This is a genomic window from Streptomyces sp. NPDC054765, from assembly GCF_053612065.1.
Genome location: NZ_JBSHBP010000040.1, coordinates 1 through 57,671 on the forward strand (window position 1 = coordinate 1; position 57,671 = coordinate 57,671).

The 57,671-nt window shown below is 71.7% G+C and carries 47 protein-coding genes and 1 other RNA gene (1 of these 48 running past the window's edge); 24 read left to right on the forward strand and 24 right to left on the reverse strand.

Annotated elements, in window-relative coordinates:
• Positions 1-124 precede the first annotated feature (124 nt).
• From ACWGJY_RS23810 to ACWGJY_RS23820, 3 genes are read right to left on the reverse strand one after another with little or no spacing between them, the layout of a single operon-like run.
• Positions 125-1,114: a small ribosomal subunit Rsm22 family protein gene (locus ACWGJY_RS23810; RefSeq protein WP_453262854.1), complete on the reverse strand. Its 990-nt coding sequence runs from the start codon at positions 1,112-1,114 to the stop codon at positions 125-127.
• Between the two features lie 40 nt (positions 1,115-1,154).
• The gene (locus tag ACWGJY_RS23815; RefSeq protein WP_453262855.1) at positions 1,155-2,231 is read right to left on the reverse strand and encodes a serine hydrolase domain-containing protein; all 1,077 of its coding nucleotides are present in this window, start codon (positions 2,229-2,231) and stop codon (positions 1,155-1,157) included.
• 56 nt (positions 2,232-2,287) lie between these two features.
• Positions 2,288-3,604: a multidrug effflux MFS transporter gene (locus ACWGJY_RS23820; RefSeq protein ID WP_453262917.1), complete on the reverse strand. Its 1,317-nt coding sequence runs from the start codon at positions 3,602-3,604 to the stop codon at positions 2,288-2,290.
• 316 nt (positions 3,605-3,920) lie between these two features.
• On the opposite strand from ACWGJY_RS23820, the gene ACWGJY_RS23825 reads away from it, so the two are divergent.
• Positions 3,921-4,856 carry an SDR family oxidoreductase gene (locus tag ACWGJY_RS23825; RefSeq protein ID WP_453262856.1) on the forward strand — a complete coding sequence of 312 codons (936 nt, stop codon included), beginning with the start codon at positions 3,921-3,923 and terminating at the stop codon, positions 4,854-4,856.
• A gap of 236 nt (positions 4,857-5,092) precedes the next feature.
• On the opposite strand, the gene ACWGJY_RS23830 is transcribed toward ACWGJY_RS23825, so the two are convergent.
• Positions 5,093-6,808 carry a CocE/NonD family hydrolase gene (locus ACWGJY_RS23830; protein ID WP_453262857.1) on the reverse strand — a complete coding sequence of 572 codons (1,716 nt, stop codon included), beginning with the start codon at positions 6,806-6,808 and terminating at the stop codon, positions 5,093-5,095.
• A gap of 759 nt (positions 6,809-7,567) precedes the next feature.
• Here ACWGJY_RS23830 and ACWGJY_RS23835 point away from each other — a divergent pair.
• From ACWGJY_RS23835 to ACWGJY_RS23850, 4 genes are all read left to right on the forward strand, one after another.
• On the forward strand, positions 7,568-8,185 hold the full coding sequence (locus ACWGJY_RS23835; protein ID WP_453262858.1) for an ImmA/IrrE family metallo-endopeptidase: 618 nt from the start codon (positions 7,568-7,570) through the stop codon (positions 8,183-8,185).
• Positions 8,178-9,467, forward strand: a complete 1,290-nt coding sequence (locus ACWGJY_RS23840) for an MAB_1171c family putative transporter (protein WP_453262859.1) — start codon at positions 8,178-8,180, stop codon at positions 9,465-9,467. The genes ACWGJY_RS23835 and ACWGJY_RS23840 overlap by 8 nt, the downstream gene beginning before the upstream one ends.
• A gap of 157 nt (positions 9,468-9,624) precedes the next feature.
• On the forward strand, positions 9,625-10,953 hold the full coding sequence (locus tag ACWGJY_RS23845; RefSeq protein ID WP_453262860.1) for an FAD-dependent oxidoreductase: 1,329 nt from the start codon (positions 9,625-9,627) through the stop codon (positions 10,951-10,953).
• A gap of 208 nt (positions 10,954-11,161) precedes the next feature.
• Entirely contained in the window at positions 11,162-12,151 is a 990-nt protein-coding gene (locus tag ACWGJY_RS23850) for a phytoene/squalene synthase family protein (RefSeq protein WP_453262861.1), read from the forward strand.
• A 76-nt stretch (positions 12,152-12,227) separates the two neighbouring features.
• Here ACWGJY_RS23850 and ACWGJY_RS23855 read toward each other — a convergent pair whose 3' ends face one another.
• Complete coding sequence (locus tag ACWGJY_RS23855; RefSeq protein WP_453262862.1) at positions 12,228-12,959, reverse strand: helix-turn-helix domain-containing protein; 732 nt, start codon at positions 12,957-12,959, stop codon at positions 12,228-12,230.
• Positions 12,960-13,780: 821 nt separating this feature from the next.
• Between ACWGJY_RS23855 and ACWGJY_RS23860 the strand changes: the two genes are divergently transcribed.
• Both ACWGJY_RS23860 and ACWGJY_RS23865 read left to right on the forward strand, forming a co-directional pair.
• Entirely contained in the window at positions 13,781-16,426 is a 2,646-nt protein-coding gene (locus ACWGJY_RS23860; RefSeq protein ID WP_453262863.1) for an SdrD B-like domain-containing protein, read from the forward strand.
• 118 nt (positions 16,427-16,544) lie between these two features.
• Complete coding sequence (locus ACWGJY_RS23865) at positions 16,545-17,366, forward strand: hypothetical protein (RefSeq protein WP_453262864.1); 822 nt, start codon at positions 16,545-16,547, stop codon at positions 17,364-17,366.
• 107 nt (positions 17,367-17,473) lie between these two features.
• Here ACWGJY_RS23865 and ACWGJY_RS23870 read toward each other — a convergent pair whose 3' ends face one another.
• Positions 17,474-18,814 (reverse strand): right-handed parallel beta-helix repeat-containing protein, encoded by a 1,341-nt coding sequence (locus ACWGJY_RS23870; protein ID WP_453262865.1) that lies wholly within the window; start codon positions 18,812-18,814, stop codon positions 17,474-17,476.
• A gap of 57 nt (positions 18,815-18,871) precedes the next feature.
• Here ACWGJY_RS23870 and ACWGJY_RS23875 point away from each other — a divergent pair, with 57 nt between their 5' ends.
• Positions 18,872-20,083, forward strand: a complete 1,212-nt coding sequence (locus ACWGJY_RS23875) for a Dyp-type peroxidase (protein ID WP_453262866.1) — start codon at positions 18,872-18,874, stop codon at positions 20,081-20,083.
• A gap of 509 nt (positions 20,084-20,592) precedes the next feature.
• Here ACWGJY_RS23875 and ACWGJY_RS23880 read toward each other — a convergent pair.
• Positions 20,593-21,426: a PIG-L family deacetylase gene (locus ACWGJY_RS23880; RefSeq protein ID WP_453262867.1), complete on the reverse strand. Its 834-nt coding sequence runs from the start codon at positions 21,424-21,426 to the stop codon at positions 20,593-20,595.
• 650 nt (positions 21,427-22,076) lie between these two features.
• Positions 22,077-22,586 carry a MarR family winged helix-turn-helix transcriptional regulator gene (locus tag ACWGJY_RS23885; RefSeq protein WP_453262868.1) on the reverse strand — a complete coding sequence of 170 codons (510 nt, stop codon included), beginning with the start codon at positions 22,584-22,586 and terminating at the stop codon, positions 22,077-22,079.
• A 100-nt stretch (positions 22,587-22,686) separates the two neighbouring features.
• Here ACWGJY_RS23885 and ACWGJY_RS23890 point away from each other — a divergent pair, with 100 nt between their 5' ends.
• Positions 22,687-23,985 (forward strand): amidohydrolase family protein, encoded by a 1,299-nt coding sequence (locus ACWGJY_RS23890; protein WP_453262869.1) that lies wholly within the window; start codon positions 22,687-22,689, stop codon positions 23,983-23,985.
• Between the two features lie 542 nt (positions 23,986-24,527).
• On the opposite strand, the gene ACWGJY_RS23895 is transcribed toward ACWGJY_RS23890, so the two are convergent.
• From ACWGJY_RS23895 to ACWGJY_RS23905, 3 genes are all read right to left on the reverse strand, one after another.
• Positions 24,528-26,714, reverse strand: coding sequence for a hypothetical protein (locus tag ACWGJY_RS23895; RefSeq protein WP_453262870.1), 2,187 nt, complete (start codon positions 26,712-26,714; stop codon positions 24,528-24,530).
• The gene (locus tag ACWGJY_RS23900; protein WP_453262871.1) at positions 26,711-27,382 is read right to left on the reverse strand and encodes an ABC transporter ATP-binding protein; all 672 of its coding nucleotides are present in this window, start codon (positions 27,380-27,382) and stop codon (positions 26,711-26,713) included. The genes ACWGJY_RS23895 and ACWGJY_RS23900 overlap by 4 nt, the downstream gene beginning before the upstream one ends.
• A 91-nt stretch (positions 27,383-27,473) precedes the next feature.
• Positions 27,474-27,833, reverse strand: a complete 360-nt coding sequence (locus tag ACWGJY_RS23905) for a hypothetical protein (RefSeq protein WP_453262872.1) — start codon at positions 27,831-27,833, stop codon at positions 27,474-27,476.
• 738 nt (positions 27,834-28,571) lie between these two features.
• On the opposite strand from ACWGJY_RS23905, the gene ACWGJY_RS23910 reads away from it, so the two are divergent.
• Positions 28,572-28,883: a hypothetical protein gene (locus ACWGJY_RS23910; protein WP_453262873.1), complete on the forward strand. Its 312-nt coding sequence runs from the start codon at positions 28,572-28,574 to the stop codon at positions 28,881-28,883.
• 266 nt (positions 28,884-29,149) lie between these two features.
• Here ACWGJY_RS23910 and ACWGJY_RS23915 read toward each other — a convergent pair whose 3' ends face one another.
• Positions 29,150-29,296: a hypothetical protein gene (locus ACWGJY_RS23915; RefSeq protein WP_453262874.1), complete on the reverse strand. Its 147-nt coding sequence runs from the start codon at positions 29,294-29,296 to the stop codon at positions 29,150-29,152.
• A 288-nt stretch (positions 29,297-29,584) separates the two neighbouring features.
• Positions 29,585-29,985, reverse strand: an RNA gene (gene rnpB / locus ACWGJY_RS23920) — RNase P RNA component class A.
• Positions 29,986-30,188: 203 nt separating this feature from the next.
• Between rnpB and ACWGJY_RS23925 the strand changes: the two genes are divergently transcribed.
• Positions 30,189-31,043, forward strand: coding sequence for a MerR family transcriptional regulator (locus ACWGJY_RS23925; protein WP_453262875.1), 855 nt, complete (start codon positions 30,189-30,191; stop codon positions 31,041-31,043).
• A complete protein-coding gene (locus tag ACWGJY_RS23930; protein WP_453262876.1) occupies positions 31,040-31,684 on the forward strand; it encodes a hypothetical protein in 645 nt (214 codons plus the stop codon). Before ACWGJY_RS23925 ends, ACWGJY_RS23930 begins: the two co-directional genes overlap by 4 nt.
• Here ACWGJY_RS23930 and ACWGJY_RS23935 read toward each other — a convergent pair.
• Complete coding sequence (locus ACWGJY_RS23935; protein ID WP_453262877.1) at positions 31,671-33,194, reverse strand: RNB domain-containing ribonuclease; 1,524 nt, start codon at positions 33,192-33,194, stop codon at positions 31,671-31,673. The two genes, ACWGJY_RS23930 and ACWGJY_RS23935, sit on opposite strands and share 14 nt — an antisense overlap.
• A 267-nt stretch (positions 33,195-33,461) precedes the next feature.
• Here ACWGJY_RS23935 and yaaA point away from each other — a divergent pair, with 267 nt between their 5' ends.
• Positions 33,462-34,304, forward strand: a complete 843-nt coding sequence (gene yaaA, locus ACWGJY_RS23940) for a peroxide stress protein YaaA (RefSeq protein WP_453262878.1) — start codon at positions 33,462-33,464, stop codon at positions 34,302-34,304.
• 69 nt (positions 34,305-34,373) lie between these two features.
• A complete protein-coding gene (eda, locus tag ACWGJY_RS23945) occupies positions 34,374-35,039 on the forward strand; it encodes a bifunctional 4-hydroxy-2-oxoglutarate aldolase/2-dehydro-3-deoxy-phosphogluconate aldolase (protein ID WP_453262879.1) in 666 nt (221 codons plus the stop codon).
• Positions 35,040-35,264: 225 nt separating this feature from the next.
• Here the strand turns inward: eda and ACWGJY_RS23950 are convergent, their stop codons facing one another.
• From ACWGJY_RS23950 to ACWGJY_RS23960, 3 genes are read right to left on the reverse strand one after another with little or no spacing between them, the layout of a single operon-like run.
• Entirely contained in the window at positions 35,265-36,455 is a 1,191-nt protein-coding gene (locus ACWGJY_RS23950) for a bifunctional RNase H/acid phosphatase (RefSeq protein WP_453262880.1), read from the reverse strand.
• 3 nt (positions 36,456-36,458) lie between these two features.
• The gene (locus ACWGJY_RS23955; RefSeq protein WP_453262918.1) at positions 36,459-37,202 is read right to left on the reverse strand and encodes a zinc ribbon domain-containing protein; all 744 of its coding nucleotides are present in this window, start codon (positions 37,200-37,202) and stop codon (positions 36,459-36,461) included.
• Positions 37,199-38,074, reverse strand: coding sequence for a Nif3-like dinuclear metal center hexameric protein (locus ACWGJY_RS23960; RefSeq protein ID WP_453262881.1), 876 nt, complete (start codon positions 38,072-38,074; stop codon positions 37,199-37,201). The genes ACWGJY_RS23955 and ACWGJY_RS23960 overlap by 4 nt, the downstream gene beginning before the upstream one ends.
• Positions 38,075-38,303: 229 nt before the next feature.
• On the opposite strand from ACWGJY_RS23960, the gene ACWGJY_RS23965 reads away from it, so the two are divergent.
• Positions 38,304-39,632 (forward strand): hypothetical protein, encoded by a 1,329-nt coding sequence (locus tag ACWGJY_RS23965; protein ID WP_453262882.1) that lies wholly within the window; start codon positions 38,304-38,306, stop codon positions 39,630-39,632.
• A gap of 161 nt (positions 39,633-39,793) precedes the next feature.
• Positions 39,794-39,961, forward strand: a complete 168-nt coding sequence (locus ACWGJY_RS23970; RefSeq protein WP_453262883.1) for a hypothetical protein — start codon at positions 39,794-39,796, stop codon at positions 39,959-39,961.
• 105 nt (positions 39,962-40,066) lie between these two features.
• Here the strand turns inward: ACWGJY_RS23970 and ACWGJY_RS23975 are convergent, their stop codons facing one another.
• The 3 genes from ACWGJY_RS23975 to ACWGJY_RS23985 form a co-directional block, all read right to left on the reverse strand.
• Positions 40,067-41,026, reverse strand: a complete 960-nt coding sequence (locus ACWGJY_RS23975; protein ID WP_453262884.1) for a 3-oxoacyl-ACP reductase — start codon at positions 41,024-41,026, stop codon at positions 40,067-40,069.
• Positions 41,027-41,188: 162 nt separating this feature from the next.
• Positions 41,189-42,265, reverse strand: coding sequence for a Zn-dependent alcohol dehydrogenase (locus ACWGJY_RS23980; RefSeq protein WP_453262885.1), 1,077 nt, complete (start codon positions 42,263-42,265; stop codon positions 41,189-41,191).
• A 114-nt stretch (positions 42,266-42,379) separates the two neighbouring features.
• A complete protein-coding gene (locus tag ACWGJY_RS23985) occupies positions 42,380-43,255 on the reverse strand; it encodes a MaoC/PaaZ C-terminal domain-containing protein (protein WP_453262886.1) in 876 nt (291 codons plus the stop codon).
• Positions 43,256-43,817: 562 nt separating this feature from the next.
• On the opposite strand from ACWGJY_RS23985, the gene ACWGJY_RS23990 reads away from it, so the two are divergent.
• The 4 genes from ACWGJY_RS23990 to ACWGJY_RS24005 are packed head-to-tail and all read left to right on the forward strand — an operon-like array spanning position 43,818 to position 47,679.
• Complete coding sequence (locus ACWGJY_RS23990; protein WP_453262887.1) at positions 43,818-44,804, forward strand: ABC transporter ATP-binding protein; 987 nt, start codon at positions 43,818-43,820, stop codon at positions 44,802-44,804.
• The gene (locus ACWGJY_RS23995; RefSeq protein WP_453262888.1) at positions 44,804-45,532 is read left to right on the forward strand and encodes an ABC transporter permease; all 729 of its coding nucleotides are present in this window, start codon (positions 44,804-44,806) and stop codon (positions 45,530-45,532) included. The genes ACWGJY_RS23990 and ACWGJY_RS23995 overlap by 1 nt, the downstream gene beginning before the upstream one ends.
• A gap of 6 nt (positions 45,533-45,538) precedes the next feature.
• Entirely contained in the window at positions 45,539-47,077 is a 1,539-nt protein-coding gene (locus ACWGJY_RS24000; RefSeq protein ID WP_453262889.1) for a histidine kinase, read from the forward strand.
• Entirely contained in the window at positions 47,074-47,679 is a 606-nt protein-coding gene (locus tag ACWGJY_RS24005; protein ID WP_453262890.1) for a response regulator, read from the forward strand. Before ACWGJY_RS24000 ends, ACWGJY_RS24005 begins: the two co-directional genes overlap by 4 nt.
• 114 nt (positions 47,680-47,793) lie before the next feature.
• On the opposite strand, the gene ACWGJY_RS24010 is transcribed toward ACWGJY_RS24005, so the two are convergent.
• From ACWGJY_RS24010 to ACWGJY_RS24020, 3 genes are all read right to left on the reverse strand, one after another.
• Positions 47,794-49,242, reverse strand: a complete 1,449-nt coding sequence (locus tag ACWGJY_RS24010; protein WP_453262891.1) for an MFS transporter — start codon at positions 49,240-49,242, stop codon at positions 47,794-47,796.
• Between the two features lie 229 nt (positions 49,243-49,471).
• Positions 49,472-50,692 carry a lipid-transfer protein gene (locus ACWGJY_RS24015; protein ID WP_453262892.1) on the reverse strand — a complete coding sequence of 407 codons (1,221 nt, stop codon included), beginning with the start codon at positions 50,690-50,692 and terminating at the stop codon, positions 49,472-49,474.
• Positions 50,693-50,836: 144 nt separating this feature from the next.
• The gene (locus ACWGJY_RS24020; protein WP_453262893.1) at positions 50,837-53,023 is read right to left on the reverse strand and encodes an acyl-CoA dehydrogenase; all 2,187 of its coding nucleotides are present in this window, start codon (positions 53,021-53,023) and stop codon (positions 50,837-50,839) included.
• Between the two features lie 707 nt (positions 53,024-53,730).
• Here ACWGJY_RS24020 and ACWGJY_RS24025 point away from each other — a divergent pair.
• The 4 genes from ACWGJY_RS24025 to ACWGJY_RS24040 all read left to right on the forward strand — a co-directional run bounded on the left by ACWGJY_RS24025 (position 53,731) and on the right by ACWGJY_RS24040 (position 57,599).
• Positions 53,731-54,399 (forward strand): class I SAM-dependent methyltransferase, encoded by a 669-nt coding sequence (locus ACWGJY_RS24025; protein ID WP_453262894.1) that lies wholly within the window; start codon positions 53,731-53,733, stop codon positions 54,397-54,399.
• A 19-nt stretch (positions 54,400-54,418) separates the two neighbouring features.
• Positions 54,419-55,378, forward strand: a complete 960-nt coding sequence (locus ACWGJY_RS24030; protein ID WP_453262895.1) for an N-acetylmuramoyl-L-alanine amidase — start codon at positions 54,419-54,421, stop codon at positions 55,376-55,378.
• Positions 55,379-55,576: 198 nt separating this feature from the next.
• Positions 55,577-56,392, forward strand: a complete 816-nt coding sequence (locus tag ACWGJY_RS24035; RefSeq protein WP_453262896.1) for a DUF5336 domain-containing protein — start codon at positions 55,577-55,579, stop codon at positions 56,390-56,392.
• Positions 56,393-56,588: 196 nt separating this feature from the next.
• Complete coding sequence (locus tag ACWGJY_RS24040; RefSeq protein WP_453262897.1) at positions 56,589-57,599, forward strand: LLM class F420-dependent oxidoreductase; 1,011 nt, start codon at positions 56,589-56,591, stop codon at positions 57,597-57,599.
• 15 nt (positions 57,600-57,614) lie between these two features.
• Here the strand turns inward: ACWGJY_RS24040 and ACWGJY_RS24045 are convergent, their stop codons facing one another.
• A protein-coding gene (locus ACWGJY_RS24045) for a maleylpyruvate isomerase family mycothiol-dependent enzyme (protein ID WP_453262898.1) crosses the window boundary here: on the reverse strand, positions 57,615-57,671 show its 3' portion. 747 nt of this gene lie beyond the right edge of the window; only the last 57 of its 804 coding nucleotides appear in the window; its start codon lies beyond the right edge, outside the window; it ends in the stop codon at positions 57,615-57,617.

The window sequence follows — 57,671 nt, forward strand, 5'->3', positions numbered from 1 at the left end:
TGTTTTTTTTTTTTACTTGAGGGGGGGTGGGGGGCGGTTCTGCTTCGCTTTACGTCCGGCACCACAGCCCTCCGCCCCCGGCACCTCGCGTCCGTGTGGGAGCCACAGTCCGGTGGGGGTGAGATCAGGACCAGTCGTCGCCCCAGGACGCGTCGCGGGCCGCGCGGTAGTGGGTGCCGTGCCGCTTGGTCACCGTGGTGCGTTGGAGGGCGTCCTGTGCCGTGCACAGGTCCAGGAGGACCTGGCCCTTGCGGAGTTGGGGTTTGCGGATGATGCGGGCGGCGGCGGGGGTGGCGTCAAGGGTGGTGGCGGCGACGTAGCTGAACTTCTCGTCCTCGTACGGGAGGGAGCCGCCCTTGACCTGGCGGTGCAGGGAGGAGCGGCTGACCCGGGCGGCGAAGTGGCACCAGTCGCCGCCGGCTGCCGCCGGGGGCGCCCCCGTGCTCCCGATGAGCGGGACGAGGGGGCAGGTGTCGCTGTGCGGGCAGGGGGCGACGATACGCAGACCGGCCTCGGTGAGCTGGGTGCGGGCCTCGCGGATGCGGAGGTAGCCGTCGGGGGTGCCGGGTTCGATCAGGACGACGGCCTGTGCCGCGGTGGCCGCCGCGGCGACGACGGCGCGGCGGTCCTCGGGGCGGAGTTCGCCCAGGACGTACGAGACGGTGACCAGGTCCGTGCCGGCGGGGATCGTCAGGCCCCCGCCGATGGTCTGCCGGCGCCATTCGGTGCCGGGCAGGGCCGAGGCGGCCAGTTCCCGGCCGAGGTCGAGGGCGGGCTGCGCCCAGTCCAGGACGGTGCTGCGGTGGCCTTCCCAGGTGGCGGCGGCGGCCCAGGTGGCGGCGCCGGTGCCGCCGCCGATGTCCACATGGGTGGCCGGGGACCAGTCCGGGACCCGGGCGGCGAACGCCGCCAGCGCGGCCCGTACCGCCTCGAAGGTGGCCGGCATGCGGTAGGCGGCGTACGCGGCCACATCCGCGCGGTCGCGCAGGACCGGGGCGTCGGTGGGGGTGCTTCCCCGGTAGTTGGCGATCAGCCGCTCAACGGCCTGCGCGGCCTGTTTGGGCGGCAGGCCGTCGAGCAGGCCCGCCAGCGCGGCGCGCAGTTCCTCGTGCATGGGGGAAATTCTACGGGGCCGTGCGGTGTGCCCTGCCGGGTCAGGTGGCGCGGGACACCGCGCGGGCCAGCCGGGTGGCGGCCGCGGCGCGGGGGGCGCTGCCGCCGTTGCGGCGGCGGGGGTGGACCGTGTTGGCGAGGAGGACGAGGAAGGTGTCGGTGGCGCGGTCCAGGACCAGGCTGGTGCCGGTGAAGCCGGTATGCCCGGCCGCGCCGCGGCCCGCCAACTCGCCCATGAAAGAGGGCTGGTCGACGCCGAAGCCGAGGCCGGGCGGGTCGAGGAGGGCGGCGACGGCGTCGGGGCCGAGGATCCGGGCGGTGCCGTACGCGCCGCCGTTGAGCAGCGTGCGGCACAGCACGGCCAGGTCCTGGGCGGTGGAGAAGAGACCCGCATGGCCGGCCACCCCGCCCAGCGCCCAGGCGTTCTCGTCGTGCACCTCGCCGCGGACCATGCCGCGGTCCGCCTTGGCCCAGGGCCGCCGCTGGTCCTCGGTGGCCGCCACGCCCTGGGGCACCAAGGGCCCGTAGGAGGTGCTGGACATGCCCAGCGGGCCGGTGATGCCGTCATGGATCAGGGCGTCCAGCCGCTGCCCGGTGCGCTGCTCCAGGAACAGCTGGAGGGCGATGAGGTTGAGGTCGGAGTAGCGGTGCCCGGCGCCGGGAGGGCCGCTCGGGGCCGCCGCCTGGGCCCACAGCAGCGCCAGCTGGTCCCTGCGGTCCCGGTGGTCGTGGAACGGCAGCTCGGGGGCGAGGCCGGAGGTGTGGGTGAGCAGCTGGCGCACGGTGATGCCGGGCGCGAAGGCGGGCAGACCGGTGCGGACCTCGTCGTCGAGGGCGAGCCGGCCGCGCTCGGTCTGCTGGACCGCGGCGATGGCCGTGAAGAGCTTGGTGAGCGAGGCGAGGTCGAAGACGGTGCCGACCCGCATCGGCTCCCACAGGTCGCGGGGCAGATCGAGGCCGCGGTCCCGCTCGGGGTCGTACGCCCGGTAGCGCAGCGCCCAGCCCGCGGCGGCCTCGGCGGCGACGACCGGGCCACGGCCGGCCAGGACGACGGCTCCGGGGGCCCAGGGCGGCCGGCCCTCGGGCAGTGCCCGCACGCCGCGGACCAGCCGTTCCATGCAGGCGGGATCCAGTCCCGCCCGAGCCGGTGTGCCGTGGGTGAGTCTCGGTGCGTTCAGAGCCTGGTCCTCTCGCCGGCCGTGCTCCCGTTGCTCTCCCCCCTACGCTGCCACGGGCGGCACATCCCCAGGAAGCTCACGAGCGCCAAAATGGCGCAGGAGAGCTGTACGAGAGCCATCGGCAGGGCCGTCCGCTCACCCGCGACACCCACCAGCGGGGAGGCCACCGAGCCGAGCAGGAAGGTCGAGGTTCCCAGCAGCGCGGAGGCGGAGCCGGCCGCGTGCGGGGTGCGCAGCAGCGCCAGGGTGTTGGTGCTCGGCATCACCAGGCCCATCGCGGCCATGAGGACGAAGAGGCCGGCGGCCACCGGGACCAGGCCGACCCGGCCGAAGACACCGGAGGACATCAGGAGCAGACCGGCCGCGGCGCACACGATCACGGCCAGCCCGGTGCCGAGCACCTTGTCGAGGCCGACCCGGCCGACCAGGACCTTGCCGTTGAACTGGCCGACGAGCACCAGGCCGACGGAGTTGATGCCGAACAGCAGGCTGAAGACCTGCGGGGAGGCGCCGTAGATCTCCTGGATGACGAACGGCGAGGCGGAGATATAGGCGAAGAGGGCGGCGAAGGCGAAGGCGCCGACGAGGAGGTAGCCGGAGAAGGCCCGGTCGGCGAGCAGATCGCGCATGGTGCGCAGGGTCTGGCCGAGACCGCCGGGGTGCCGGCGCTCCGGCGGCAGGGTCTCCTCCAGCCTGCGCCACACCAGCAGGGTGAGCCCCAGCCCGACGGCGGTGAGGACGACGAACACCCCGCGCCAGTCGGTGATCTGGAGGATCTGGCCGCCGATGAGCGGGGCGACGACCGGCGCCACCCCGGAGATCAGCATCAGGGTGGAGAAGAACCGGGCCATCGCCACGCCGTCGTACAGGTCGCGCACCACCGCCCGCGCGATGACGATGCCGGCCGCGCCCGCCAGACCCTGCAACAGGCGGAAGGCGATGAGGAGTTCGGTGCCGGGGGCGATCGCGCACAGTGCGGTCGCCAGGACATAGATCACCATGCCGGCCAGCAGCGGGCGGCGGCGCCCCCACTTGTCGCTCATCGGGCCGACGATCATCTGGCCCAGGGCCATGCCCGCCAGGCAGGTGGTGAGGGTGAGCTGGACGGTGGCGGCCGGGCTGTGCAGGGCGGCGGTGACCTGCGGCAGGGCCGGCAGATACATGTCCATGGAGAGCGGCGGGACCGCCGTGAGGCCGCCGAGGACGAGGGTGACCAGGAGGCTGGTGCGGCGGGACGCGACCGGTGCTGCGGCCGCGCCCCGCTCGGCTATGGCGGGAAGTTCCCGGGGATCGGCCGCGCCGGACTCCGTCATCAGTGTCTCCATGGTCGTCGAGGGCTGCACCATGGTGTCATGCACCCGGCGGCTCGCGGGCCGGTTCCGGGCCGGTCCATTGGACCTGAGGCAGACGGTCTGAAGTCCTGGGCCGGACGTCGGACGTGACGTCGGACGTGACGTCGGAAGTAACGTCGGAAGTGCGCTCGTGCCCGGGAGGCCGGTCGCGACGGCGAGCGCGGCGGCGGCCCCGGTGGCGGTGCGAAGGCGGCGATCCCGCAGCGCTTCCACTCCCCGGGCTGAGTCGCGGCGGCCACGGCCGGTCCGCTCCCCGTACGCCGTCTACGCTGCCGCCATGGCAGAGAACACAGAGCCGGCACGGACAGCGCGGACGACGCCGAAGGCACGGGCCGGGCAGGTGGGCGGCACGGCCACCGCGGACCGGCCCACCCTGCCGGCACCCCTCTCGCGGGGCGGGCAGAGCACGCAGACGGCACCGGCACCGCAGGAGGCGCGGCAGGGCGGCGCGGCGCCCCGGCAGGTGGCCGTGGTCACCGGCGCCGGCTCCGGCATCGGGCGGGCGGTCGCCCATGCCCTGGTCGCCGCCGGCTGGACGGTGGTCCTGGCCGGGCGGCGTGCAGAGGCGCTGGCGGAGACCTCCCGGCTGGCGGGCCCGGCGGACACCGACGGCCCCGTGATCATGGCCGTGCCGACCGATGTCACCCGCCCCGACGAGGTCGACGCCCTCTTCGCCGCCGTCCGTGAACGGTTCGGCCGGGTGGATCTGCTCTTCAACAACGCGGGCACGTTCGGCCCGGCGGTGCCGCTGGAGGAGCTGTCCTACGACGACTGGCGCGCGGTCGTCGACGTCAATCTGACCGGCTCCTTCCTCTGCGCCCAGGCCGCGTTCCGCGCCATGCGGACCCAGGACCCCCAGGGCGGGCGCATCATCAACAACGGCTCGGTCTCCGCACACACCCCGCGCCCGCACTCCGTCGCGTACACCGCCACCAAGCACGCGATGACCGGTCTGACCAAGTCGCTGTCCCTGGACGGCCGTCCGTACGGCATCGCCTGCGGCCAGATCGACATCGGCAATGCGGCGACCGAGATGACCGGCCGGATGCAGACGGGCATTCTGCAGCCGAACGGCCAACTATCGGTGGAGCCGGTGATGGACGCCACGGAGGTGGCCCGCACGGTGGTGCACATGGCGGCGCTGCCACTGACCGCCAATGTGCAGTTCGCGACGGTGATGGCGACCAACATGCCGTATATCGGGCGGGGTTGAGGAAGCGTACGAGCCGGACCGCCGGGCGGACAGGCCGAGGTGGGCCACCGCACCGGTCCGGTGCGTCGAATCCCCGCACCACGGCCCGGTCGTCCTGACCTGCCCCCCGGGGGCCGTACGGACGCCATCCGCGCGGCCCCCGCCCGCCCCCGTACCCGCACCCGCACCCGCACCCGCACCCGCACCTGGCAGCCTCGTCCCCCGGCGGCGGCCCGGCGGCCCCGGCGCGGGCGCGCTCACGCCTGCCCCGCTTTCGCGGGCACGACCGGCAGCAGCAGAAAAGACGGGTGCCGCCCACCGCTGATCAGCGTCGTCCGGCCCGCGTAGACGGCGGAGCCCCGGTCCTCGGCATCGGTGTGGACGAAGGCGCCGTTGCCCCGCATCGCGACCCCGAACGCCGACGGCCACGGGCCCGCCCCCGGAAACTCGAAGTCCCGGCCCTGCACGGACACGCCCAGGCGGTGGCCCGCCGGGATGATCACCGACGTCGGCCAGATCTCGATCTGCAGGTCGACCGGTTCGCCGGGGGTGAGCGGCCGGCGCTCGTCGAAGGTGTGCCAGGGCCGGTACGGCTCGCTGCGCGCGGGGTCGAGCTTGCGCAGCGAGGACCGCAGCCAGCCCAGCCCGATCACGCCGTGCGGGTCCATCGCGCTGAGGAAGGTGACCTCCCGGCCGCCGGGACCCTGCACCCGGAGGGTGAGGAAAAGATCGGCGTCCGTGGTCGACGAGGCCACCCGCAGCGACGCGGACGCGGGCCCAGTCAGCTCCAGTTCCTCCGCCAGCGGCTCGGTCCAGAACGTCAGGCCGTCCCCGAGCGCCTCGAACTCGGCGCTGCGCTCACCGGGGTCCGCCGCCGGCGCGAGAGCCCGCCGGTCGAGGTCGAGGTGGAATGCCGTCCACTGGGTCCGCGCCAACGGCCATTCGCCTTCCGGCCGTTGCGCAAAACCGCCGTCGGGCCGCCGGACGTTGAGGAGGACCGGCGGCTGATGGTCCCAGCCGGTGTCCCGGCCCTGGAGGAAGTGCCCGAAGAACCGCTTCTGCAGGCCGACCCCGTAGTCCGTGTAGAACTCCACCCCGTGCTGCAGCCCATGCACTTCCAGCCACTTGCGGTCACTCGCGACCTCCCCGTATCCCTCGAACCCGCCCCGTGTGTGCAGGTGGTGTGCCCAGTTGACCGCGGACAGCACGGGGACGGTGATCCGCGACAGGTCCGCGGTCCGCTCCCGGTAGTACGCATCGAGCAGCGCATGATCGTGCACTGCGGCGACCGGGTCGGCCGTGTTCTTCGCCCGCTCTTCGTCGCTCAGGACCCCGGGACCGGTGACCGGCACGCCCGTGACCCGGTGCCACGGGCTGCCGGCCACGCCGTGCTGCACCGACGCGACCTGCACCGGGTACCACTGCTGCAGGAAGAGGTGCAGGATCCCGCCGTGATGGGTGAGTTCACGGTAGAAGTCGGTGGCCCCCTCCCAGGGGCAGATGGCCGCGAGGTGCGGCGGCCGCAGCGCCGCAACCTGCCACTGGTTCACCGCGTAGTACGAGATACCGAGCAGCCCCACCTTGCCGTTGCTCCAGGGCTGGACCCCCGCCCACTCGATGCACTCGTAGTAGTCCCGCGTCTCGCGCGGCGAAAGGATGTCCAGGTAGCCCGGCGACCGTCCGGCACCGCGCGAGTCCACCCGGATCACCACGTAGCCGTCGGGCACCCACTTCTCCGGGTCGGCCGTTTCCCCGTTCTGGTACCGGTTGGAGGACCCGGCGACGGCCTCCGGGTGCTCGGCCTCCAGAGTGCGCCACAGGGGCGCGAACCCCTCCTGGAAGGCAAGCCCCTTGGCGTACGGCCCATGACTCATGATCACGGGGTGGGTCTCGCCGTCGTCCGGCAGGAACACATCGGCGCGGAGCTCGACCCCGTCGTCCATCGTGATCGGCGCATCCCAGTCGACGAGCATCACACCGCCCTCGGAGTCATCCCCCGAAGCACTGCCGCAGCGCCAACCGTCCCGGCCGACGGCCGGCCACCACCCCCGGCTCCCATTGTCCGCGGGTATCCGCGGGGGCGCCACGGCGTGCCGGCGGCGGGCCGCAAAGACAGCAGAGGCGGCACCATCATTCGGCCCCGCTCCCCCGCCCCCCGGTGCCGCGCACCCGGCACCGCGCCGCCCGTCCCGCCCTCCTCTCCCCCGCCTCGCCCCGCCCCCACAAGCCCCCGGGAACGCCGGGTAACTTTTGCCTCACGAAGGGCTCGGGAGCTGCACTACACTCTCGCGAGTCGAAATGGGTTTGACATGCAGCGAATTGCGGGGTGATCCGGGCGTTCCCGCGGACCGGGGACGTTCCCGAAGCCCCTGGCGGAGAGGGTGGACCGGGTCCGGGCCGGCACGCTCTCCGGCGCACGAGGGGCCTCCTGCGCCCCGTCCTGCGGGAATCCCTCCTTGTGGTATCCCTCTGTAGCCTTACAGTCACTCTGGCTGATACCGGTACACACACCTGCACGACGCCCGAGCAGAGGAGGGGCCGTGGCGCGCTCGGTCCGCGTCACCGGCGGCCGTCGCCGCAGAGGCGGCACACCGATGGCAGGGCCGGCCGTGGAAGCCGGCCGCGCCCTGACGCACCGACATCCCGACGCCCGCCGGACCCGACGTCTCTCCGGGCCCCGTACCGATCCGTCCGCACCCCGAGCGCAGCAACAGCCGTAGGAGTATCCGTTCATGTGGTGGCCCCGCCGTCATGGTTCATCGCAGCAAGCAGAGCTGCCGCAGCCCACCCGCAACCGGCCGCCCAGCTCCCCGTGGACCTCGCTGCGGGAGCAGTTGGCGGTCTTCTTCGCCACCTGGTCCGTCACCCGTCTCGTCCACCGCGATCTCGGGCTCTCCGGCGTACGGGACATGCAGGGCCTCGTCGACGCGGTGGCCGTGCGGCGCAACAAGCCGATCACCATCACCGAAGTGCCGCTTCCACAGCAAGTGTCCGGATTCTGCGCCCGGGGCAAGGACCGTGACTTCATCGTGGTGGATTCCACCGCGAACGAACTGACCCGCCTCCATGTCAGCCTTCACGAGCTGTTCCATCTGTGGGAGGAGCACCCGGCCGACGACGGCCTCTCCGACCAGCTCATGACCGAGGAGACCGTGCGGCAGCTGCTGCCCGGACTGAAGACGGGCCCGGTGCTGCAGGTCCTGAACCGCTCGCACTACGACAGCGCCCATGAGCGACGGGCAGAGGCGTTTGCCACCGTGATGCTGCAGCGCCACCTCGAACTGCGGCACGACCAGAGCAACAACGGGTTTCTCTCCTCGGCGCTCTCCCACAGGAGGTCCGGTGTCTGAGAGCACCTCGAACGTCGTCTACCTCGCCATCGCGGTCATCGACTTCGTGATTGCCGGCTGGAAGTGCCTGGCACTGCTGCGCGACCCCACACCCACGCTGTCCTTGACCACGGTGAACTTCGTGGCGTCCGGCCTGGTGTTCGCGATGGCCGCACCAGCGGGTTACCGGATGCTGGGGGAACTCACCGGCATCCCCAGCTTCGCCACCCTCCCCGTGTACATCGGCATCCTGACCTGCTTTTCCCTGCTCCACCTGCTCACGGTGCTGTGGGATCCCCGGCTGCGGCAGAGCCCGGCGGTGCTGCACCGCAGGGTCACGGCGTGGTCATTGGCGTACATCGCGGCGCCGGCCGTCATGATCGTGGCGTTCTGTTCCGCCGACCTGTCCGGGCCGGCGGACCCCCTGAAATTCAACACGGACTTCGCGGGCGAACCTCTGGTCCAGGTGTTTCTGGGGGTCTTCCTGGCCACGCTGACCTGCGGCACCCTGAGCACCTACCGGCAGTGCCGCAAGGTGAAGCCGGCGGACCCCCGGTTCCAGCGCGCGCTGCGCTCCTTCGGCACCGCCATGCTCTTCGTCTTCGGCTACGTGGTGTGCTGCGCCCCGGCCATCACGCTGGCCGCCCTGGGTCACCACACCCTGGACACCGTGGGGGTACTCGGCTCCACCTTCGGCTCGGCCGGTGCCCTGATCGCCAGTTATGGCCTCTCCGGGGCCGCGGTGGGCGCATGGCTGCGCGAACGCCGTGACATCAAGGCCCTGCAGCCGTTGTGGGATCTCGTCGTCGAAGGGGTCGACGAGGACCTCGCCTTCAGCGTGGACAGCGCGCGGAGCCATCGCCTGGCATGGAACGTCGGATTCAATCTGCACCGCCGCGTGATCGAGATCCTCGACGGGATGCGCGCGCTGCGCCCCTGGGTGTCGCCCCTGCCCGCGGCCGCGGTATACGCCGTACACGAAGAGGAGACGTCCCGGGGCAGCGCCGACGCCCGGCGGCGCTCGGAGCAGGAACTGCAGGCGGCCGCCACGTCCGCTGCGCTGCGGGACGCGGCACAGCGTCTGCAGACCGCCCGGCGCGCGGCGGCGCTCCAGGGGTATTCCGGTCATCCGCAGGCGCCCGGGGGCCCGCAGGTGGCCCTGCCCGGCGAGGACACTGCGGCCTCCGACGAACGCCAACGGCTGTTGCGCGTCGCCCAGGCGCTCACCGCCCCGCTGGTCGCGACGGCGCTGCAGGCCGTGCGCGTACAGCGCTCCACGGCCGAGGTGCCCGAGCTGCAGTAGCCGACCGGACCGCGGCATGCCAGGGGGACCCCACGCCGGCCCGCCCCGCCGGACGGCTACGGCAGAATTGGCCCGCTCCCCTGCCGGCCTCGGGCCCTTCGGCCATGCCCGGCGCCCTGCGGCAGGGGGGAGCCATCGAGTCAACTGGGGGATTCTTGTGAAACGAGCTGTTGTCCTGGGCGGGAGCATTGCGGGGCTGTACGCCGCTCGCGTGCTGAGCGGCCATGCGGACGACGTGGTCATCCTCGAAGCGGACCACCTGGGGGAAGACAGCACGGGCCGCGGCGCTCCGCAACGACAGCAACTGCATGCGCTGCTGTCCATGGGGCACACACAGCTCGAACGCTGGTTCCCGGGCATCACCGCCGAACTCCTCGCCGGCGGGGCACGCCTGGGGACCGGCCCCGAGGTGCAGTTCTACGTGGACGGAGCGCTCAGGGCTCCCGTTCCCGGCCTTCAGATGCTGGGCGCCACCCGGCCGTTCATCGAAAGCCGGGTCCGCCGGCGGGTCATGGCCCTGCCGAACGTCCGTGTTCTGCACGGCCGGGCCCGTGATCTGCTGTTCGGCGCCGGCCGGGTCTGCGGTGTGCGGTACTCGGCCGAGGGGGAAACGCCGGCCGCGGCCGGTCCCGAGGACGCCCTGGATGCCGACCTGGTGGTCGACGCCATGGGACGGTCCAGCCGCCTCGGCACCTGGCTGCTCCGCGGCGGGTGGGAGCACGCTCCCCTGCACCGGATGAGGATCGATCTCGGCTACGCCACGGCCGTCTTCCGGCGCGGCGACGAACTTCCCCGTACGGTCGTCGCCCACGCATCGCCGGGCCCGGCCGGCGGATACCAGCCCACGCTCAGCGAACCCGGGGCGATGGTGGCGGTGGAGGACGACCGCTGGATGGTGGTACTGGCCGGCTACACCGACCACCGCCCGGGGCACGACCCGGCCGATTTCCTGGCCCGGATGCGGCGCTGTGTCACACCGCTGCACGAGGTGGCGGACCGGTGCACCCTGCTCGGCGACGTCCGGACCTTCCACTTCCGGGAGAGCCTGCGACGCGACTTCACCCGGCTGAACCGGTTCCCGGGGGGACTGGTGGCGGTGGGGGACTCCGTCGCCTCGGTCAACCCGGTATACGGGCAGGGCCTGACACTTGCCGCGCTCCAGGCCTCGTGCCTGTCCGCATACCTGCGCGCCGGGGCCCTTCCGCACGCTCCGGCCCGGGACTACTTCCGGCGGGCCGCTGTGGTGGTCGATGCTGCCTGGCAGTTGTCGGCGACCGCGGACCTTGCCCAGCGTCATGTGACGGGCCCCTATCCCCGTGGCTACCGGCTCGCCCGCTGGGCCGGTGACAAGATCACGGAGGCTTCCGTCATCGACCCCCGGGTCAACCAGGCATTCATGGACGTCGTGCACATGCGCCGGCATCCGAAAGCGCTGACCAGGCCTCGTGTGCTGGCCCGAGCGGCACGGGTGCTGGCCACGCGCTGAAGCCACTTCGGCGGTGGGGTGGGGTGGGGTGGGGTGGGGTGCCGCGGTTCGGTTCGGTTCGGCGATGCGGTGCGGTGCGGCGATGCGGTGCGGTGCGGCGATGCGGTGGGGTTCGGCGATGCGGTAGGGCAATGCCCGGACGGCCCAGGCCCCTCGGCCGCGATCACCTAAGGTAAGGCTGCACCGTCGACAAGGAGGGGAGCTGACGATGGCCACCTGGCCCAAGACGCTTGACCAGGCAGAGATCACGGACCCCTCGTTGCGCCGCGACTACAGCGCGCAGCGTCAGCTGGTGGCGCGGTACGCCCGCGCCGAGTACACGGCCGTGCGTCTGCTGCTTCCCGCCCCGCTCGTGCCCGACGTCATCGCCGCGACCGCGTTCATGCACCACAGCGACAATCTCATCGACCAAGGACCGGTCGGTGAGCGTATCGCCGCGCTCACCGACTGGGAGCGCCGGGTGCACGCAGCCCTCAAGACCGGCGAGGCCGACGAGCCCGTGCTGCGGACGCTCCTCGACACCATCGCCAGGCAGCCTCAACTACGGCGGCATGTCGAGGACTTCCTCGCCGGCGCGCCCCTGGAGGTGCAGGCGGAAGGTTTTGCATCGGAGAGCGACTTCCAGCACTACATCGACGGCTATTCACTCCCCGCCTTCCTGCTCATCGCCTGCCTGCTCGACGCCGGAGCGCCCGGGGACGCATACGTGGCCGGCTGCCGGTCCTTCATCGAGGCGAGTCAGCGTCTCGACTTCCTGAACGACATCGCCGAAGACCTGGGCAGCGGACGCCTCGGAATCCCGGAAGACGTCCTCGCCCGGCATGGCCTGACCCGCACCGCCCTGGCCGGCCAGGGCGGCTCCGCCGAAGGGTTCCGGGCGCTGATCGGCGACCAGGCCCGGCAGATCCGTTCGGGGCTGACGGCGTCGTACGGGCTCGTGGATCTGGTCCACACCCGAAGCCGGCCGTTCGTCCGCGCTCTGATCAGCATCCAGGGCCTCACCCTGCGGGCGGTGGCGAGGAAGGGAACCGCGCTGCTCGACGGGTCCGCACGGCCCGATGTGGCCGCCGCTCTGCGGGTTCTTGCCCGGGAGTACCTGGCGGCACGTCGCCGGCCCGACGCGAGGCCGGCAGGCGCCGGTATCCCGCCGGAAGCGGGCGGGAAGGACTTCTCCGCGGGAGCAGGCAGGAAGGGCTGACACCCGGCCCCCTCTCCCTCCCCATCCCCATCCGGTCTCGTCCCGTGTCTTCCCCTCTCCTCCCGTCCGGTTCCGTTCAGTTGCCGCGCAGACCGGGGTGCGGACGGTCGTCGCTCTCGGGCCGGGCCAGGCCCAACAGCCCCTGGATCAGCGGAAAGACCCGCCGTCTGCTCTTGGAGGGCAGGGAGCGCATCCGGTCCGTGAGCTCCCGCACTTCGGGGTCCTCGCGCTCCGGCCGGTTCAGAGCCTCGGAAAGCGCCTCCCGGAGTTCCCGGTCGATTTTGCTGTCGCCACTGGTGCCGCTGCGCATCGCCAGCCGGTTGATGCCCTTGCCTCTCAGCAGCGCAAGATGAGTCAGCTGCTCGTGCGTCGACTGCAGTGCCCGGTACAGCGCTTGACGCTCGGTGGCGGTGAAGAAGCCGGGCTCGACCTCGAAGAACTTCTCCAGCTTCCGGGTGACGTCCAGCCCGGGGCTCTTCCGCTTTCCGTTCAGGAGGTAGCCGACCTGGCCATGCGAGATGCCGGCCCCCGCGCCGATCTCGTCGAGGGTGTACCTCTTCCCGTCGGGCTTGCGGCGGGTGTCCCGCAGAAAGACCAGGCGGTCCTGGAAGGAGTCCTGCACGTTCTCGGATTCGTTGCCGGTGTGATCGAGCAACGCCTGTACGCGAGGGACCGTGATGCCCGTCCGGTGCGAGAGGTGGTCGATGTCGATGACGTCGCGTCCGAGGTCCAGGTCCCGGAGAAGCTCGTCGATCGCCGCGACGACGACCCCGAGACCATCCGCCGGGTGCGCGTCTGAGGCATCCATGGCGATGGGCGGTCTCCTGGTCGGTAGAGCGGCGGGGAGGCGGCGCGCTGGCAGCCGCTCCGAGATTAGCGGTCGCAAGCACCGTACGCCATGAGCGGCACCACAATTGTGCCAACATCGCCGCCCGCCGGCCCGGGACGCCCTCACCAAACCCCCTCGATTAAACGATTGTTGACAACGCGGTTCAGTTGAAGGATCCTCACCAGGACGGTGCCACCGGGTGACTGGCGTCCACCTCGACGGGAAGCCGGCCGCGCGCTCCCCGCGCCTCGCCATGCTGCCCTTCTCAGCGGTGGTGCCGGGCTCCACAGGGGAGAGCCCGGCACCACTACCTCCTGCTCCCAGGTGACCGGTGCCATCGAAATCGATGGCGAGGTGCAGCGACCGGCGCGACAGGCGTGCGAGCCTCGCTCGTCACCTCGTCACCTCGTCACCTCGTCACCTCGCCACCTCGCCACCCGCCGGCGATGCGCCCGGAGGCCGGTGCGCCCGGAGGCCGGTGCGGGAAAGTCCGGCGGAGGACAAGTTCGCCATTCCGCCACGATCTTGCTCAAAGCACTTCTAAGATCCCTGGCAAGGCGGTTCTCCGCATCTCTATCCACTCCCTCACGAGCAGGGCATCAGACCCTTCTGAACGCTGAGAGCAGGAGATGGCATCTAAGAATGAACAAGCGAAGGGAGCCGCGCCCGAGCCGCGTCGGCGACGGCCGGGCATGCCCGGTCGCCGCACCGTCGGCTGCCTGGCCGTGCTCGCCTTGGGAATCGGCAGTGGCTCGTTAGCCGTGGCGCCTGTGGCGCACTCGCAGACGGAGGAAGGATCGGTGACGGTCCGGGTGATCCGGGCCGTGGACAACAGCGGAGTGTGGACACCCGCGCTGGAACCGGGCATCGCGGGCGTCAAGGTGACCCTCACCGACGACGCAGGGACGGGCACCGAGGGGGTCACGGCGGCCGACGGCACCGTGACACTGACTCCGGCGGCGGGCCGCGCCACCAGCAGCAAGTACCGCATACAGGTGGTGAATCCGAAGCCGGGTGTGCTGTTCCCGGCCTTCGCCTCGCGCCAGGGACTGGACGGTGCGCCCGACCGGTTGAGCAGCAATGAGGAGTTCGTCGACCTCTCCGGCGGGAAGAACGTGGCGTACACCACGGGGCTGTGGAGTCCGGGTGACTACTGCCAGAAGAACGCACCGCTGGTGACGACCTGTCAGCCCGCCACCCGCGAGGGCGGGACTCAGCGCACGCTGGTCTCCTTCCCGTACAACGCACGCGGCCAGGACGGCGTCGACGTCAACGTCACGAACGTCGCCACCAACGCCGAGACCGGCACACTCTTCGGCATCGCGTGGAACAAGGCCGACAAGCGGGTGTTCTCCTCGGCGCTGGCCAAGCGCACCACGGACTACGGTCCGGGCGGCGCCGGGGGGATCTATGTGACCGACCGCGCGCAGAAGAAGACCACCCTGTTCACCGTCGTCCCGGACGCGGGGACGACGGCGCACGGCCCGGGTACCGATGACGCCTTCCTCGCCGTGCCCGGTAAGGAGAGCCTGGGCGGCATCAAGATCACCGATGACGGCAGGGACCTGTTCGTCGTCAACCTCAACAACCGCAAGCTCTACCGCTATGACGCCACGGTGGCGACCGCGGCAGCGCCGAAGGCCGTCGCCGCCATCCCGGATCCGGGCTGTCCGGCGGCGGCGGACTGGCGCCCGTTCGGCCTCGGTCTGCAGGACGGCGTCGGCTACGTCGGCGGGGTGTGCTCCGGCGAGTCCACCGGGAAGGCGACGGACCTGCGTGCGGTGGTCCTGCCCTTCGACCTCGGCACCGGAGCCTTCCGGAAGCCGGTGCTGGACCAGCCGCTGGACTACCCGCGCCAGTCCACGGTCGGCGGGCCCCCGTGCGACGGCGCGGGTTGGTTCCCCTGGACCAACACCTTCCCGACCTCCCAGAACGGCCAGGCCTGCCAGAGCTATCTGGCCCAACCCGAACCGGAGCTGGGCGAGATCGGCTTCGAGGCCGACGGTTCCATGCTGCTGGCCTTCCGCGACCGCTTCGCCGACCGGGCCCCGGCCGCCCCCACGCCCGCCTCGGCCGGCCGCGTCCTGGCCGGCGGCGACCTGAACAAGGCATGCCTGGCTGGCGAGTTGTACGTGATGGACACCAACAACGGCTGCGGGCTCTCCCCCCGGGGCACCCGCTTCTACGACACCAGCCGGATGGGCTCCCACCACAACGCGGCCTTCGCGGGCATGGCGCTCTCCAAGGTCGAGGACACCATCGCGACCGCCGGCTTCGACCCCAACAGCACCGCCTTCGGGTACGGCACCGCCTTCGTCAAGCGCGACGGTAAGCAGGACCCGAAATCCGGCCTGCGCCTCAACCCACCAGGAAGCATCGCCCCGTTCGGCAAGGGCGCCTCGATGGGCGACCTGGAGGTGCTCTGCGACCAGGCACCGCTCCAGATCGGCAACCGGGTCTGGTACGACCCCGAGCGCAAGGGCATCCAGAACCCGGGCCAGCGCCCGGTCGTGGGCGCGACCGTCAACCTGTACAACGAGTCGGGCAAGCTCGTGGGGACGACCGAAACGACGGCGCGTGGCGAGTACTACTTCGACGACTCCAATGTCACCGGTGGCCTCCGGCCGAGGACCAAGTACACCATCCGCCTCGACAAACCGGCCGACTACGCCAAGGGCGGCCCGCTCTACCAGTGGGTGCCCACGGACGCGGATGTCGGCGACAACCACTTCATCGACTCCAAGGGCATCGTCCCGCGCGACGCGAGATTCCCGGAGCGGGTGCTGACCACCGGCGGGCCCGGAGAGAACGACCACACCTACGACTTCGGCTTCCGACAACAGGAAGGCGCGCTGCGCCTGGTCAAGCACGACCAGGACGGCAGAGCGCTGGCCCGCGCGAAATTCCAGCTGTGGAAGGAGACGAACGGCTCCGACGAGCTGCAGACCACCGGGGCGAAGCCGGACACGAGGGTCGGCGCGCCCTGCGTCACCGGGACCGACGGCATCTGCCGCGGCACCGGCGCACCGGGCACGTACTACTGGCAGGAGGTCAGCCCGCCCGCAGGTTACGCCGCACCGGACGTGACCGTGTTCGGGCCGCTGGTGCTGACCTCCGACAACCTCGACGACGGGGTCTCGGTGACAGCGGTCAACCGACGGCTTCCCGCCACCGAGCCGACGCCGACACCGACGACGACACCGACACCGACGACGCCGGTACCGGACACACCAGGCAAACCGGGTTCGCCGGGGGCTCCTGGCGCACCGGGGGCACCAGGAGCACCGGATGCACCGGGCGCACCCAGCCACGCACCCAACTCGGGCCTGGCTTCCACCGGCATGAGCCAGGTGGTTCCGCTGGCCCTGGCCGGCTGCGCCGCGCTCACAGTCCTCGGTGCGGCACTGGTCGTACTGATGCGCAGGCGAAGGGCACAGCACCGCTAGCCCCGGAGCGGGGCGACCGGCACCGGTGACCGTCCGGGCCGGCTCGGGCGGGTTCGCGGACCAGCGGTTCGCGAACCCGCCCTCCTGTGTGACCGACCGATGAGAGAAGGGCGACCGCATGGCTCGGAAGAGGAAGACCGACCGCCGTACGCCGCGTCGGGCCCTCTGGTGGAGAACACTGATCGCGATCACGGCGTGCGGCGCCGCAGTGGGCGGCCTGGCCGCCTACCGGACCTACTCCGACGACACCACCACCGAGCGGCCGGTGACGATGGAGGAGGCGTCCAGACTGGCGCTGTCGCGGCTGAATCTGTACCAGGCCAGTCCCGTGGCGGTGACCCTGGCCGTCACCGAGGGCGGCGGAGTGGTGGTGCGGGTCAAGGGGGTCGTGGACTACCGAACCCACCGGGCCGTGGGGAGCTACCAAGTCACCGGATCCTCCGGCACTTCCGGGCCCGCCAGCGGGAAGCTCGACCACGGGCTGATCGTCTGGGACACCGGCGGCCTCGGCCTGGCCCCCGTACCCAAGGGCGACAACAGGCCGGCCTGGCAGCAGGCCGAGCACATCCCGCGCTCGGGCTGGTCCGCGCGCTCCTACACGACCGATCCCCTGGACGCCGGGCTCCAGTTGCTGATCGAGCTCGGCGCGGACCGCCCCGACAACCCGCTGTTGCTCGCGCAGTCCGGGGCTCGCCGGCTGGAGCGTGATCGCATCGACGGCCGCAGCTACGACCGGTTCGCCGGGCCGCGCGCCCAGGGCGCCACGCCCGGTGCGGGGCCCGACGGCGGACGGTCGCCGCTGACGTACTGGGTCGACGGCGAAGGCGGCCTGCGGCGGGTGACGATGCGGATGCCGGGCCTGGGGACTCCGACCACCGTGGAGTTCTCCGGGCGCGAGGGCCGCGCGAAACTCCCCGGGGCGCCGTGGGCCACCGGCTGACCTCTCGGTACCGATGCGCCCGGCTTCCGCGGTTGCCGACGGCCCTCCTCGACCCACCCTTCGGGGCAGCACGGTGAACGGGGGCCGAGTCCACCGCAGCGCCGTGCTCAGCGTGAGTGCGGCGCGGCGTCCACGTCCTTCGGGAGCGGGTACGCGGCCGCATCGACGGCCCCCGGCAGGCCGGTCGCCGGGCTGCCCGGGGCCGTCGGGTCCGGCATGGACGGCTGGGCGGGTGGGGCCGGTACCTGGCTGAACGGGACGCCGGGCGGCGCCTGCACCGGCGCGGTCCGGCCGGCGGGCAGCGCGCCCCGGCCACGGGTGCCGCAGCCCGTGCGACCCTCCAGGCCGTTCGGGCTCTGGGTGCCGGGCCGGTTGCCCGCGAAACAGTTGCCGGGGTCGGCCGAGGCCAGCACGAGGTCCATGCCGTTGCCGGTGGCACGGTTGCCTTCGACGCGATTGCCGCTCGCCGGATGCCCCGGCGGGTCGGTGATGACCACTCCGGCCGCCCGGTTGCCCCGGACCAGGTTGCGCTGGACGAGGTTCGCGGTGCCGCCGCCGATGCCGATGCCGATGCCGAAGCCCCCGTCCGCCTGCTCGGGCGTGTCGGCGGCGTTGTTGTCGGCGACCACGTTGCCCGCGATCACCGCGCCGTGCTGCGGGGCGAGGGACTCCAGGTCGTTGGAGTTGGCGGTGATGCCGACCCGGTTGCGGGCGACGCGATTGCCCAGCACCGACAGGCCGTCCGAGGCATTGGTCAGTTCGATGCCGACCGCGTTGCGCTCCACGATGTTGCCGCGGACGACGGTGCCGCAGGGCTTGCACTGGCCGACGTAGATGCCGGAGTCGGCGTGCCCGGAGGCGTAGGAGTCCTCGATCACGCCGTCGCGCGCGTCAAAGGCGTAGACGCCGTACAGGCCGTTGTCGTATGCCGTGACCCGGGTCGCGCGGAAGCCGCGGACGGCAGGGAAGCGGGTGGTGTCCAGCGGGTCGTAGGCGGAGCCGCCGGCGCCGCGCCGCTGCAACCGCTCGTCGGTGACGCCGGTGAACAGTACGCCGTTGGCGAGGTAGCCGTGCACGGTGAGGTTCTCGACCACCGAGCCGGGACCGGTCACGGTGATGCCGTTGGCCAGACGCACACCGCCGTCGAAGACCACCTTGTTGCGGTCCGTTCCGCGCAGCACCAAACGGCTCTTGGTGACGCGCACACTCTCCCGGTACACGCCCGGACCGATCAGCACCGTCTCGCCCTCACGAGCGGCGTCCACCGCCTGCTGCACCGAACGGAAATCCTGCGGAACGCGCAGCACGCTCCCCGCCGGATGCCGCGCATCGCCGGACGTCGACCCCGTACCGGAGCATCCGGTGACCGCCAACGCGACCGAGACGAGCAGTACCGACAGACGCAGCGCCGCCCGGAACCCCGCCGTCGGGACTGCCAAGCGGTTCAACAGGCCTTCTGTGGAGAGGGTTTGCATGGCAGATGTTTTATCGTCTCCAATAGGCTTATGCCCACCGAACAGGGAAATGCGCAGGATCCATACCGACCCGCGGCAACCGGTTTCGGGCGGCGTCGGGCACTGCTCGCAGCCGGAGCGGTGCTCGCCGCCGGGGTCGGCGCGACAGCCGACGAACTGGCGAGGGGCGACCGGAGAGCCGGCCGTGCCACCACCGGTGCCCCGCCGGCCGACGCCGCGATTCCCTTCCACGGCGCCCGACAGGCAGGTGTGACGGCGCCCCAGCAACCGGCGACGCACCTGCTCTCCTTCGACTTCCGCCAGACCTCGGCCACCGCCGACCGGAAGGCCCTTCGCAGCGTCCTCGACGCGCTGACCAGCACGCTCGCCACCGCAGCCGCCGACGCCCCGCCGGACCCGCGGCTCCAAGGCGGTGGCGCGACCCGGCTCACCTCCCTGGTCGGCATCGGCCCCGTTCTCGCCGCTCGGCTCGACCTCAACGTCCCTGACTCACTGGGCGAGTTACCGCCGTTCCCCGGCGATCGCCTCGACTCGCGCCGCAGCAACGGCGATCTTCTGGTCCAACTGTGCGCAGCCGACCGCTGGACGCTCACCGTCGTTGCCGAACTCGTCGGCAGGGCCGCACACGCCGCCGGCGCCGTGCCTCGCTGGACCCAGTCCGGCTTCCTGCCCCACACGGCCCCGGGCACCACCCCGCGCAACTTGTTCGGCTCCAAGGACGGCACCGCCAACCCTGATCACGCGGCGGCCGAACAATGGGTCTGGGGCCCACCCGGAGCCCACGGGGACGGCACCGTTCTGGTCTACCGCAGGATCCGCATGGACGTCACCGGCTTCGCGGCGCTCTCCGAGGGCCGGCGCGACCGGGTGATCGGCCGCCGCGCCCGCGACGGCGTCGCCCTCAGTGGCACCGCCGAGCATGACGAGCCGGACATCTACGCCAAGAACCCCGACGGTTCCTACGTCATCCCCGCCACCGCCCATGTGCGTCTCGCCAGCCCCCGCTTCGACGGCGGTGCCCGTATGCTCCGCCGCAGTTACAGCTACGACGACGGCCCGACCGACCGCGGCCTTCTCTTCTGTGCCTTCATGCGCGACTCCGCCCAGTTCACCCGCGTCCAAAACCGCCTGGCCGCCGGCGACGCCCTCGCCCCGTTCCTCCAACACCGGGCCTCGGCCGTGGCCTACGTCCTGCCCGGCGCCGCATCCGCCGGGACTCTCGGCGAACAGCTCTGGACCTGAACTCCGCCTCGCTCCCGCTGTCCGGACATGCCCCGGAACGGCTGTTCAGAGGTGGTCAGAGGTGGGATGCGGCGGGGAGGAGCCGGGAGTCGGGCCGGATTTCGACACGCTGCGCCAGGAGAGCCGGGCAAAGGCGCCTGCCGCAAACTTTTCCTGGTCAGGCGCCCTCTTCTGCGTCTGGAAGAAGCCCTGCCTGGTGGGCTTCTGCTCGCTCAGACACTCCCTCATCCCCGACGACGCCCCCACCAGGGGACGTCACGCGCGGTGACCAGTTGATCGCCGCATGTACCGTACGAGGCGGCCGCCCGGCCCTGGCAGAGGGCAAACCAGCCAAGGCCGCCCAGCAGGGGCGGTGCCCCCTCCCCGAGGGCTGGGCGGGCTCAGGTCAGGCGGGGGGCGACCTTCTTGACCTGCCGGAGCGAAACTCGCGTGGACAAGCCTCCGGGTGTGTCCGCTCGATCGCGCCGTGCGGCCGATGAGCTTTTCCGGGCCTCGGTCGGACGGGCGGATCAGCGCAGTCCGGCGAAGAGATCGTTCTCGGGTACGGCCGCGCCGGTGGCGTCCTTGACACGTACGAAGGTCTCCATGCCCATCAACTCGCCGAACCTCTCCTTGCCCATCCTGAGGAAGAAGATGTTCTCGCCCTGACTGGCGTGCGCGGCCAGCGCATCGAATTTCTGACCGCTGAATGCGGTGGTGTCCACCCACGTGGTGATCTCATCGTCGGGGAGGCCGATCTCGGCCATCGCGGCGGCCTCGGCAGGATCCGGCTCCGGCATGTCCTCATGAAACTCGCGCACGGTCTCCCCGAACCGCTGCATCATCGAGCGGGGCATCGTCGTCCAGTACACCTTCGGTTTCAGTGCGGTCATCTCCAGCGCCGCCATCGTGATGCGGTGGGCCTGGATGTGGTCGGGGTGGCCGTAGAAGCCGTTTTCGTCGTAGGTGACGACCACATCGGGTCGGTAGTGCCGCATGAGTTCCGCAAGCCGGGCGGCGCCTTCCTCCACGGGGGTCTGCCAGAAGGATCCGGGGGCGTCGTTGCTCGGCCAGCCCATCATCCCGGAGTCGGCATAGTCCAGCATCTCCAGATCGCTGACCTTCAGGACGTCACAGCTCGCCTCGAGTTCTTGACGGCGTATCAAGGCGACGGCCGCCGGATCGTGCCCGGGATCGGTCGGCTTGAGTCCCCCCGGTCCGTCACCGCAACCGCCGTCGGTACACGTCACGAGAACCGTGCGGATGCCCTCCGCCGCGTACCGCGCGAGGACCCCTCCGGTTCCGGTGGCCTCGTCGTCGGGGTGGGCGTGTACTGCCATGAGCGTCAAGGGCCGGTCGGTCATCAAACATTCCTCCTGCAGAAATACGTCTTGGTCCGAGCGCGCGGCGGGCGTACCGCGATGCCGGGGCCCGGATCCTGGTGGGGCGGACGACCTTGTGGTCTCCGTGTTCCCCGCCAGTGCGGCGCCGGTCCCTCGGGAGAGGCAACCGTGCCGACCGGGCCGGCTGTTCCCGCCGCGGCCGTTTCCTTTCGGGCTTCGGGTTTCCACGCGAACGAGGCACAGGCGCGACCTGCCGTCCTGTCGCACTGCGTCTGGCGTGTGGTGGGTTGCTGACCAGCGCGGTTGCCAGGTCGTTTGAGACCGGCTGTGGCCGGCGTTCTCAAACGACCTGACTTTCGCGGAAGTCTCGTGCGCGAGGGATGACTGGAGCGCCGCCAAAATCGCCAACAGTATCCGCCGGAGATCGCCGTTCGCCATGGTGCTGCGATGTGAAAAGCCCCGAACCCGCCCTCGCCGCCTCGGATCTGCACGTGGTGATGTGCTGTGCCATGTGCACCTTTACCTGTACGCGGTGCTGAGCTGCACTGTTGATGGGGAGTCGAACCCCCGCGTTGCTCATCAGACGCCAGCTCATCACGCGCCAGGAGTGGGCTGGAAAACCGCCTGCCCGCGACGCCGTCGGCACCTCGTCGACCTCGCTCGCCGCCCCGTCACGACCGGTGGTCGGGTACCCGATCCCCGGTGAACGCGGGACCAGTCGTCGCGGCATTCGACGCGCGGTCGGCGGGATCCTCTTCAAGATTCATGACCAGCCTTCTCAGCAGGTCCACCAGGATGTCGACTTCTTCGGTGCTGAAGCCTCGCGACGCCTGATCGTTGGTCTCCAACAGTGCCGAGCGCACCTGCGTGAGCTTTGCCAGCCCGGTCTCGGTCAGTGAGATCAGACTGACTCGTCGATCATGCTGGGCGGGAGCACGCCGGATGAGACCGTCACGGTCCATCCGGGCGAGTAGCTGGGCCATGGACGGCTGCTCGATCCGGGCCAGCACCGCCAGCTCCTTCTGCGAGAGCGCGTCGGCCTTGCTGAGCGCCATCAGCACGGGCATCTGCGCGAAGGTCAACCCCAGCGGTCGCAGTCGCCGGTCGTTGACCCGAGACAAGGCACGCGAGGCGATGTTGATCAACGCGGCGGGCGCGGAGTCGAACCTGGGGTGCGTCACGCCGCCAAGTGTAGAGGATCCTATTGACCGGATATATAGCCTCCCATATGTTCGATACATAGGAACCTATGCAGCCCGGTCGCCAGGCAGGGAGAGACTCGTGATCATTCGCAACGTGACCGTTATCGACGGGAAGTCGACCGCCCCGATCACCGACGCCGAAGTGGTGGTGACCGACGGACGGTTCAGCGCCATCCGACCGGCGGCCGACGCGCGGCCGCCGGCCCGTGACGCTCCCGTGATCGACGCACAGGGTGGCTACCTGGTGCCGGGCCTGTGGGAGAGCCACACCCACCTGGGTGGGCTCGCTTCCTTCAAGCCCGAGAACGAGCGCGCGGCGTACGTCTCCCAGCTGCTCACCGACTTCCTGGGGGTCGGGGTGACCAGCGTGGTCGACCTCGGTGGCCCACTGGACATCGAACTCGCCGTCCGCGCCTACCGCGACGCGGCCACCGACGCCGCTGCCGGGCTGTTCTTCGCCGGGCCGGTGTTTACCGGGATCGGCGGCTGGCCGGTCCTCAGCGACCCGGAGCGCGCCCCCATCGCCCACCAGACCGACAATGCCGACATCGCCTACCGTCAGGCACTGGAGCTGGCCGACCAGGTCGACTTCATCAAGTGCATCTACGACGGCGAGCCCGGCGCGCCGGAAAAACTGCCCCTGGACGCCCTCAAAGCCATCGTCACGGCCGCGCACGAGAAGGGCAAGAACGTACTGGTGCATGTCCACGAACGCACCGATCTGGAGGAGGCGGTGGCCGCCGGCGCGGATGGCATCGAACATGCCTTCCAGCCGCAGGACCCCGGTAGTACCACGGAGGCCCGCGACGTCGCCGCACTGCTGGCGGAGACGAACACCTACTACTGCCCCACCCTGGTCACCTGGGAGCAGATCGCGTACAACGGCGAGGCCGGCTACTTGCGGCAGCTGGTCGATGAAGGCTTCGCCACGCACGAGGACATCCCGCAGATCACCAGCCGCCCCCACTACGGCCGCGAGTTCCCCCGGCATTCCGCGCAGGACTCCCACGTCCGTTTCGACTATGCGATGCGCACGTTGGCCCTGATGCACGACGCGGGGGTGAAGATCACCGCGGGCAGCGACGTGGCCATGTTGATGCCCTCACGGCCCGTCGCCCTGCTGCGAGAACTTCAACTGCTGGCGAAGGCAGGCCTGCCGCTGCCCGCGGTGCTGGCGGCCGGTACTCGGCACGCGGCCGAGAAGATCGGTCAGCAGGCGCGGACACCGGGGATGATCACCGTCGGATCTGTCGCCGACGCGCTGTTGCTCGATGCCGACCCCTACAGGGACATCGCGCACCTGATCGACCGTTCCCACCACGTCGGGACGTTGCGGGCCGGGCGGCCAAGCTGGGTTGAGTGCCACCCCGCGGCCTGACACGGCCGATTCCAAGGCCAGGTGTGCCGGCACGGCAGCTGAGGGACCGGCGGTGGGGAATCCGCTCTCGGCGGCGACGAACCCGCCGCTCTCCTCGACCAGGGCGAGCTGAAGTTCGTACTCGTCCACGTGCGGGCCGATGGCCGAGTGCGTGAGCGCCACGACCCCGTCGGCGAACCCGGCCCGGATCTGGTGCCGCACGGGGGTCGGTATGGCACGTTCGACGGGCACCGTGTTGTCACAGGCGCCCGTCTGACATGCCTTGCTGCCTCTCCCCCGCCTGCCCTTCCCTCTCCGCTTCTCGAATGGTCGGCTGTCTGCACGCATGCGTTCCCCGCACCCGCCTACGCCCGCTCCGCTCGTCCGGCCCCCTGCCGGCGCAGGGGCCGTGGCTTCGATGGAAAGCTCGCCAATCGGGGCGCTGAGCGGCGGGGGGGAGCCTCCCTCCGGCACCACCCGTCTGATCCGTCCAATCCGTGGTGAGCAATGGGCGGGTGGTCGTAGGACCGTGGCTACGCTCATAGGGTCAGCAGCTGTTCCGGTCAGTCGGCGCGGGGCCGCCACGTCAGTGCGCGTCGTGCGGCTGTGGAACCACCCGCAGCTGTTGCAGCTGCGGCCAGGAGGCCGGTTGCTGTCAGGACGGCCGTGATGAGGTTCCATGACAGGGTTGCTCCGCTTTCTCCTCCGGTGACGGGCTGGACCAGGACGACGTGAACGAAGGCGCCGACGGCACCAGCGCCCAGAAGCGGGACCCCGAGGCACCAGAACGCCGTCGTGTGGAACACCTGGCTGCGTCCGGTGAGCACGGTGAGTGGGGCCAGCGTTTGGGAGAATCGCAGAAATTCCGAGAGGGCGGCGAGTGCCATGGCGGTGAGCAGAACGAGCGTGCCGATGGTGCCGAGGAAGGGAATCCAGCGTGACTGATAGCCGACGGTGAAGGATTTGGCTCCGTCTTCCGCCACCGGCTCGGTGAGTGCCTTCACGCTCAGGTACCCGTGAGCGGCGCGTTTGACGGCCGGGATATCCATGGGCTTGTCGAGGTCGGTGAAGACGACGGCCTGCAGACCTTCGGCTCGGTTGATGGCACTGACGGGACCGGTGCGCACCGCGGCGGGGGTCTGGCCGAACGTCTGGTAGCCGGAGACTCTGAGGCGCTTGTCGAGTTCCCCGTACGGCACTTTGGCCTCTTGCCCAGCGGGAGGACAGGGGAGCCGTAGGGCACGGAGGCCGCTGCACGGCGCTTGGAGGACACGGCTGGCGCTGGAACCGTCGGGCTGGATGTTCCCCGTGCCGATGGCGACCGTGTGCGCCCCTTCGGGAAGTGCGGCAGTGAAGGCGTCGGTGAGCCGCGTTGCCGACGTTTGCACGAGCGCCATGCTCCGGCCCTGCGCGGAGTTCAGCTGTTCCTCGTCTCCGGAGCGGGCGAAGAGAAGACTGGTGATGATCTGGGTCTGGCCGATGACGCCGATGGCGATGATCATTGCGGCCACCAGACGGACCACCATGCCAGGTCGGGCCGCGGTAGTGCGGGCGGCGATCAGGCGCGCCGGGGCGCCACTGTGGTGAGGCGACTTCGCGGCCCGGCCACTGATCCGTGACGCGGCCCAGCCGATCACCCAGGGAAGCGTCACCCACACGCCGACGACCGCGAACAGATAGGCCGCCGCGGATCGTTGTGCACCGAAGGACCGCGACGTCAGAGCCAGGACAAGAAAGGCGGGACAGGATCCCAGGGCCAGAAGTCGCAGCAGCCCGCTGCCTGCCGCACGAGGCCTTGTCGATGCCCCTTTACGCGCGGCAGCCGGACGCAACAAGAGGATCAGTCCGAGCATCCCCAGCGCGGAGACGGCCACGGCAGCCGCCAGCGTCACGCCCACGCGACGCAGGTCCGTGGCGTACAGGGTGTAGTCGATCCACGGCAGTTGGACATCTACCAGCAGGAAAGGAACGGTGAACAGGGCAGCGAGAGCAGCCCCGATACAGACGGGCCGGACCGCAGCCCCGATGTCCATCCAGGCGCGTGCCGCCCGGCCGGCACCGAGAGTGTGCAGCAGAGCATCGCGACGGTCCCTTCCCGCAGCGCCCATCCTGGCCGCCGCTGCCGCCAGCCCCAGAGCCGGAAGTCCCAGCAGCACGCCGATGATCGCCATCATGGACGACCGGGGGCCGACGATCCGCAGGTCGCCGAAGACCGGTCCGGGGCCTCCGTACCCGGTGATCCCCTCCATCCGTGCTGTGCCCAGCATCGCCGTGGTGGGACGCACGTAAGCCAGCCGTTCGCCCGGTGATGCCAGCCCCTCCGCGGAGACGGTACCGACGCTGTTGCCATACCGGTGGGTGAAATCCTCACTGGCGGGCCCCTCGGCCAGCGCCGGCGACAACAACACCTCACCGGGGGCCGGCCACCGCGCGACGCCAGGCGGCAACGGCGCATCCTCGGTCAAGGGAGCGATGACGACCACGGTGAACTGGCGCCCTTGATAGCTGTCCCAGTACCGGCTCCACAGAGCCGAGGCCTGGTGGCCGTGATCCGCAAGGGTGGGTACGCGCGCCGCGCCGCGCTGCTCGCGCCCCTCCCACGTCGCAGCGGTCGCGACCAGCGAGCAGAGCGTGACGGCGACGACCGCGGTGGCGGCCAACAGCGCCCAGAACCGGGCTCGGCCGCCCTCGGCGGTCCGCCCGGCTGCCCGGCCGATGCGGAGCATGTGGTGGATCCGACCACGCTTCATCGCGCACCTGCCAGGGCCCCTTGTTCCAGCTGCATGACCCGGTCGGCCCGGTTCGCCACAGCGGGGTCGTGGGTGACGACGAGCAGCCCGCACCCGCGTGCGGCGGGTACGGCGAACAGCGTTTCGGCCACATGGTCGCGCGATGCCTCGTCAAGTGCACCGGTGGGCTCGTCCGCCAAGAGCAGTGCGGGGCTGCCGATCAGCGCCCGTGCCACGGCCACCCGTTGGCGCTCACCGCCGGACAGCTCGCTGGTGACGGTGTCCGTCACGGGCACACCAAGTTCATCCAGAAGTTTACGGCTGTCGCCATAGGCACGGTCGCGGTCCGCTCCGTCCAACAGGGCGGCCAACGCCACATTCTCCGCCGGAGAGAGTTCGGGCAGCAATTCCCCGAATTGGAAGACCATCCCCATGTGCTTCCTGCGGTGCTCTGCCAGGCGGCGGCCTCGCAAAGTGACGACATCGCGTCCAGCGACCATGACTGATCCGGCATCAGGGCGAACGAGCCCCAGAAGGATGGAAAGGAGTGTGCTTTTCCCGGACCCTGAAGGGCCCATGACAGCGACGGACTCGCCTGCGCTCACGGCAAGTTCGAGCCCGTCGAGCAGGCGTCGGCCCCCGACCTCGTATCCCAGCTCGCGGACTTCAAGGGGCAACGCATCCGACACGCCATCTGCCTTTCAGAAGAAGAGAATCGGCAATGCGCTGCCCGGACGAAGAGCGTCCCGGGCAGCGCGATATCACAGCGGGCGTGATGACCTAGTGGTCGTCGCTCCACCAGTTGGAGCAGTCGTCCGGCCACTTGTCGATTTCGGTGCAGACTCGCATGTCCCACACCGTTCCACCCTGATTGCTGTACACCTTGGTGCCCTGCCCACTGTGATTCCACAGTGTGTACAACTCAGTGCTCGGGTTGTTGCGGTTGTACTCAGCCTTTACGGAGTTGCCGTCTCCCTTGGTGTCCTGCAGGCCGACCTGAGACCCGCCCGCCGTACGCCACGAATGCGCACCAGACGTGTACCGGTCCATGTCCGCGAAGGCGGTGGTGGACCCTGCTGCTATGGCAACCCCCGCGACCACCACAGCTGCCCGTGACACTAATCTGCCGGCTCTCTTCATGAACGTCTCCCGTTGTCGTGCAGACACCCGCCGACAGGGGCCGACGGGCGATGAACGCTGACGATCTTTACAGTCGGCAAAGGCAGTATAAAGTCACATTCTGGCCATTGCGATTACAGAGTGACCGTTCCCGTCTGGATTCGAACGCGTTTCTGCGTAGACCACTAAGCGGAATTACACACTCCCGCACCGACATCCACACCAGCCTCCTGAGTCCCCCCGCGCCAGGGGCGAACCACCCATTCCCGCGATCTCCGAGCGGATTCTCTGCCCCATAGGCCGCAAGGGGACTCCGATCCTTCGTGGGACTCACGCCATCACCTGAAGCAATCATTCCGTTCATCTGCCGCTCCCGGCAGCTCTCGAAACATTCGGCCTGAATGAGAGTTCGTTGGATTTGGGGAGGTGACGGTGGGTGGTGAGGGCCGCAGCTGCGCCGTCGAAGGCAAGGCAGTGTCCTGGCTTGCGGGGTCCGCATCGCGAGCGAAACGGCGGAATCCCGCCGACCGCCATTTCCTCGCCCCTCTCAGGGGGCACCGGAGCCGGCCGCGTCACCAGCGTCGGCGCCTCGTAACGCCAGCAGTCCGACCGGACCGGCGCGCAGTGCAGCGTCAAGGCTCGTTGTGTGCTCGGGGTCGGCTTCGTTTCCCTCGTTCGGTTAGTTTGAACTGGTAACCCGCCAATTAGCCTGACTGTGAGGCTACTTTCCGTGATGCCGCGGCTCCGGGCGCAAAAACGGTGACCGCCCCGTACGCCCAGGCGTCCGGCCTGATCAACGCTGACGGCACCGTCGACCGGGACAAGGGCATCAAGTCGGTCACCCGGGGCTCGACCGCGGGCCGCTTCTGCGTCCAGCTCGACAATCCCCGTCTGAACGTATCCGAACTCACCCCGGTCGCCACCATGGCCCGCGGCGGATACCCGGGTCAGATCTACATCGACTCCAACCCCGCCTCTGAGTGCGGCAACAAGACTGACACCATCCTCATCATCACCACCAACTGGGAGAAGGGCGGGGACTACAAGCCCTTCTATCTCCTCGTTCCGTAAGCACCCGCAGTACGTCCGGCCGGGGAGTTCGGGGCGTCCGGGCTCCCCGGCCGGCCCGGAGCGGGGAGCTATAAAGGTCCGGGGGCGGCCGGTGCTCCTGAACTGGGGCCCGTACGCCGGGCGGTCATCGCGTGGCCGGGCACAGGCGGGGGGGAGCTGGAGCAGGACCCGGTCCACGAGGTCCTGCGCCACTTTCCACGGTCGAGTGCCCCGATGGTCGGCACAGGCAGCACGAGTTCCTGGACGTCGGCCAGAGGGTCTCCTTGTCAGTAGTCGAGCCGGGTCGTGACGGGGATGCCCGGGTCGCCGGTGCCGGTATGCACGGTGTGGTGGTGTGCGGTGAGGCCAGTGTCCTGACAGGCGAGCACCTCCTCCTCGCGGTTTCGGTGTTCCGGTGCACGCCGGTTCGTCAACCGGTGTTCGTCCGTGTCCCACGGCGTGTGACGTGCGACGTGACCGGCAGCCGTCCGGTGATCCAGCATCCCGGCGATCAGTGCCTTCCCTCGTGGCGCCATACGTCGAATCGCCTGTTCAGAGGTCTCGCCAGGCAGCCCACCCCGGGGACTTTCCGGGGACTTCCACTCTGTCAGGGGGACTTTCCGGGGACTTTCTGCCGCCTGAACAGGTAAGGCTCCGAAAGACCGGAAAGGGCCTCCGACGCAGGTCAGAGGCCCTTTCCGAGGCAAAGTCCCAGGTAGGGGCGGACGAGTCGGCCTGTACGCCGGGTTCTGTCGCCCCCGGTCCTTGCGGGCCGGGGGGAGACGGCCATCCATCTAGGGCTGCCGTTGCCGGCAGCCTCGTGCGGTCTACCCGCGGACTCGGGCGGGCAGCCCTCGGTCGTCCGCGCAGAGGCATCAGCCGATGCCTCCTCTTGACCTTGCTCCAGGTGGGGTTTACCTAGCCCTCCGAGTCACCTCGGAGGCTGGTGGTCTCTTACACCACCGTTTCACCCTTACCCGGACCTTGCGGTCCGGGCGGTTTGCTTTCTGTGGCACTGTCCCGCGGGTCACCCCGGGTGGGCGTTACCCACCACCTTGCCCTGTGGAGCCCGGACGTTCCTCGGGGGGATCAGTGATCCCCACGCGGCCGTCCGGCCGGCTCGTCCGCCGTGGCGACCATGCTACCCGTAGGGGACACCGGCCCTCGCCGGGCTGTCCCGGGTCCCGCCCGTCCCCCGCGCCCACCCGTCCCCCGCGCCCACCCGGTGCCCAGGACCCGGCCGGCGCCCAGGACCCTGCCGGCGCCCAGGACCCTGCCGGCCCCCGGTCTTGACCTTGTCGTAGCGGCAACGTTTGTACTGGACGTATGAGGATCGGTGAGCTTGCAGGTCTGATCGGCGTCAGCACCCGTGCCGTACGCCACTACCACCATCTCGGACTGCTGCCCGAGCCGGAACGCCGGGCCAACGGCTACCGGGAGTACGGGCTGCGGGACGCGGTCGCGCTCGCGCGCGTGCGCCGGCTGACGGAACTGGGGCTCGGGCTGGACGAGGTGCGGGACGTGCTCGCCGATGACGCCGGGCGCGAGCTGCACGAGGTGCTGGACGGGCTGGACGCGGATCTGGCCCGCCAGGAGGAGGAGATCCGGGTTCGGCGGGCCCGGCTGGCGGCGGTGCGGCGGCAGGCGGAGGAGCACGGCGGGCTGCCGGCGGAGGGCCCCGTGTCGGACGAACTGGCGGCGCTCTTCGCGGAGATGGCGCGCACCTCGGCCGCGCACCCCGGTCCGGAGCCCGCGATGGCGGCGAAGGAGCGGGAGGCGCTGGCCCTGATCGAGTCGGCGGGGGGAGCGGGAGGGAGCAAGCGGATGCTGGAGCTGCTCGGGGAGGTGACCGCGGCGCCGGGCGCGATGGAGCGGGCGTACGAGGTGTACGGGCTGTTCGACGCCTTGGCGGAGGCGGCGGCGGACGATCCGCGGGTGGAACACGCCGCACAGGCACTCGCCGACTGCATTCCGGACACGGTGATCGCCGAGGTCGGCGGGGAGCACTGGGCACGGGCGGCCGGGACGGGCGCGGCGGCGGACGGCGGCTTCATGGCGGCGGACGGTGGCTTCGCGGCGGCGGAGCGGGGCCTCATGGCCGCGTACTACGCGGACTTTGCGCCCGCGCAGGCCCAGGCCGTGCACCGGGCGGTCCAGCTGCTCGCGGAGCGTGCGCGGTGAGCCGGCGGACGGCGCTGCGCCGGCTGGCCGCCTACGAGGCGCGGTGGCTGATCAGCCTGGGCTGGTGGGTGGCGCGGCGGCGGATCGGGGTGGCGCCGGGCGAACGGGCCCTGGGGTACGCGGGGGTGCAGGCGGCGCTCGTGTACGGGCTGACGTTCGTGAGCGTGGTGGAGAGCGTGGGGGTCGGGGTGCTGCTCGCGGACCATCCGGTGGCGCACGCGGTGATGCTGGCCGTCGACGTCTACACGGTGCTGGTGATACTGGGATTCCAGGCGGCGGCGGTCACCCGGCCGCATGTGCTGGGGGCGGACACGCTGTGGCTGCGGCACGGCGCGGGCCGGGAGATACGGATTCCGCTGGAGCGGATCGCCGCCGTCCGCTACGACCTCCGGTTCGTCCGGGAGCCGCAGAAGGACGGCAACGAGGTGATGGAGCTGACGGTCGGCGGCCAGACCTCCGTCACCGTCGAACTGTCCGAACCGGTCCTGGCCGTCCGGCTGTTGGGGCGGCGGGAGACGGTGCGTACGGTGCGGTTCCATGCCGACGATGCGCGGGCGGCGGTGGCGGCCCTGCGGGCGCGGCCGGCGGCGGACGGGAGCGCGGCGCCGGAGACGGGCGGGAGCGCGGTCAGGCGGGGGTGAAGCGGACCGGATGGTGGCCCGGTTCGGCTTCGGTGAGACGGACCGGGATGCGGTGGCCGAGGGGCAGCGCGGGGCCTTCCGGGGTGGCTTCGACGGTGCCGATGACGGCCGGGTCGTAGAGGTGGACGGTGCCGTGGGTGGGATCCTTCTCCTGGATCTCGACGACCAGGGCCTCGAAGATCTCGCCGACCCGGTCGCGCAGCAGCGCCGCCTCGATGAGGTCGACGCAGGCCCGCTCGACCTGGTTGGCGCGCTGGGTGCCGGTCTCCATCTCGCGGGACAGGGCGGGCAGCGCGCTGCGGACCCAGTCGGCCGGTTCGACGCCGGCGGAGGCGGCGAGACACAGCTCGGAGGTGTAGCGGTCGGCCAGCCGGCGCAGCGGCGCGGTGGCGTGTGCGTACGGGGCGGCGACCGCGGCGTGCAGCGCCTCGGAGTGCTGGGGCGCGGTGCCGTCGAAGGTGAGGTAGCCGGCGCCGCGCAGCAGGGCGGTGCACTCCTGGAGGAAGGCGGCGTGGGCGGGGCGCCGCGGGTCGAGGGTGCGGATCAGGGCCGCATACGAGGTGTGGTGGGGCCAGTCGACGCCGAGCGCGCGGGCGGTCAGCCGGAGCCGGGCGACCGAGCCGCGCCGGGAGGGGGTTCCCCCCTGCGGTGAAGGAGAAGTCGAGAGCTTGGGGGAGGGCAGCGTACGGAGGATGCCGGTGCCGGAGGCGAGCATCAGCTCGGCCGCGGCCATGCCGGTGAGCAGGGAGATCTGTGCGTTCCAGCCGTAGGCCGGGAGCGGGGCGCGGTATTCGAGGGTGTAGCAGCCGTCCTGTTCGACGATCTCCTGCTCGGGGACGTTCAGGGATATCGCGCCCCGGGCGACCTCCAGCTCCTCCCGCAGCAGTCCGATCTCGCGGAGCAGGGCGAGCGGCTCCTCGGCCGTCCGGTCGTCGAGGATCCGTTGAACGCCCGCGTAGTCCAGCTTGGCGCGGGAGCGGACCAGGGCGCGGCGCACGGAGGCGGCGGCCAGGGCCCCGTCCGCGTCGAGGTCGAGCTGCCACAGCACGGCCGGGCGGTCCCGGTCGGGCAGCAGGCTGGCGGCGCCCTCGCTCAGCACGTGCGGGTACAGCGGAACCCGCACGTCGGGGAAGTAGAGGGTGGTCACGCGGTGGTGCGCCTCGGCGTCCAGGGCACCGCCGGGGGTCACGAAGGAGGCGGCATCGGCGATGGCGTAGTGGACGCGGTAGCCGCCGGGGCGCCGGGACAGGAACATGGCCTGGTCGAGGTCGAGAGAGCCGGGCGGGTCGAGGGTGAAGAGGGGGAGGTCGGTGGCGTCCTCCAGGGTGTGCTCGGTCGCCACCGCGCCGTCGGCCGCCGGAATCCTCGGGGCGCGGGCGGCGCTCTCCGCCTCGGCCTGGGCCGTGGGCGGGAAGTGGTCCGGGATCTCCAGCTTTCCGCGCAGCTCGCGCAGCGCGACCCGCAGCGGGGCCTCGGCTGCGTCGGTCACGTGCAGGTGAAGACGGGGCATGCCATCGAGCCTATGGCGGTCGGCGGCTCCCGGCGCGGCGTAGGGGCACGCCGGCCCCGGGCCCGGCCGGTGGCTCATGGGTTCGCCGCCCGCCCGGCGCCCCGCCGGCTCTCCGTTCACCCGACGCCTCACGGGTTCGCCGCCCGCCCGGCGCCCCGCGCGTTCTCCGTCGCCCCCGGCGCCCCGCGGGTTCCTTGTCCGCCCGCCGCAGGCCATACGCTTTCCCGGGGCCGCATCCCGCCCGTACCGCCGTGAAGGAGAATCACCGTGCTCGTGCTGTTGCCGCCGTCCGAAGGGAAGGCCGGTCCCGTGGGGGCGGCGCAAAGCGCCTCCGGCCGGGGTGGGCGACGGGCCGCGGCCGGGGCGCCGCTGGACCTCGGTGCGCTGTCGCTGCCGGGGCTGGCCGCCTCGCGTGAAGCGGTGCTGGAGGAGCTGGTCGGGCTGTGCGCCGCGGACGAGACCAAGGCCCGAGAGGTGCTCGGGCTCAGCGAGGGCCTCAAGGGCGAGATCGCCAAGAACGCGGGGCTGCGGACCGCCGGGACACGGCCGGCCGGAGAGATCTACACCGGAGTGCTCTATGACGCGCTCGGCCTGGCGTCCCTGGACACGGCGGCGCGGAAGCGGGCCGAGCGGTCGCTGCTGGTGTTCTCGGGACTGTGGGGCGCCGTAAGGATCGGCGACCGGATCCCTTCCTACCGCTGCTCGATGGGCGTGAAGCTGCCGGGGCTCGGCGCGCTGGGCGCGTACTGGCGGGCGCCGATGGCCGAGGTGATGCCCGCGGTCGCCGGGGAGGGCCTGGTGCTCGATCTGCGGTCGGCGGCGTATGCGACGGCCTGGAAGCCCAAGGGCGAGGTGGCCGGGCGTACGGCGACGGTGCGGGTGCTGCAGTCGAAGACCGTGGCCGGGGTGGAGAAGCGGACGGTGGTCAGCCACTTCAACAAGGCGACCAAGGGACGGCTGGTGCGGGATCTGCTGTCGGCGGGGCCGGCGCCGACGGGCCCGGCGGAGCTGGTGGAGGCGCTGCGGGGGCTGGGGTATGCGGTGGAGGTGGAGCCTGCGGCGAAGAGCGGCAAGGCCTGGGCCGTCGATGTGATCGTGACGGAGCTGTAAGAGCGCCCACCCTGGCTGACGTTGCAGCATGCGCAACGTTCGTTGCGGAGAGTGGGTGGGCGGCGCAGTATGGGCGGCGTGACTCGCGCCGCCTCCTCCCCCGCGCCCGCCGGATCCCCGTCCTCGGTTCTCGGGCTGGCCCCCGTCATCCCGGTCGTCGTGCTGCACGACCCGGCCGACGCCGTACCGCTCGCGCGGGCGCTGGTCGCGGGCGGGCTGCCCGCGATCGAGGTGACCCTGCGGACGCCGGCCGCGCTGGACGCGATCCGGGCCGTCGCCGACGAGGTCCCCGAAGCGGTGATCGGCGCGGGCACCCTGCTCACTCCCGGCCAGGTCGAGGCGGCCCTGACGGCCGGCTCCCGCTTCCTGGTGAGCCCGGGGTGGTCGCCGCGGCTGCTGGGTGCGATGAAGGACTCCGGGGTGCCGTTCCTGCCGGGGGTCTCGACGGCCTCGGAGGTGGTGACCCTGCTGGACGAGGGCCTCACCGAGATGAAGTTCTTCCCGGCCGAGGCGGCGGGCGGCACCGGCTATCTCGCGTCGCTGGCCGCGCCGCTGCCGCAGGCCCGTTTCTGCCCGACCGGCGGGATCGGTTCGGCCTCGGCGCCCGCCTATCTGGCGCTGCCGAACGTCGGCTGCGTCGGCGGCACTTGGATGCTGCCGGCCGAGGCGCTGGCCGACAAGGACTGGACCCGGGTGCGCCGACTCGCCCAGGAGGCAGCGGCGTTGGCGGCCTGAGGCCCGGTCGCGCGAGGGGCCCGGCACCTCGCGGTGATCCGAGGTGCCGGGCCCTTTCCCGTACGTGGCCGCGCGGTGTACGGGGACGCCGTACGAAGCGGCCTGCGTACGGCGCACCGGCACGCCGTACGCGCGCCGTCCGGGTCGTGCGCGCCATCCGGGTCGTACGCGCCGCACCACCTGCCCGACGACACCCGCCCCCGCCCCCGCCGCCGCGAGGTGGCGTCAGCGCAGGTGCGAGGTGTCGTTCAGCAGGCGCAGCGAGGCGTTGCCGTCGGAGTAGTACGCGACGACGGAGAGCGACGCCGCGGACAGCTCCATCCGGAACAGCGACTCCGGCGGGGCGCCCAGTGCCAGCCGGACCAGCGTCTTGACGGGGGTGACATGCGTGACCAGCAGGACGGTCCTGCCCGCGTACCGGGCGAGGAGCTTGTCACGGGCGACGGCGACCCGGCGGGCGACCGTCGCGAAGGACTCGCCGCCTCCGGTGGGCGCCACCTTGGCGGAGCCGAGCCAGGCATCGAGGTCGTCGGGGTGGCGCTCGCGCACCTCGGCGAAGGTCAGCCCCTCCCATGCCCCGAAGTCGGTCTCGCGCAGGCCCTCCTCGATACGGACCTCCAGACCGAGCCGCTCGGCGACCGCCCCGGCGGTCTCCCGGCAGCGCCGCAGCGGTGAGCTGACGACGGCCTGGACCGTGCCGCGGGCGGCGAGCGCGGCGGCGGTCGCCTCGGCCTGGCGGCGCCCGGCGGCGGAGAGTCCGGGGTCGGTGCCGCCGCTCCCGGAGAACCGCTTCTCGGGCGTCAGCGGGGTCTCGCCGTGCCGCAGCAGGACGAAGGTCGCGGGTGTGCCGAGATCGGCCGGGCCCCAGCCGACCGACGGGGCGCTCGACGATCCGGCGTCCTCCGCCGTTGCCACGGCCTCGTCGGCAGCCCGTGCCGCGGCGCTGCGGGCGGGCGCCGCGGCGGTGAGCGCCGCGCGGGAATCGCGCGGCTCCCACTGCCTGCCGGCCTTGCCGGCGTCCATCGCCTCGTTGGCGAGCCGGTCCGCGTGCTTGTTCTGCGCGCGGGGGATCCACTCGTAGGTGACCCGGTCGGGCGGGAAGACCGACGCGGCCTCGGCGGCCAGCGGCTTCATGTCCGGGTGCTTGATCTTCCAGCGGCCGGACATCTGCTCGACGACGAGCTTGGAGTCCATCCGCACCCGGATACGGGCCTCCGGGGCGATCGCGTGCGCCGCCCGCAGACCGGCCACCAAGCCCTTGTACTCGGCCACGTTGTTGGTCGCGGTGCCGATGAACTCGGCGGCCTCGGCCAGCGCCTCGCCCGTCTCCGGGTCGAGGACGACCGCGCCGTAGCCGGCCGGCCCCGGGTTGCCCCGGGAGCCGCCGTCCGCCTCGACGGTCAGCGTGCGCGCCACGGCCTACAGACCCGAGTCGGGCGTACGGACCAGGATGCGGGTGCAGTTCTCGCAGCGCAGCACGGCGTCCGCGGCGGCCGCCCGCACATCGTTGACCTCGGTGATGTTCAGCTCCAGCCGGCAGCCCTCGCAACGGCGCTGGTAAAGCCGGGCCGCGCCGACGCCGCCCTCCTTCGTGCGGATCTTGTCGTAGAGCGCCAGCAGGCCGGCCGGGATGTCGGCGACGGTCAGCTCCCGCTCCTTGGCGGCAGTGGCGCGCTCGGCGTCGATCTCGGCGAAGGCGGCGTCCCGGCGCGTGGCGGCGTCGTCGACCTTGGCCTGGATGGCCTCGACCCGGCCGGTCAGCTCGGTGACCCGCTCCTGGGCACTCTCGCGGCGCTCCATGACCTCCAGGACGACGTCTTCCAGGGCGCCCTGGCGCTTGGCCAGCGAGGTCAGTTCGCGCTGGAGGTTCTCCAGGTCCTTGGGGGAGGTGACGGCGCCGGAGTCCAGGCGCTTCTGGTCGCGGGCGGCGCGCTGGCGCACCTGGTCCACGTCCTGCTCGGCCTTGGTCTGCTCGCGGCTGGTGTCGCTCTCCTCGGTCTGCGCGGCGACGAGCAGGTCGCGCTGCTGGATGAGGTCGGCCTCCAGGGTCTGCAGCTCGGCCAGCTCGGGCAGGTTGTTGCGCCGGTGGGCGAGCTGGGTGAGCCTCACGTCCAGGGCCTGGACGTCGAGGAGGCGGATCTGGTCGGCGGGCGCGGCGTTCAGCGTGGGGCTCCTGGGGTGTGGGTCGGGGTGAAGACGGGGGTGGACGCCGCGTGGGCGGTCCAGGGGTCGGTGACCGTACGGGAGACATGCGTACGCAGTCCCCAGTCGTGCCGGTCGGAGACCGCGTCGAGCTGTGCCGCGGCCTGCTCGCACCACGGCCATTCGGTGGCCCAGTGGGCGGCGTCGAGCAGCGCCAGGGGGCCGTTCCCTGCGGTCTGGGTGGCCTCGGAGGCCGGGTGATGGCGCAGGTCGGCGGTGAGGAACGCCTCCACACCGGCCGCCCGTACGTCGTCGAAGAGACTGTCGCCGGAGCCCCCGGAGACGGCGAGGGTCCGGATCTCGCGGTCCGGGTCGCCGGCCGCCCGGATGCCCTGCGCGGTGGCGGGCAGCCGCTCGGCCGCGTACGACGCGAGATCGGCGAGCGTCATCGGATGCGGCAGCTCGCAGATCCGGCCCAGGCCCCGGCGGCCCGCCGGATCACCCGGATCCGGGACCAGCGGGCCGACGATACGCAGGTCCAGGGCGCCGGCCAGGGCGTCGGAGACACCGGGGTCGGCGGTATCCGCGTTGGTGTGCGCGACATGCAGGGCGATGTCGTGCTTGATGAGGGTGTGCACGACCTTGCCCTTGAAGGTCGAGGCCGCGACCGTCGTCGTACCGCGCAGATAGAGCGGGTGATGGGTGACGAGAAGGTCGGCGCCGAGCTTCACCGCCTCGTCGACGATCTCCTGGACCGGGTCGACGGCGAACAGCACCCGGCGGACCTCGGCGCCGGGATCTCCGCAGACCGTGCCGACGGCGTCCCACCCTTCGGCCCGCTCGGGGGGCCACAGGGCGTCGAGCGCGGTGAGGACTTCAGACAGTACGGGCACGGGTGGAAGGTTACCTCCCAGCTGTGACATGACGCGGGGCACTCGGGTCGTCTCCCCCGCCCCCTGCCCTTCTGCCGCCCACCCATGCTTGAAATCTGAAGCACAACCACCTCGCCGGGCACCGGCGAACCGGACAACTGCCACCCTTATGCGTGAAGTGCGGCACGTCCCGCCGATCGGCCGGACGTGCGAAAACTACCTTCGGTTGCCGACTGGAGGTGACCCATCGATGACGATCTGCGCCACTGAGGACACCACGGCGCCGGCCGGCTCGCACCGCCCGGCGCTGACGATCGCCGCCGACGGCTCGTACGCCGCCCGGCTCGCCCGGCACGACGACGCCGCCGGGAACTGGTTTCCCGAGCGCTGGACGCTGGGCGGCCCCGAGCCGTACACCGTGCCGCTGCAGGGCAACCAGCCCGAGGAGCCGGACAGCGCGCTGCTGCCCCTCGCGGACGGACGGGTGCTGATCCTGCGCCGGGTCGCCGACCGCTTCACCGTCTCCCTGCTCTACCCCGCGGGCCCCGGCACCGGCGAACTCCTGCTGGGCGCCGTACCGGCCCCCGAACTGGCCCTGCTGCCGCCCACGCCGGGAGGGGCGCGCGGCTACGCCCTGGCGCCCGGGGTGCGCACGACCACCCTGTGGCTGCTGCACGGCGGTGCGTGCGGCCCCGAGCGGGTCGTCCGGATCCCGGGGCGCTGTACGGGCGGCGTCTGGCTGGACCGCGGCGGCCGGCTGCTGGCGCTGGACCGGCAGCTGGACGGCCGGACGAAGACCGTGGTGGTCGATCTGGAGCGGGGCGGCGAGACCCGCCTGCTGCTGCAGATCACCGAGGAGAGCAACGACCGGCTGCTGCTCGCCGATCCGGACAGCGGCCTGCTGCTCGTACGGTCCGATGCCCCGGGGCACGACCGGCTGGGCTGGGGTGTACTGGGCAGCAGCCTGCCGGTGCGCTTCCCGGAGTGCCTGCGGCCCGCGGAAGGCACGCTCACACCGTTCGCGGTGCAGCCGGGACAGATGCCGGCGCCGGAGAGCTGCGCGGTGGCGTTCCGGCGGGAGGCGGCGAACGGTACGTGGCTGGGTGTCTGGCGGCCCTCCGAGCGGCAGGTGCGGCACTTCCCTGCGCCGGAGGGGTGGCTGACGGGCGCCGGGCTGTGGACGGCGGCCGGCGAACTGCTGCTGCCGTACGCGACGGGGGCGGAGCCGTGCGGGGTGGTACGGATGGCCGTATCGGTGGAGCCGGTGGGGCCGGTGGTACCCGTGGAGGCGATGCGGCCGGTGGAGGCGATGCGGCCGGTGGACCAGCCGGTGCCGGGGCAGCCGGTGCCGGGGCAGCCGGTGCCGGGGCAGCCTGCGCCGGACGGGCCTTCCGGGGCGGCCGCCGGGAAGGGCGGAGGGAAGGGTGGGGGGATTGCCCTGGATTCAGGGGATATCGACAACCACTCCACAGCATCTACACAACCGCAGTTTTTGGACACGGAACCGCGGCACGTTCCTGTGCATCTCCGAATGTGCAGGCCAGTGCCCTTGCAGCAGGCGCCCCAGGCGGCCCGGTAGACCCGGTGGAGCGTGATTTCCGGCCCCGTTAGAATTTCGGGCGGGGGCTACGCAGCCGGTTGACCGGCCACCGATGGTGCCGCTCGGGATCAGCCTTGGCTGCCGTCGGGCGAGGTCCCGACGCGTACAGCTGTAAGCGATCTGACGGAGTGACTCTTTTCATGTCCGAAGCCCGAACCGACACGACCCAGGCGCGCCCCCAGGAGGCATCCGCCCAGGCCGCCGCGGCCGCAAGCTCCGGCAAGCACCGTGGCCCGGCCGCCGCGGAGGAGTCCGACTCCACCGCCCATGGCCGGCACCGCCGGGACAAGCAGACTCAGGACGCGTAAGGGTCCGGCGGGTCCTGACCGCCGGGCACGACACCACGGCCGTGGCCACCGCACCGCTTCTCGCGGGCGGCGGCCACGGCCGTGGTGTGTGGCCCCGGGGAGCCGTCAGCCGTGTTTGAGGGCCAGCACCTCGGCCGCCGCGAAGGTCTCGTTCGGCGGGCGCTGTGCGTAGTACGGCGTCAGCAGTTCATCCAGCTCCTCGAAGCTGAAGAGGTCCTTTGTGGTGTCGAACTTGGCGGCGATCCGCGGGCGTTCGGCGATCGCGACCATACCGCCGTGCACGACCAGCAGCTGGCCGTTGACCCGGGCCGCGGCCGGCGAGGCGAGATAGCCGACGAGCGGCGCGACATGTTCGGGCGCGAGCACATCGAGCCCGCCCTCCCCGGACTCCTGGCCTCCCGGACGGGCGGGAAGGCCGGCGAAGACGTCCTCGGTCATACGGGTGCGGGCGCGCGGGCAGATCGCATTGGCGGTCACCCCGTATTTGCCCAGCGCCAGCGCCGTGGAGGTGGTCAGGCCGACGATGCCGCCCTTGGCCGCGGCGTAGTTGGGCTGCCCCGCCGAGCCCGCGAGGAACGCCTCGGAGGAGGTGTTGATGATCCGGCCGTGGACCGGACCGCCGGCCGCCTTGGCGCGCTCGCGCCAGTGGGCCGCGGCGAAGTGGGTGGTGTTGAAGTGACCCTTGAGGTGGACGCGGATCACCGAGTCCCATTCGTCCTCGGTCATCGAGAACACCATCCGGTCGCGCAGGATGCCCGCGTTGTTGACCAGGATGTCGAGCCTTCCGTAGGTCTCGACCGCCAGTTGCACGAGTGCGCGGGCCTGTTCGTGGTCGGCGACGTCACCGAGGTGGGTGACCGCCCGGCCGCCCGCCGCACGGATCTCGGCGGCGACGTCCTCGGCAGGCGCCGCCGAGGCCTGGCCCGAGCCGTCGCGGCCCGGTTGCCCGTAGTCGTTGACCACGACGGATGCGCCGAGGCGGGCGAGTTCAAGGGCTTCGACGCGGCCCAGGCCGCGGCCGGCGCCGGTGACGATCGCGGTCAGGCCCTCCAGTGGCTGTGCCATTCCTGTCCTCTCCAGTCGTCCGGGAACGCGATGCCGTGCGGTGGAGCGCGGTGGGCGCCGTGCGGTGCGGTTGGTGCGGTTGGTGCGGTGGAGTGTGGTGGGCGCAGTGGGCGCACCTGCAGTGCAGCGCGGCGGCGGCGCTCGGGGCTTGGGGCTTGGGCGTCAGATCTCTATGCAGGTGCGCAGCGAGGTGCCGGAACGCATCTGGTCGAGCGCGTCGTTGACCTCGGCGAGCTGGACACGATGGGTGATCAGGCCTTCGAGGTCGATCCGGCCGGCCCGCCACAGGGCGATGGCCCGCTCGTAGGAGCGCAGCACATCCGCCCCGCCGTACAGGGACGGCAGGATGCGCTTCTCGTCGAAGAACAGCTCGAACATATTGACCTGGAAGGTGTCGTCCATGGCCCCCGCGCCGACCACACACAGCGTGCCGCCGCGCCGGGTCATCTCGTAGGCGGTGCGGGTGGTGGCGGACTTGCCGACCACCTCGAAGACGTAGTCGAAGCCCTCCCCCGCGGTGATCCGGGCCTTGGCGTCGGCGAACCCCTCCGGGGCGACGGCTTCGGTCGCGCCGAAGCGCAGCGCGGCCTCCCGGCGGGCGGGTACCGGGTCGACGGCGACGATCTGGGCCGCACCGCAGGCCTTCGCCCCCTGGATGGTGGAGATGCCGACGCCGCCGCAGCCGATCACCGCGACCGAGGACGCGGCCTCCACCTTCGCCGTATTGAGGGCCGCGCCGAGCCCGGTGGTGACCCCGCAGCCGATGAGCGCGGCGATCTCGTAGGGGACGTCATCCGGGATCGGGACCGCGCAGTTGGCGGCGACCACGACCTCCTCGGCGAAGGTGCCGGTGCCGGCGAAGCCGAAGACATCCCCGCCGGGACGCCGGAAGTTGGGTGTGCCGGCATTCATGAATCCGGCCAGGCACAGATGGGTCTGGCCGCGCTTGCAGGACGGGCAGCTGCCGCAGGCGGGCAGCCAGCACATCAGGACGCGGTCGCCCTGGGCGAGCCCGGTGACGCCGTCACCGACGTCGAGGATCTCCCCGGCGCCCTCGTGCCCGGGGACGAAGGGGGCGGGCTGCGGCAGCACCCCGTTCATCGCCGAGAGGTCGGAGTGGCACAGTCCGGTCGTCCGGATCCGGATCCTGACCTTGCCGGGGCCGAAGCCCACCGCCTCGATGTCGTCGAGGACTTCGAGCTTGTCCTGCCCCGTCTCGTGCTGTACGGCTGCGCGCATGTCACGACTCCTCTCGTACGTACGGCGATCCGCCCCGCCGGGACGGCAATCCGCCCCGGCCGGACGGCAATCCCCCTGTCGGGACGGCAATCCCCCCGTCCGGGCCGGTCGGCCCTAGTTGTGTTCCACCACCGTGTCCGCCAGTACGGGCGCGTCGTCCCGGTCGGCGGCGGTGACCGACACCTGGATCCGGCCGGGCTCCCGCCACAGACGGATGCGCAGCGTCTCCCCCGGGAAGACCACCCCGGCAAAGCGGGTCGTGTACGACCGCACGCGGGCCACCTCACCGCCGAGCAGCGTGTCGACCACGGCCTTGAGCGTGACCCCGTAGGTGCACAGCCCGTGCAGAATCGGCCGGTCGAACCCGGCGAGTTTGGCGAACCCGGGGTCGGCATGCAGCGGGTTCCAGTCGCCGGAGAGGCGGTAGAGCAGCGCCTGGTCCTCGCGGATGTGGCGTTCGGTGCGCAGATCGGGGGCCCGGTCGGGGAGTTCGAGGCGGGCGGAGGGGCCGCGGTCACCGCCGAAGCCGCCCTCGCCGCGGACGAAGATCTGGGTGTCGCAGGTCCACAACGGCCCATCGGCGTCGGCGACTTCGGAGCGCAGCACGATGACGGCGGCCTTGCCCTTGTCGTACACGGCGGGGACGGACGAGGTCTGGGTGGCACGACCGCTCACCGGGACGGCGCGGTGCACGGTGACGGTCTGGCCGCCGTGCAAGACCGCGGCGAGGTCGACGTCGATGCCCGGGGCGGAGAGTCCGCCGGCGAGTGCCATCCCGCCGCCCGCGACGGTGGCGAAGGCGGGCAGGACGTGCAGTGCGCTTTCCAGGGTGTAGCGCAGCTCGTCCGGGTCGGTGGCGGGGTGGGGTTTTTCCGGTGTGGCCGCGCCGGCGCCGATGCCGAGGTGGTAGAGCTGGACGTCCTTGTGATCCCAGGCGAGTTCGGTGGTCCGCGGTTCGGCGGAGGTGGCCTTGGCGGCGTCGATGGGCATGGGGCTGCTTGCTCCTTCACCACGATGTGAAGACCCCGGCCCGGCCGTCCGCACCGTCGACCGCGCCGGGGTCGCCTCTGGTCGGCGCGGCCGCGCTCCGGCAGAGCAGATGTCACACTTCTAGAACGCGTTCTAGCCGACGGTTCTCATGTATAGCCGATCCGACCGGCACCCGGAAGGCCTCTGACGCTTTGTCAGATATGGGTCCTGGCGGGTTTCCGGCACAGGTGCCGAGGCGGGGTCCGTTGCGGGGCCGATGCGAAGGCCGACGCGGGGGCCCAGACGGGGGCCCACGCGGGGGCCGACGCGGAGTCCGATACGCGTTCTCCGGCGGGGGCAAGGGGTTGAGGGCGCGAGGGGGTCAACGAGACTTCCGACGCGGGCGGATGCCGTCAGCCCGCTACGCATCTCGTGCCGGCTCATGACACAGGACGCGAGGCGCACTGACATACCTCATGCCCACCCATGACATTTGTCAGGGCGGATCACACACATTCGCATCTGCCGCGCCTCGGCAACTCTCCGTAATGTCAGAGGCATCGAACGAGAGGCGGGGGTGGGCATGGCACGGACGACAAGGCCGGGCAGTACGGCGCACGCGGAGGGCGGCGCCGCGGCGGTGGGATTCTCCGGAGTGACCCGGAGTTACGGCGCGGTGCGGGCCGTGGACGGGCTGGAGCTGGAGATCGCGACGGGCGAGACGGTCGCACTGCTCGGGCGCAACGGCGCGGGGAAGTCCACCACCATCAACATGCTGCTGGGGCTGCTGCCGCCCAGTGCGGGAGCGGTACGGCTGTTCGGCGGCAGCCCGGAGACGGCGGTGCGGGCGGGCAGGGTGGGCGCCATGCTGCAGGACGGCAAGGCCATTCCGCGGGTCACCGTCCGCGAACTGATCACCTTCGTCGCCGCCACGTACCCCCATCCCATGGAGGTCACCGAGGTCCTGGAGCTGGCGGGCCTCGGCGAGTTCGGCGGACGGCGGGTGGACCGGCTGTCCGGCGGGCAGGCCCAGCGGGTCCGCTTCGCCGTGGCGCTGGCCGGCAACCCCGAGCTGCTGGTGCTCGACGAGCCGACCGCGGCGCTGGACGTCGAGGCGCGCCGCGCCTTCTGGCGCTCGATGCGGGCCTACGCCCGCCGCGGCAACACCATCCTGTTCTCCACCCACTATCTGGAGGAGGCAGACGAGCACGCCGACCGGATCGTGGTGATAGACGGCGGCCGGGTGGTCGCCGACGGCAGCGGCGAGGCGATCAAGCGGCGGGCCGGCGGCTCGCTGGTCTCCTTCGACCTCGCGGGCGCGCCGACCGAGCCGCTGCCCGGACTGCCCGGCGTGAGCGCCGTGGAGGTGCGCGGCGACCGCGCACTGCTGCGGACCACGGACTCCGACGCAACGGTCGTGGCCCTGGCCGGGCTCGGGCTCGTCCGCGCGCTGCAGGTCACCCCCGCCGGCCTGGAAGACGCCTTCCTCACCCTCACCTCCGGAGAAGCCGCCCACCGTGCCCCGGCGTACGCCGCCACCGGCACCCGGTCCGCGAAGGAGCTCGCGTGATGCTCGACTACATCCGCCTCGAAGTGCGCCGTACGCTGCGCGACAGAGGCTTTGTCCTCTTCGGCATCGGGATGCCCGTGCTGATGTATGTGCTGATGACCAATATCGGCGCGGGTCCCGGCGGCGCCGGCAGGGAGTGGAAGATCGCCTCGATGGTCGGCATGGCCGCGTACGGCGCGCTGGGCGCGGCGATCGGCGCGGGCACGGGCGTCGCCGAGGACAAACAGCTGGGCTGGCTGCGGCAGCTGCGGATCACCCCGCTGAGCCCGGTACGGGTGGTCGTGGGCCGCGGGCTGACCAGCTCGGTGACGGTGCTGCCGGCCATCGCCTCCGTGCTGCTGGTGGGCGCGCTGGTCAACGACGTCCGGATGCCGGCCTGGCAGTGGGCCGCGCTGGCCGGGCTGCTGTGGATCGGCACCGCTCCCTTCACCCTGCTCGGCCTCGGCAACGGCTACCGCCTCTCCGCCCAGTCCACCGGTGTGGTCAACACGGGCTGCATGCTGCTGCTCTCGATCATCGGCGGCCTGTGGTTCCCGGCCGAGCTGTTCCCCGGCTGGCTGCGCTCGCTGTCCTCCTGGACGCCCGGCAACCGCTTCGCCGAACTCGGCCAGAGCGTCACCCAGGGCGGCGCACCGGGCCTGGGCACAGTAGCGGTGCTGGCGGCCTGGCTGGCACTCTTCGGCGGTTACGCGGTATACGCGTACCGTCGGGCCGCACGAACGGTGTGACCGACGATGACGCAGACCGGGGAAGCAAACGTGCAGCACACGAAGCGGCGGGCCGCCGGCGACGAAGACCCCGGCGGCGCGGAGGGCACCGACGGCAGCGCGTGCCGGCCGAAGCGGCCGGGCGGGAAGCCGGACGGGGGACCGGGCAAGTACGCCTTCCTGCCCTGGCTGCTGATGGGCCTGGGTGCCTTCTCCAACATCATCCAGGGCAAGACCGGCAACCCCTGGCTGGCCGGTCTCGGGCTGCTCACCTTCAACTCCCTCTACATCAGCGTCGTCTGGTCCTCCTTCAACCCACGGCTGCGCGACTCCCGCCGTCCGCTGTACGCCCTGGGTCTGCTGACCGCCGTCACGTTCGCCATCGCCCTCGGGTTCGGCGGCAACTGGTTCCTGTTCTTCCCGCTGCTGTCCCTGGCATCCGGCACAGTGCGCGCCCTGCGCGGCAAGAAGCTCGCCCTCTGGCTGATCACGCTCAGCGGTACGGCCGGGTATCTGGCCGGCTGGCACGAAGACCGCCCGTGGGGCTCGTTCGGCATCGGGTACGGCACCTTCCTGTCCGGCATGGTGACGGCCACGGTCCTCAGCCTCTTCGACACCATCCAGGAGCTGAACACCACCCGCCAGGAGCTGGCCCGCAGCGCCGTCGAGAAGGAGCGGCTGCGCTTCTCCCGCGATCTGCACGACCTGCTGGGGCACACCCTGTCCGTGGTGGTGGTCAAGGCCGAGGCGGTCCGCCGGCTGGCACCGCGCAATCTGGATGCGGCGCTCGCCCAGGCCGCCGATATCGAGGCGGTCGGCCGGCAGGCGCTGACCGAGATCCGCGAGGCGGTCACCGGCTATCGCGAGGGCAGCCTGACCACCGAGCTGGACCGGGCCCGTTCGGTGCTGGAGGCGGCCGGGATCGAGCCCGTCGTACGACAGGCCGGGCCGCCGCTGCCCCCGCAGGCCGGCGCGCTGCTGGGCTGGGTGGTCCGCGAGGGTGTCACCAACACGGTCCGGCACAGCCGCGCCACCCGCTGCGAAATCGACGTCCACGCCGACGAGGAACGGGTACGGCTGACGATCACGGACGACGGCCGTGGTCCCGTAAGCTCCGGGGCTGCCGCGCCACCGGGACTGACCTGGCTTCGCGACCGCGTCCCCGGACGCGGCGGTGACCTGGGCGGCGGCCGGACGACGGACGGTGCGAGCGGCGAAGGCGGCACAGGCGGTACGAAGGGAACGGACGAGGGGAACGGCGCGGCCACGGCCGGCAGGGACGGCAGGGACCGTGCGGACGGTATAGCCGGTACCGACGGTCCGGACGGTCCGGACGGTCCGAGCAGCCTGGACCGTCGGCAGCGTGCCGATGCCGCGGACGCCTCGCCGCGCGCCGGCCGTTCGGGGCCGGTGGGCGGCACGGGGCTCAAGGGGCTGGCCGAGCGCCTCGCCGCCGCGGGCGGCACACTGCGCAGCGGCCCGGACGGCCGGCGCGGTTTCCGTGTCACGGCCGAACTGCCGGTCGGCACGGGCGATATGGCGGACGTGGAGGAGTTGACCAGGTGATCAAGGTCCTGCTGGCGGAGGACCAGGGAATGATGCGGGGCGCGCTGGCGCTGCTGCTCGACCTGGAGGAGGACATGCAGGTGGTGGCCCAGGTCGCGGCGGGCGATCAGATCGTCGCCACCGCCCTGGACGCCCGCCCCGACATCGCGCTCCTGGACATCGAACTCCCCGGCCGCAGCGGCCTGGACGCCGCGGCCGACCTGCGCGCACAGCTGCCGTCCTGCAAGGTGCTGATAGTGACGACCTTCGGCCGACCCGGCTATCTGCGCCGCGCCATGGAGGCCGGGGCGTCCGGCTTCCTGGTGAAGGACGGTCCGGTGGAGGATCTCGCGGCGGCGATCCGCCGGGTGCTCGCCGGTGAGCGGGTCATCGACCCCGGCCTCGCCGCGGCGGCACTGAGCGCCGGCCCCAATCCCCTGACCCAGCGCGAGCGCGATGTCCTCACCGCCGCGGTGGACGGCGCCACGGTCGCCGATATCGCCGGCAAACTCCACCTCTCCCAGGCCACCGTCCGCAACTACCTCTCCGCGGCCATCGGCAAGACCGGCACCCGCAACCGCATGGAGGCGGTGCGGGCGGCGCGGCGCAACGGCTGGCTGTAGAGGGAAGGGACGGGCAGCGCGGCGCAACGGCCGGCTGTAGAGGGAAAAGGACGGGCGGCGCAACGCAACGCCCGGCTGTAGCGGGAAGGGCGGGCGACGACGCCTGGTGCCGGTTCAGGCGTGGACGGCGTCCGCCCGTCGCCGCGGCAGCGCGAGGACCATCAGCAGAATGCTGCCCAGCAAGATCACCGAACCGACCTGGAAGGCCAGCCCGTAACCGTCCGCCAGGGCCTTCGGACTGCCGTGTCCCGCCTCGATTCGGGACGCGGCGATGGTCGACAGCACCGACAGGCCCAGTGCGCCGCCCATTTGGCGGGAGGTGTTGATCAGGCCGGAGACCAGCCCCTGGTTGGCGGGGTCGGCACCGGAGGTGGCGATCGCCGCGATCGGAGTCGCGGTCAGGCCCGCGCCCAGCGCCATCAGGATGCCGGGGCCGAGGATGGTGCCGAGGTAGGTGCCGTTGACGCCCATCGCGCCCTGCCACGCCATACCCGACGCGGAGATCACCGCACCGGCTATGGCCAGGGTCTTGGCGCCCAGCCGGCTCATCAGCCGCGGTGCGATCTTGGAGCCGAGGACGATGGAGAGCGAGTGCGGGATGAAGGAGAGCCCGGCCTCGAGGGGCCGGTAGCCCAGCACGTTCTGTACGTACAGGGACAGGAAGTACCACATGGAGAACATCGCGGCGCCGGCCAGCACCATCGCGCCGTTCGCCGAGTAGACCGAGCGCAGCCGGAAGAGCCCCAGCGGCATCAGCGGGGCCTTGGCGCGCGCCTCGACGGCGAGGAAGGCCGCGACCACGACCAGCCCGGCGGCCAGCGGCAGCAGCGCCGAGGCCGAGGCCCAGCCGTCCGTCTCGGTCTGCACGATCCCGTACGCCACCAGTGCCAGCCCGCCGGTCACCAGCAGCGCCCCGGGCACATCGAGCCGCCGCCCCGCGCCCTGCCGGCTCTCGGTGAGCCAGAGCACCGCACCGGCCAGCACCAGCGCCCCGACCGGGACGTTGATCAGCAACACCCAGCGCCAGGACAGATATTCGGTGAGCACCCCACCGACCAGACCGCCCACCGCGCCGCCGCCGGCGCCGACCGCCGTCCAGGTGGCGATGGCGCGGGTACGGGCCGGGCCGGCCGGAAACGACGTGGTCAGGATCGTGAGGGTGGCCGGTGAGAGCACGGCGGCGCCGACGCCCTGGACCGTCCGGGCCGCGATCAGCTGCCAGGGCTCCTGGGCCAGCCCGCCCCCCAGGCTCGCGACGGTGAACAGCGCCAGCCCGAGGACGAAGATCCGCTTACGGCCGAAGAGGTCGGCGGCCCGGCCGCCGAGCAGCATGAAGCCGGCGAAGGTGATCACATACGCGTTGACGATCCACTGCAGGCCCAGTTCGCTCAGACCCAGGCCGGTCCGTACGGCGGGCAGCGCCACGTTCACGACGGAGACGTCCAGGACGACCAGGAACTGCCCGGCGCACACCAGCAGCATCATCAGCCAGGCCGGAGCGGCCGTCCGGCGTGTGGTTCCGGGCAGGGTGGCGGGGGCGGTTATCGGCGGCATCCCGCCCATGCTCGCATTCGCCGCTTGAATCCCGCATCGGTATATCGATGCGCATGCCACATGACCGGAGACCTAAGCCGCAAGACCGAGGGGCGGGCGGCGGGGCGCGAGGGCGGGGACGGGGGCGGGGCGGGGCCCGTACGGGACGGAGGCTGCGGGCCCGTAGGGGGTGGTTGAGCCCCCAGCAGACCAACTACCCACACAATGCACCCGGTTACCGTACCGGCCCCGCCCGTCCTCACTCCCTGCGCAGCAACGTCACCACCGCGGCCCCGCCCAGGCCGATGTTGTGGGCCAGGCCCACCCGGGCGCCGGGGACCTGCCGCTCGCCCGCCGTGCCGCGGAGCTGCCAGACCAGCTCGGCGGTCTGCGCCAGGCCCGTCGCGCCCAGCGGATGCCCCTTGGAGATCAGGCCGCCGGACGGGTTGACCACCCAGCGGCCGCCGTAGGTCGTGGCACCGTCGGCGACCAGTTTCCCCGACTCCCCGTCCGCGCACATGCCCAACGCCTCGTACGTCAGCAGCTCATTGACCGAGAAGCAGTCGTGCAGCTCGATGACGTCCACGTCCTCGATGCCCAGGCCGCCGGCCGCGAACACCCTGCGGGCCGCGGCCCGTGTCATCGGTTTGCCGACGACATCGATACAGGAGCCGGAGGCGAAGCTCTCCTCGGTGTCGGTCGTCATGGCCTGTGCGGCGATCTCCACCGCCCGGTCGGCCAGACCGTGTTCGCGGACGAAGCGTTCGGAGGCCACCACGGCGGCGGCCGCGCCGTCGGAGGTCGGCGAGCACTGCAGCTTGGTCAGCGGCCGGTGGATGGTCCTGGCGGCGAGGATCTCCTCGACCGTGTAGACGTCCTGGAACTGGGCGTGCGGATTGTGGGCGGAGTGCCGGTGGTTCTTGGCGCCGACCGCGGCGAGCTGTTCGGCGGTGGTGCCGTAGCGCTCCATGTGCTCGCGGGCCGCATTGCCGAAGATCTGGGCGGTGGGCGGCGTCATCTCGAATCCGTGGGCAGCGGCCATCACCCCGTAGTGGCGTGCCACCGGGGAGGTCCCGCCCCCGGCATCGGTGGCTCCGCCACCGGCACCGCTGTCCGCACCCCCGCCCAGCGCGCCCCGCTTCATCTTCTCGAAGCCGAGCGCCAGGACGCAGTCATTGATCCCGGCCTCGACGAACTGGCGCGCCATCATCAGCGCCGTGGAGCCGGTCGCGCAGTTGTTGTTGACGTTGTAGACGGGGATGCCGGTCAGGCCCAGTTCGTACGCGGCGCGCTGGCCGGCCGTCGAGGCCTGGTAGCAGAAGCCGACCGGCAGCTGCTCGACGGCCTCATAGCCGATCCCGGCATCCGCGAGCGCCTTGCCGCCCGCCTCCTTCGCCATGTCCCAGTACTGCCACTCACGGGTCTCGGGCTTCTCGAACTTCGTCATCCCGACGCCGACGAGGTACGCCTTGCCAGCCATGCATGTCCTCCTGGAAGTGGCCGGATCCGGAGAGTCAGATCAGGGATTCAGGTCAGGGATTCAGGTCTGGAGTTCAGGTCTGGAGTTCAGGTCAGGGGTTCAGGTCAGGGTTCAGGTTCAGGTCAGGGATTCAGATCAGGAGAGTCAGATCAAGGGGCGGGGCTCCGGGTCCCGGGGCAGGCCGAGCAGCCGCTCCGCGACGACGTTCAGCTGCACCTGGGTGGTGCCGCCGGCGATGGTCAGACAGCGCGACATCAAGAAGCCGTGCAGCGCCCCCTCCCCGGCTCCCTCGCGCACCGCGCCGTCCGGGCCGAGCAGCTCCATCGCCAGCTCGGCGACCTTCTGCTGATGCGGGGTCTGCACCAGTTTGCGGATGCTGGCACCGGCCCCCGGCTCCAGGCCCGAGACCTGCTGGAGTGTGGTGCGCAGCCCGATACAGCCCAGGGCGTGCGCCTCGGCGGCCAGCGCGCCGACCTTCGCCCGCACCGATCCGTCCCTCTCCGCGGCGCGGTCGAGCAGCGCCTCCAGACCGGTGCCGAAGGTCAACTGGTCGGCCATGTGGACGCGTTCGTTGTCCAGGGTGGTACGGGCCACCTTCCAGCCGTCGTCGACCCCGCCGATCACCGCGTCGGCGGGCAGCAGCACCTCGTCGAAGTAGACCTCGTTGAAGAGGGCGTCGCCGGTGATCTCCTTCAGCGGGCGGACGCTGATGCCGGGGGCCTTCATGTCGACGACGAAGAAGGTCAGTCCCTTGCGCTTGGGCGCGTCCGGATCGGTGCGGGCGAGCAGGATGCCATGGCTCGACCACTGTGCCGCCGAGGTCCACACCTTCTGCCCGTTGATCCGCCAGCCGCCGTCGTCGGTCCGCTCGGCGCGGGTCCGCAGGGCGGCCAGGTCCGAACCGGCCTCGGGCTCGGAGAACAGCTGGCACCACGACAGATCCCCGCGCAGCGACGGCAGCAGATAGCGCTCCTGCTGCTCCCGGGTGCCGTGGGCGATCAGTGCGGGGACCACCCAGGCGGCGATGCCCAGATCGCTGATCCGGACCCCGGCTGCAGTCAGCTCCTGCTGGATCGCGAGCTGCTGTACGGGGCCCGCGCCCAGTCCGTAGGGCTCGGGGAGGTGCGGTGCGGCATAGCCGGTGGGGGCCAGTTCGCGCCGTACGGCCGCGGGGTCGAGGCCCCGTACGGTGTCGATGACCGTGCGGGCCGCCGTGCGGAACTCCGCAGCCTCGGCGGGGAGTTCCAGGCGCAGCACGCGCCGTGCGCCGTCGGCGCCGTAGCGGGCGGCGCGCAGTCGGTGGCGGTCACCGCTGCCGAGCAGCTGGCGGGCCACGGTCGCCCGGCGCAGATGGAGATGGGCGTCGTGTTCCCAGGTGAAGCCGATGCCGCCGAGGATCTGGATGCAGTCCTTCGCGCAGCTGAAGGCGGCGTCCAGGGCGGTCGCGGTGGCCAGCGCCGCGACCAGTCCGCGGACCGTGGGCGGCTCGTGGAGCGCGCGGGCCGCGTCCCAGACGAGGGCGCCGGCCTGCTCGCAGCGGACGAGCATGTCGGCGCAGAGGTGTTTGACCGCCTGGAACTGGCCGATCGGACGGCCGAACTGCTCGCGTACCTTGGCGTGTGCCACGGCGGTGTGCAGTGACCGGGCGGCCGTCCCGCAGCTCTCGGCGGCGAACAGCACCCCGGCGACATCGCGGACGAGGTCGCTGTCGAGGGCCAGCAGCCGCTCGCCGGGCACCGCCACGGCGTCCGCGCTCACCTCGGCGGTCGGCCGGGTCGGGTCGGCACTCTCCTGGACGCGAACGGACAGCGTCCCGGCGTCGACGGCGAGCCAGACGGTGTCCGTGGCGGTCTGCGCGGCCAGCACGATCAGATCGGCGTCGGCGCCGGCGAGGACCGGGGGCGCGGTGCCGTCCAGGACGTAGCCGCCGGCGTGCGCCACGGCGGTGAGGGAGCCGGGGCCGAGGGCGACGGCGGCGATGCGCCGGCCGTCGGCCAGGGCCCGTACGAGGGGCCGGTGGGCGCCGTCGCGGTGCAGCAGTTCGGCCGCGAGGGTGGTGGGCAGATAGGGGCCGGGGAGTGCGGCGCGGCCCATTTCCTCCAGGACGACGGCGAGGTCGAGCAGTTCGCCGCCACCGCCGCCGTCGGCCTCGGGCAGATGGAGCCCGAGCAGGCCCTGTGCGGCGAGCTGGTCCCAGTAAGGGGGCCGCCCCTGCTGCCCGTGCGCGGTGTCGAGCAGTTTGCGCACCTCGTCGGGCGGCACGGCGCGGGCGGCCCACCCGCCCGCTGCCGCGGCCAGGTCACGTTGCTCCGGTGTGATTCCGATGCCCATGCGGGGCAGATTAGAACACGTTCCATTGTGATGGAAGGTCAGGAACGGGACGGGGCACGGGCCGGGAGGTCGGGGATGCACGGCGCCAGGGGCGCCCGAGAGCGCGGACACCAGGCCTGGAGTGCGCGGGGCACCCCAGGGGACCGGAGTGCGCCCCGCTCCGCCCCGTCCTGCCCCGTCCCGTCCTGCCCTGCCCCGTCCCGTCCCGTCCTGCCCCGGCTCCATCCGCACCCCCATCCCCGCCCGCGTTGCGACGCGCCCAGGGGCCGTCCGGGATTCCGCAGGGAACGGTTCGGATGCGAACAGGAAACGGTCCGGTGAATTCCGGTACGAGTCACACACACCGCCGCAAGCCGCCATTACCTCCCCGCCGACTCCGCCGTCACGAATTCGGCACTTTCGGGCATCAGGCAATCGACCGACGGTAAAGCGCCGGGAACAGACCGGGAACAGAAGGGAACAGACAGGAAACCGGCGGAAACCCAACGAGAAACCGGCGGGAACCCAGCAGGAACCCAGCAGGAGCCCGTCGGGAACCCGGCGGAGAACCGACGAGAACAGCCGCCTCGTCCGGCGCGCGGAAATACCGGCCGCGTTCCGATATCCGAATGCCGGAAGGCGGAAGGCGGAAGGCGGAGACCCGCATACCGCCCGCCCCACCCCGTACGGCACGATGAGCCCCTGACCGCACCATCAGGAGGAAGCCCATGTCCGCTCCCACGGCTCCCACGGCTCCGACCGCTCCGCAGCCGGAGATCCTCGCCGCATTCCAGGCGGCGAAGGGCTTCATGCCCGTGGACGAGGGCCTCGCGCTGTACGAGGCGGCGGTCACGGCGGGGGCGCTCGGGCTGCCCCTGGTGGAGGTCGGCACCTACTGCGGCCGGTCCACGATCCTGCTGGCGGACGCGGCCCGCGCCGCCGGTGTCATGGCCGTCACCGTCGACCACCACCGGGGCAGCGAGGAGCAGCAGCCCGGCTGGGAGTACCACGATCCGGCCGTCGTCGACCCCGAGGTCGGCCGGATGGACACCCTGCCCACCTTCCGCCGCACCCTGCACGCCGCGGGTCTGGAGGAGCAGGTGATCGCCCTGGTGGGCCGGTCACCGCAGGTCGCGGCCGTCTGGCAGGCGCCGGCAGGTCTGGTCTTCATCGACGGCGGGCACACCGACGAGCACGCCACCGCCGACTACGAGGGCTGGGCGCCGCATCTCGCGCCCGACGGGCTGCTGGTCATCCACGATGTCTTCGCGGACCCGGCGGACGGCGGCCAGGCCCCGTACCGCATCTACCGCAGGGCCCTGGAGTCCGGCGCCTTCACCGAGATCTCGGCCCATCGGTCGCTGCACGTACTGCGGCGCACCGGGGCCGGTATCTGAGGGGGTTACGATCGCCGACGTGTCGAACGGCAGTACTTTCCCCCCGCGCCGCCGCCTGCGCGGCACCCTCCTCGTCGTCGTGGCCGCCGTGGTGGTCGCCGCCCTGGGGGGCTGGCTGGCCTGGCGGTCGTCGGGCGACGGCGGCGGGCCGCCGAGAGCCGGGCAGCCCGCGCCGGGCCGGTCGTCGGGGAACGGGACCGGCGGCCCGGCCGGACCCGGCAGCGGCGCCCCCGACGGCAAGGGCAGCGGCCACGGCTCCCCGGGCCATGGTTCCGGCGGTGAGGCCGGCGGGGGTGCCCCGCACGGCAGCCTCAAGGGCAAGGTCGTGCTGATCGACCCCGGCCACAATCCCCGCAACAGCGATCACGGCCGGGAGATCGCCCGGCAGGTGGACATCGGCAACGACCACAAGGAGTGCGACACCACCGGCACCGCCACCAACGACGGTTACGCCGAGGCGTCCTTCACACTGGACGTCGCCCGCCGCGCCCGCACCCTCCTCCGGGACGAGGGCGCCAAGGTCGTGTTCACCCAGGACGGCGACCGCCCGTACGGGCCGTGCGTCGACGAGCGCGCCGCCATCGGGAACAAGGCGCACGCCGATGCCGCGCTCTCGATCCACGCCGATGGCTCGGACGCCGGCAACCGCGGCTTCCACGTCATCCTCCCCGCCCGCGTGACGGCCGGCCCCGCCGATACCGCCTCGATCGTCGGGCCCTCGCGGAATCTGGGCGAACGGCTGGCCGGCCGGTTCCTCGCGGTCACCGGAAGCGCACCGTCCAATTACATCGGCCACGGCACCGGCCTCGACGTACGCTCCGATCTCGGCGGCCTCAACCTCTCCTCGGTGCCGAAGGTGTTCATCGAGTGCGGCAATATGCGCGACCCGAAGGACGCCGCGCAATTGACCGACCCCCGGTGGCGGCAAAAAGCGGCCCGCGGGATCACCGAGGGCATTACGGACTTCTTGACGCACTGACCGGACCACGGCGACGGCTGGGAAACCCGCCCGGTACCGGATCCGATACGTCATGCCGATAGCGCGCGGAACGAACAGGGCGGCCCGCAGGATTCGGCGCCGGGTTCCCCTTTACGATGGGTGGCCACCGCCGTGCCTCGCACTGCGCGCACCGCGACAGCGACGACCGGACCCACGAAACCGACAAAGGACCCTTACGTGAACATCCGCTCCCTCACTCGAGGCGACGGCGTGGTGATCGGAGCAGCGGTGTTGCTGTTCATCGCCTCGTTCCTCGATTTCACCGGCTACTCCGGCATCAACGCCTGGGATGCACTGAACACCCTGATGAGCGTGTACCTGGCCGGGGTGATCGGCGCGGCGGTCATCATCGTCAGCCGTGCGCTGCCGCAGCCGCGCAAGGTCGCCGGTCTCGATCTCGCCCAGTTCGGTGTCGCCCTCACCGTGTTCGCGGCCTGGACGGCGCTGTGGACCGTCATCGCCGCCCCCAGCGCCGGTGCCGGCCTGATCCTCGGCCTGATCGCCGCCCTGATCCTGGCCGGTGGCGCCGTCGCCGCCCCGCTCGTTCCGCCGCTCCAGGCCGCCCTGATCGGCGCCCCGAAGCCGCAGGCCGCCCCCTACGGCGCGGGCCCCAACCCGGGTTACGGCTACCCCGGCGCCCAGCAGCAGGCGAGCCACGGCTACGGCTACCCGGGCGGCCAGCAGCAGCCCCAGCCCGGCCCGGCCTACGGCCAGCAGGCGCCGGCCGACGCCACGGCCGGCAGCCAGGCGGCAGCCGCCCCCACGGGAGCCACCCCGGCGGCCGGCTCCCCCGCGGACTTCGCGCCGTTCTGGTTCGCGGTGCCCGTCGCGCGCCCGCTGTACGGCGAGGACGGTTCGCCGGCGCCGATCGCCGAACTGGCGCCCGGCACCTGGTACCTCGCGGTGGAGCAGCGCGGCCAGGCCCTGATCGCCCAGACCCAGGACGGCCGCCGCGGTGTCCTGCAGGACACCACCGGTATCCAGCGCGGCTGACACCGGACGCACAGCGGTCCTTTCCCGGCCCCTCGCCCTCGCGGGCGGGGGGCCGTTGCGCTGCCGGCGGTCCGGCCGTACAGTGCGCGGACATCAGCATTTCTGACGCACCGTCAGAACGGTTGGCTCACGGCCGGCCCGGATCACCGGCGCTGCACCCCTCGGTCACCGCCCGTCCCGAAGAGAGGCGATCGGTATGCGACTCGGTCTGGCACTGGGCTACTGGGGCCGCGGCCCGGACCCCCGGCACCTCGAACTCGCCCGCGAAGCCGAGCGGCTGGGCTATGACTCGGTGTGGACGGCGGAGGCCTGGGGCTCGGACGCCTTCACCGCGCTCACCTGGATCGCCGCCCACACCTCCCGCATCAAGCTGGGCACCGGCATCGCACAGATGGCGGCCCGCACCCCCACCGCCACCGCCATGCATGCGCTCACCCTCGACCATCTCTCCGGCGGCCGGCTGCTGCTGGGCCTGGGGCTGTCCGGGCCGCAGGTCGTCGAGGGGTGGTACGGACGGCCGTTCCCCAGGAGCCCGCTGACCGCCACCCGCGAATACGTGGACGTGATCCGCCAGGTCCTGCGCCGGGAGGGGCCGGTGGAGGCCGACGGGACCTTCCATCCGCACCCCTACCGCGGCGCGGACGGCACCGGTCTCGGCAAACCGCTCAAGCCCATCACCCACCCGCTGCGCGCGGACATCCCGCTCCTCCTGGGCGCCGAGGGCCCCAAGAACATCGCCCAGACGACCCGGATCGCGGACGGCTGGCTGCCGCTGTACTGGTCGCCGCAGCGCACCGACGTCTACCGGGCCTCGCTGGCGGATGCCCCGGACGGCTTTCTCATCGCGCCCATGGCCCGCGCCGTGGTCTGCGACGAGGTCGCCGAGGGACTGCTGCCGGTCAAGGCGATGCTCGGTTTCTACATCGGCGGGATGGGGCACGCCGCCAGGAACTTCCACGCCGACCTGATGGCCCGGATGGGCTTCGAGGAGGAGGCCCGGCGGGTGCAGCAGCTCTTCCTCGAAGGCCGCAAGGAGGAGGCCGTCCGCGCCGTACCGGACGCCTTCGCCGATGAGATCTCGCTGGTCGGCCCGCGCGAACGGATCGCGGAGCGGCTGGAGTTGTGGCGGGCCGGCCCGGTCACCGATCTGCTGGTCACCGCCCCGGACCCGCACACGCTGCGGGTCCTGAGCGAGCTCACCTCCTGACCGCGGCGGGTTGGTTCACCCGAAGCTCGCCCACTCCAGCCACTGGTCGAGCAGAGCGCGCTCGCCCAGCAC

Coding starts and splice junctions, on each gene's coding strand:
- ACWGJY_RS23810 (WP_453262854.1), bottom strand. CDS start 1,114: ATGCACGAGGAACTGCGCGCCGCGCTGGCGGGCCTGCTCGACGGCCTG.
- ACWGJY_RS23815 (WP_453262855.1), bottom strand. CDS start 2,231: ATGGAACGGCTGGTCCGCGGCGTGCGGGCACTGCCCGAGGGCCGGCCG.
- ACWGJY_RS23820 (WP_453262917.1), bottom strand. CDS start 3,604: ATGACGGAGTCCGGCGCGGCCGATCCCCGGGAACTTCCCGCCATAGCC.
- ACWGJY_RS23825 (WP_453262856.1), top strand. CDS start 3,921: ATGGCAGAGAACACAGAGCCGGCACGGACAGCGCGGACGACGCCGAAG.
- ACWGJY_RS23830 (WP_453262857.1), bottom strand. CDS start 6,808: ATGCTCGTCGACTGGGATGCGCCGATCACGATGGACGACGGGGTCGAG.
- ACWGJY_RS23835 (WP_453262858.1), top strand. CDS start 7,568: ATGTGGTGGCCCCGCCGTCATGGTTCATCGCAGCAAGCAGAGCTGCCG.
- ACWGJY_RS23850 (WP_453262861.1), top strand. CDS start 11,162: ATGGCCACCTGGCCCAAGACGCTTGACCAGGCAGAGATCACGGACCCC.
- ACWGJY_RS23855 (WP_453262862.1), bottom strand. CDS start 12,959: ATGGATGCCTCAGACGCGCACCCGGCGGATGGTCTCGGGGTCGTCGTC.
- ACWGJY_RS23865 (WP_453262864.1), top strand. CDS start 16,545: ATGGCTCGGAAGAGGAAGACCGACCGCCGTACGCCGCGTCGGGCCCTC.
- ACWGJY_RS23875 (WP_453262866.1), top strand. CDS start 18,872: ATGCCCACCGAACAGGGAAATGCGCAGGATCCATACCGACCCGCGGCA.
- ACWGJY_RS23880 (WP_453262867.1), bottom strand. CDS start 21,426: ATGACCGACCGGCCCTTGACGCTCATGGCAGTACACGCCCACCCCGAC.
- ACWGJY_RS23895 (WP_453262870.1), bottom strand. CDS start 26,714: ATGAAGCGTGGTCGGATCCACCACATGCTCCGCATCGGCCGGGCAGCC.
- ACWGJY_RS23905 (WP_453262872.1), bottom strand. CDS start 27,833: ATGAAGAGAGCCGGCAGATTAGTGTCACGGGCAGCTGTGGTGGTCGCG.
- ACWGJY_RS23925 (WP_453262875.1), top strand. CDS start 30,189: ATGAGGATCGGTGAGCTTGCAGGTCTGATCGGCGTCAGCACCCGTGCC.
- ACWGJY_RS23935 (WP_453262877.1), bottom strand. CDS start 33,194: ATGCCCCGTCTTCACCTGCACGTGACCGACGCAGCCGAGGCCCCGCTG.
- eda (WP_453262879.1), top strand. CDS start 34,374: ATGGGCGGCGTGACTCGCGCCGCCTCCTCCCCCGCGCCCGCCGGATCC.
- ACWGJY_RS23965 (WP_453262882.1), top strand. CDS start 38,304: ATGACGATCTGCGCCACTGAGGACACCACGGCGCCGGCCGGCTCGCAC.
- ACWGJY_RS23970 (WP_453262883.1), top strand. CDS start 39,794: ATGTCCGAAGCCCGAACCGACACGACCCAGGCGCGCCCCCAGGAGGCA.
- ACWGJY_RS23975 (WP_453262884.1), bottom strand. CDS start 41,026: ATGGCACAGCCACTGGAGGGCCTGACCGCGATCGTCACCGGCGCCGGC.
- ACWGJY_RS23980 (WP_453262885.1), bottom strand. CDS start 42,265: ATGCGCGCAGCCGTACAGCACGAGACGGGGCAGGACAAGCTCGAAGTC.
- ACWGJY_RS23985 (WP_453262886.1), bottom strand. CDS start 43,255: ATGCCCATCGACGCCGCCAAGGCCACCTCCGCCGAACCGCGGACCACC.
- ACWGJY_RS23990 (WP_453262887.1), top strand. CDS start 43,818: ATGGCACGGACGACAAGGCCGGGCAGTACGGCGCACGCGGAGGGCGGC.
- ACWGJY_RS23995 (WP_453262888.1), top strand. CDS start 44,804: ATGCTCGACTACATCCGCCTCGAAGTGCGCCGTACGCTGCGCGACAGA.
- ACWGJY_RS24000 (WP_453262889.1), top strand. CDS start 45,539: ATGACGCAGACCGGGGAAGCAAACGTGCAGCACACGAAGCGGCGGGCC.
- ACWGJY_RS24010 (WP_453262891.1), bottom strand. CDS start 49,242: ATGGGCGGGATGCCGCCGATAACCGCCCCCGCCACCCTGCCCGGAACC.
- ACWGJY_RS24015 (WP_453262892.1), bottom strand. CDS start 50,692: ATGGCTGGCAAGGCGTACCTCGTCGGCGTCGGGATGACGAAGTTCGAG.
- ACWGJY_RS24020 (WP_453262893.1), bottom strand. CDS start 53,023: ATGGGCATCGGAATCACACCGGAGCAACGTGACCTGGCCGCGGCAGCG.
- ACWGJY_RS24025 (WP_453262894.1), top strand. CDS start 53,731: ATGTCCGCTCCCACGGCTCCCACGGCTCCGACCGCTCCGCAGCCGGAG.
- ACWGJY_RS24040 (WP_453262897.1), top strand. CDS start 56,589: ATGCGACTCGGTCTGGCACTGGGCTACTGGGGCCGCGGCCCGGACCCC.